At 66.5% G+C, this 57,671-nt stretch carries 46 protein-coding genes (1 of these 46 running past the window's edge); 23 read left to right on the forward strand and 23 right to left on the reverse strand.

Annotated features, from left to right (window positions below):
• From KF833_15630 to KF833_15645, 4 genes are all read right to left on the reverse strand, one after another.
• Window positions 1-216, reverse strand: a 216-nt coding sequence (locus KF833_15630; protein MBX3746739.1) for a transposase, incomplete at its 3' end; no start/stop codon positions are given.
• Window positions 217-380: 164 nt separating this feature from the next.
• The gene (locus KF833_15635; protein MBX3746740.1) at window positions 381-1,295 is read right to left on the reverse strand and encodes a rhomboid family intramembrane serine protease; all 915 of its coding nucleotides are present in this window, start codon (window positions 1,293-1,295) and stop codon (window positions 381-383) included.
• Window positions 1,296-1,502: 207 nt separating this feature from the next.
• Window positions 1,503-5,240, reverse strand: a complete 3,738-nt coding sequence (locus tag KF833_15640) for a VCBS repeat-containing protein (GenBank protein MBX3746741.1) — start codon at window positions 5,238-5,240, stop codon at window positions 1,503-1,505.
• Between the two features lie 164 nt (window positions 5,241-5,404).
• Window positions 5,405-8,320: a hypothetical protein gene (locus KF833_15645; protein ID MBX3746742.1), complete on the reverse strand. Its 2,916-nt coding sequence runs from the start codon at window positions 8,318-8,320 to the stop codon at window positions 5,405-5,407.
• A gap of 719 nt (window positions 8,321-9,039) precedes the next feature.
• Here KF833_15645 and KF833_15650 point away from each other — a divergent pair.
• A complete protein-coding gene (locus KF833_15650) occupies window positions 9,040-11,097 on the forward strand; it encodes a S9 family peptidase (GenBank protein MBX3746743.1) in 2,058 nt (685 codons plus the stop codon).
• A gap of 271 nt (window positions 11,098-11,368) precedes the next feature.
• Here the strand turns inward: KF833_15650 and KF833_15655 are convergent, their stop codons facing one another.
• The 9 genes from KF833_15655 to KF833_15695 form a co-directional block, all read right to left on the reverse strand.
• Window positions 11,369-12,091, reverse strand: a complete 723-nt coding sequence (locus KF833_15655) for a metallophosphoesterase family protein (protein ID MBX3746744.1) — start codon at window positions 12,089-12,091, stop codon at window positions 11,369-11,371.
• 10 nt (window positions 12,092-12,101) lie between these two features.
• Window positions 12,102-12,413 (reverse strand): acylphosphatase, encoded by a 312-nt coding sequence (locus KF833_15660; GenBank protein MBX3746745.1) that lies wholly within the window; start codon window positions 12,411-12,413, stop codon window positions 12,102-12,104.
• Between the two features lie 135 nt (window positions 12,414-12,548).
• Window positions 12,549-13,850 carry an ISKra4 family transposase gene (locus KF833_15665; GenBank protein MBX3746746.1) on the reverse strand — a complete coding sequence of 434 codons (1,302 nt, stop codon included), beginning with the start codon at window positions 13,848-13,850 and terminating at the stop codon, window positions 12,549-12,551.
• Window positions 13,847-14,203 (reverse strand): hypothetical protein, encoded by a 357-nt coding sequence (locus KF833_15670; GenBank protein ID MBX3746747.1) that lies wholly within the window; start codon window positions 14,201-14,203, stop codon window positions 13,847-13,849. The genes KF833_15665 and KF833_15670 overlap by 4 nt, the downstream gene beginning before the upstream one ends.
• 108 nt (window positions 14,204-14,311) lie before the next feature.
• Window positions 14,312-15,094, reverse strand: a complete 783-nt coding sequence (locus KF833_15675) for a succinate dehydrogenase/fumarate reductase iron-sulfur subunit (GenBank protein MBX3746748.1) — start codon at window positions 15,092-15,094, stop codon at window positions 14,312-14,314.
• Between the two features lie 37 nt (window positions 15,095-15,131).
• The gene (locus KF833_15680) at window positions 15,132-17,045 is read right to left on the reverse strand and encodes a fumarate reductase/succinate dehydrogenase flavoprotein subunit (protein MBX3746749.1); all 1,914 of its coding nucleotides are present in this window, start codon (window positions 17,043-17,045) and stop codon (window positions 15,132-15,134) included.
• A gap of 19 nt (window positions 17,046-17,064) precedes the next feature.
• Entirely contained in the window at window positions 17,065-17,787 is a 723-nt protein-coding gene (locus KF833_15685; GenBank protein ID MBX3746750.1) for a succinate dehydrogenase cytochrome b subunit, read from the reverse strand.
• A gap of 185 nt (window positions 17,788-17,972) precedes the next feature.
• Window positions 17,973-18,677: an HAD-IA family hydrolase gene (locus KF833_15690; GenBank protein MBX3746751.1), complete on the reverse strand. Its 705-nt coding sequence runs from the start codon at window positions 18,675-18,677 to the stop codon at window positions 17,973-17,975.
• A gap of 16 nt (window positions 18,678-18,693) precedes the next feature.
• On the reverse strand, window positions 18,694-19,392 hold the full coding sequence (locus KF833_15695) for a prolyl oligopeptidase family serine peptidase (protein MBX3746752.1): 699 nt from the start codon (window positions 19,390-19,392) through the stop codon (window positions 18,694-18,696).
• Between the two features lie 70 nt (window positions 19,393-19,462).
• Between KF833_15695 and KF833_15700 the strand changes: the two genes are divergently transcribed.
• Together KF833_15700 and queG are read left to right on the forward strand one after the other, a co-directional pair.
• Window positions 19,463-20,107 carry a hypothetical protein gene (locus tag KF833_15700; protein MBX3746753.1) on the forward strand — a complete coding sequence of 215 codons (645 nt, stop codon included), beginning with the start codon at window positions 19,463-19,465 and terminating at the stop codon, window positions 20,105-20,107.
• On the forward strand, window positions 20,104-21,147 hold the full coding sequence (gene queG, locus KF833_15705; protein ID MBX3746754.1) for a tRNA epoxyqueuosine(34) reductase QueG: 1,044 nt from the start codon (window positions 20,104-20,106) through the stop codon (window positions 21,145-21,147). The genes KF833_15700 and queG overlap by 4 nt, the downstream gene beginning before the upstream one ends.
• A 53-nt stretch (window positions 21,148-21,200) precedes the next feature.
• Here queG and KF833_15710 read toward each other — a convergent pair whose 3' ends face one another.
• The 4 genes from KF833_15710 to KF833_15725 all read right to left on the reverse strand — a co-directional run bounded on the left by KF833_15710 (window position 21,201) and on the right by KF833_15725 (window position 24,647).
• Window positions 21,201-21,848 carry a hypothetical protein gene (locus KF833_15710; protein ID MBX3746755.1) on the reverse strand — a complete coding sequence of 216 codons (648 nt, stop codon included), beginning with the start codon at window positions 21,846-21,848 and terminating at the stop codon, window positions 21,201-21,203.
• Window positions 21,849-21,886: 38 nt separating this feature from the next.
• Window positions 21,887-22,948, reverse strand: coding sequence for a flotillin-like protein FloA (gene floA, locus KF833_15715; GenBank protein ID MBX3746756.1), 1,062 nt, complete (start codon window positions 22,946-22,948; stop codon window positions 21,887-21,889).
• A gap of 38 nt (window positions 22,949-22,986) precedes the next feature.
• Complete coding sequence (locus KF833_15720) at window positions 22,987-23,448, reverse strand: hypothetical protein (GenBank protein MBX3746757.1); 462 nt, start codon at window positions 23,446-23,448, stop codon at window positions 22,987-22,989.
• Window positions 23,449-23,666: 218 nt separating this feature from the next.
• Window positions 23,667-24,647 carry a transposase gene (locus KF833_15725; protein MBX3746758.1) on the reverse strand — a complete coding sequence of 327 codons (981 nt, stop codon included), beginning with the start codon at window positions 24,645-24,647 and terminating at the stop codon, window positions 23,667-23,669.
• Between the two features lie 230 nt (window positions 24,648-24,877).
• Here KF833_15725 and KF833_15730 point away from each other — a divergent pair, with 230 nt between their 5' ends.
• The gene (locus tag KF833_15730; protein MBX3746759.1) at window positions 24,878-25,507 is read left to right on the forward strand and encodes an HAD family phosphatase; all 630 of its coding nucleotides are present in this window, start codon (window positions 24,878-24,880) and stop codon (window positions 25,505-25,507) included.
• Between the two features lie 166 nt (window positions 25,508-25,673).
• On the opposite strand, the gene KF833_15735 is transcribed toward KF833_15730, so the two are convergent.
• Complete coding sequence (locus tag KF833_15735) at window positions 25,674-28,505, reverse strand: DNA topoisomerase III (protein ID MBX3746760.1); 2,832 nt, start codon at window positions 28,503-28,505, stop codon at window positions 25,674-25,676.
• A gap of 299 nt (window positions 28,506-28,804) precedes the next feature.
• Here KF833_15735 and KF833_15740 point away from each other — a divergent pair, with 299 nt between their 5' ends.
• The 4 genes from KF833_15740 to KF833_15755 all read left to right on the forward strand — a co-directional run bounded on the left by KF833_15740 (window position 28,805) and on the right by KF833_15755 (window position 36,810).
• On the forward strand, window positions 28,805-30,196 hold the full coding sequence (locus tag KF833_15740; protein ID MBX3746761.1) for a DUF1501 domain-containing protein: 1,392 nt from the start codon (window positions 28,805-28,807) through the stop codon (window positions 30,194-30,196).
• Window positions 30,193-32,436 carry a DUF1553 domain-containing protein gene (locus tag KF833_15745; GenBank protein ID MBX3746762.1) on the forward strand — a complete coding sequence of 748 codons (2,244 nt, stop codon included), beginning with the start codon at window positions 30,193-30,195 and terminating at the stop codon, window positions 32,434-32,436. Before KF833_15740 ends, KF833_15745 begins: the two co-directional genes overlap by 4 nt.
• An 11-nt stretch (window positions 32,437-32,447) precedes the next feature.
• A complete protein-coding gene (locus tag KF833_15750; GenBank protein MBX3746763.1) occupies window positions 32,448-35,300 on the forward strand; it encodes a hypothetical protein in 2,853 nt (950 codons plus the stop codon).
• Between the two features lie 670 nt (window positions 35,301-35,970).
• A complete protein-coding gene (locus tag KF833_15755) occupies window positions 35,971-36,810 on the forward strand; it encodes a hypothetical protein (protein ID MBX3746764.1) in 840 nt (279 codons plus the stop codon).
• Here the strand turns inward: KF833_15755 and KF833_15760 are convergent.
• The 4 genes from KF833_15760 to eno all read right to left on the reverse strand — a co-directional run bounded on the left by KF833_15760 (window position 36,759) and on the right by eno (window position 41,440).
• Window positions 36,759-37,559: a type II secretion system protein gene (locus KF833_15760; protein ID MBX3746765.1), complete on the reverse strand. Its 801-nt coding sequence runs from the start codon at window positions 37,557-37,559 to the stop codon at window positions 36,759-36,761. The two genes, KF833_15755 and KF833_15760, sit on opposite strands and share 52 nt — an antisense overlap.
• Window positions 37,556-39,160, reverse strand: a complete 1,605-nt coding sequence (locus KF833_15765) for a PQQ-binding-like beta-propeller repeat protein (GenBank protein ID MBX3746766.1) — start codon at window positions 39,158-39,160, stop codon at window positions 37,556-37,558. The genes KF833_15760 and KF833_15765 overlap by 4 nt, the downstream gene beginning before the upstream one ends.
• A 26-nt stretch (window positions 39,161-39,186) precedes the next feature.
• Entirely contained in the window at window positions 39,187-40,041 is an 855-nt protein-coding gene (locus tag KF833_15770; GenBank protein MBX3746767.1) for an ion transporter, read from the reverse strand.
• Window positions 40,042-40,147: 106 nt separating this feature from the next.
• On the reverse strand, window positions 40,148-41,440 hold the full coding sequence (gene eno, locus KF833_15775) for a phosphopyruvate hydratase (protein MBX3746768.1): 1,293 nt from the start codon (window positions 41,438-41,440) through the stop codon (window positions 40,148-40,150).
• Between the two features lie 290 nt (window positions 41,441-41,730).
• Between eno and KF833_15780 the strand changes: the two genes are divergently transcribed.
• The 13 genes from KF833_15780 to KF833_15840 all read left to right on the forward strand — a co-directional run bounded on the left by KF833_15780 (window position 41,731) and on the right by KF833_15840 (window position 53,817).
• Window positions 41,731-43,095 (forward strand): glutamate--tRNA ligase, encoded by a 1,365-nt coding sequence (locus KF833_15780; GenBank protein ID MBX3746769.1) that lies wholly within the window; start codon window positions 41,731-41,733, stop codon window positions 43,093-43,095.
• A 245-nt stretch (window positions 43,096-43,340) separates the two neighbouring features.
• A complete protein-coding gene (locus KF833_15785) occupies window positions 43,341-43,835 on the forward strand; it encodes an HIT domain-containing protein (protein MBX3746770.1) in 495 nt (164 codons plus the stop codon).
• A complete protein-coding gene (locus tag KF833_15790) occupies window positions 43,804-44,823 on the forward strand; it encodes a PhoH family protein (protein ID MBX3746771.1) in 1,020 nt (339 codons plus the stop codon). Before KF833_15785 ends, KF833_15790 begins: the two co-directional genes overlap by 32 nt.
• A gap of 127 nt (window positions 44,824-44,950) precedes the next feature.
• The gene (gene ybeY, locus KF833_15795) at window positions 44,951-45,418 is read left to right on the forward strand and encodes an rRNA maturation RNase YbeY (GenBank protein ID MBX3746772.1); all 468 of its coding nucleotides are present in this window, start codon (window positions 44,951-44,953) and stop codon (window positions 45,416-45,418) included.
• Window positions 45,419-45,422: 4 nt separating this feature from the next.
• A complete protein-coding gene (locus tag KF833_15800) occupies window positions 45,423-46,196 on the forward strand; it encodes a DUF502 domain-containing protein (protein ID MBX3746773.1) in 774 nt (257 codons plus the stop codon).
• A gap of 11 nt (window positions 46,197-46,207) precedes the next feature.
• Window positions 46,208-46,870 (forward strand): DNA repair protein RecO, encoded by a 663-nt coding sequence (gene recO / locus KF833_15805; GenBank protein ID MBX3746774.1) that lies wholly within the window; start codon window positions 46,208-46,210, stop codon window positions 46,868-46,870.
• Between the two features lie 94 nt (window positions 46,871-46,964).
• A complete protein-coding gene (locus KF833_15810) occupies window positions 46,965-47,666 on the forward strand; it encodes a type II secretion system protein (protein ID MBX3746775.1) in 702 nt (233 codons plus the stop codon).
• 125 nt (window positions 47,667-47,791) lie between these two features.
• Window positions 47,792-48,691, forward strand: a complete 900-nt coding sequence (locus KF833_15815) for an HAD family hydrolase (protein ID MBX3746776.1) — start codon at window positions 47,792-47,794, stop codon at window positions 48,689-48,691.
• A 174-nt stretch (window positions 48,692-48,865) separates the two neighbouring features.
• Window positions 48,866-49,063: a 30S ribosomal protein S21 gene (rpsU, locus tag KF833_15820; protein ID MBX3746777.1), complete on the forward strand. Its 198-nt coding sequence runs from the start codon at window positions 48,866-48,868 to the stop codon at window positions 49,061-49,063.
• Between the two features lie 193 nt (window positions 49,064-49,256).
• On the forward strand, window positions 49,257-50,117 hold the full coding sequence (locus KF833_15825) for a sugar phosphate isomerase/epimerase (GenBank protein MBX3746778.1): 861 nt from the start codon (window positions 49,257-49,259) through the stop codon (window positions 50,115-50,117).
• 44 nt (window positions 50,118-50,161) lie between these two features.
• Window positions 50,162-51,232 carry a flippase-like domain-containing protein gene (locus KF833_15830; protein MBX3746779.1) on the forward strand — a complete coding sequence of 357 codons (1,071 nt, stop codon included), beginning with the start codon at window positions 50,162-50,164 and terminating at the stop codon, window positions 51,230-51,232.
• 302 nt (window positions 51,233-51,534) lie between these two features.
• Window positions 51,535-52,617, forward strand: coding sequence for an SPFH domain-containing protein (locus tag KF833_15835; GenBank protein MBX3746780.1), 1,083 nt, complete (start codon window positions 51,535-51,537; stop codon window positions 52,615-52,617).
• A gap of 102 nt (window positions 52,618-52,719) precedes the next feature.
• Window positions 52,720-53,817 (forward strand): zinc ribbon domain-containing protein, encoded by a 1,098-nt coding sequence (locus tag KF833_15840; protein MBX3746781.1) that lies wholly within the window; start codon window positions 52,720-52,722, stop codon window positions 53,815-53,817.
• Window positions 53,818-53,830: 13 nt separating this feature from the next.
• On the opposite strand, the gene KF833_15845 is transcribed toward KF833_15840, so the two are convergent.
• Complete coding sequence (locus tag KF833_15845) at window positions 53,831-54,856, reverse strand: squalene/phytoene synthase family protein (protein ID MBX3746782.1); 1,026 nt, start codon at window positions 54,854-54,856, stop codon at window positions 53,831-53,833.
• Between the two features lie 297 nt (window positions 54,857-55,153).
• Between KF833_15845 and KF833_15850 the strand changes: the two genes are divergently transcribed.
• Both KF833_15850 and murJ read left to right on the forward strand, forming a co-directional pair.
• Window positions 55,154-56,188, forward strand: coding sequence for a threonylcarbamoyl-AMP synthase (locus KF833_15850; GenBank protein MBX3746783.1), 1,035 nt, complete (start codon window positions 55,154-55,156; stop codon window positions 56,186-56,188).
• Window positions 56,189-56,254: 66 nt separating this feature from the next.
• On the forward strand, window positions 56,255-57,671 hold the 5' portion of the coding sequence (murJ, locus tag KF833_15855; protein ID MBX3746784.1) for a murein biosynthesis integral membrane protein MurJ. It continues 185 nt past the right edge of the window; the window shows 1,417 of its 1,602 coding nt (coding positions 1-1,417); its start codon is at window positions 56,255-56,257; its stop codon lies beyond the right edge, outside the window.

Below are 57,671 nucleotides of genomic sequence, written 5' to 3' on the forward strand. Positions count from 1 at the left end.
GGGTTTGGGCGGGACACGGATGAGGAGATGGAAGTGGTTGGACATCATGCAGAAGGTGATGACGTCGATGTCACAGAACCGGGCGAGGTGGTGGAGGATGTTGAGAAGTTTGTGCTTGGCGGAGTCGTCGAGGAGGGGAAGGCGACCGGCGACGCGGGACATGCAATGGTACGTCGCCGGGAGGGTGGGGTCGGCTTTGATGCGACGGGTTCTCATGGAGTGAGGGCGGGTAAGGGTAGAGGGGCGGCAAGCCTGCGCTGATTTCGTGATTTCGGAAAGGGTGAGCCGGAACGTTGGGGATGTCAATCTAAATGGGCTGTCATATTGTAAATAGAGAGTCAATTCAAAAAGTCTGGCTAATAATTTGTTCGCTCGCCTCCTCACCCGCGCAGTGCTGCGAACCAGGTGGCGGCGATCAGGATGAGGTAGAGCGCCGCGGCAGCGAGATCCGATCGACGTTCCGTGGTCAAGGGGGGGGCGAAGGTGAAGGCGGCGGCGATGCCTCCCCCGCAGAGGAATCCACCCGCATGGGCGAGGACATCCGAGCTGGGCGAGGTGCCAAGGAGGATGAACAGGAGGCTGCCGCCGAGAAGGCCGCGGGTGACCGTGCCGCGGGGGATGTGCCGGGCGTGGAGGTCGGTGAGGAGGGAGACGGTGAGCATTCCGAGGGCGCCCATGACGACACCGGAGGCGCCGAGTCCGATGTAGTCGTGCCCGCGCCACCACCAGGCAAGCAGGTTGCCAAGCGTTCCGGCGAGGAGAGTGCCCAGAAGGGCCGGGCCGGCCCGGTAGCGACCCATGGCGAGTCCGAGCAGGAGAAGGCCCGAGGTGAGGTTGGCAGCGAGGTGGTCGAGGCCGGAGTGGAGGAAGGTGGCGGTGAGGGGGCGCCACCAGTCGCCATGGGCCACCGCGGCCGTGACGAACCGGCCCATGTCGTGGAGGCGGCTTCCCGGGGCTTCGGCTGCCAGATGGAAGGCGATGAGGAGGAGGCACCAGGCGAGGACGCCGCCATGAAAGAGGAAGGGGCCGACACCGGGGGTGAGAAGACTTGGGGAACGGCGGTTTTCGAGGTGGTAGGCGCGCAGCGTCCGGAGAGCGGGAAGGGCGTCGGGCGGATCCACTTCGAGGGACCAGCCGCGTTCGCCCGCCGGGGGGCGGATGACGCAGGCGATCTGCTGGCTGGCCAAGGCAAGGCTCCAATCCATGGCCTGGCGTTCCGAACGGGCGGGAATCAGCACGCCGGCGCCGGGGGCGGGCGGGAGGGGAACGCCGGGATCGATGGGGGCCGGAATCACGTTGGTGACGGTTCCGGTGCCCGGGCAGGTGGAGGAGGGAGGTGGACGGGCTTCATCCTTGAATGAGACGCCGGGTTATCCGCAGTTGGCGCCGACCACGCCGAGGAAGACACCATTGGTTGGCATGGGAACATCGGGTCGATTTTCACCCGGACGCAGATCGAGCACCGTTCGCCGGGCTGAGCACAAGGACGATCTTGTTCCTGGCTAGTCCGGTTGGAGGCGGTTGGGGAAGGCGCGAACCGAGCGGGCGCCGGAGGGCCAGGGGAGATCGGAGCGGGTGCCATCGGGCCAGCGGATGAGAAGGCCTGCGGGATCGATGGGGGCGGCGAGGACCAGGGTGGTGTGGTCCTGGGACCCGTAGCCGGAGCCGGCATGGAGGCCGCGGGCGGGGCCGAGTTGTTTTCCGAAGCGGAGTTGAAGGATGACACCGATGGCGTCGGGATTGGCGGGCGGGCCGGCGAGGGAGATGCGCACCCCGGGTTGACCGCGGGTGTTGCGAAGGACGGTGAGAGGGCTGCGGTATTGGGCGACGGCGAGGTCGGGGCGGCCGTCGCCGTCGAAATCGGCCCCCGCCGTGCCGCGTTGTTCGCCATGCAGGGCGATGCCGGATTCGGCCGGTGGGAGGGCCCGGAAGCCGCCCTGTCCATCCCCGAGAAGGAGCAGTCCGGTGCCGGCATCCTGGCGGGCGGTTTCGACGTCGGTGCCGAAGAAGTTCTGGGCGAGGAAGAGGTCTTCGTGGCCGTCGCCATCGAAATCGGCGACGGCGACGCCGAAGGCCGGTGCGAACTGGGCTTCGATGGGGAGGGGACGGGGTTCGAAGCGGTTGCCGCGATGGAGGAAGAGCATTGAGTCGAGGGTGGTGGCTTCGAGGCGGGTGGCACGGGAGGCGGCGGGGCCGAGCAAATCATGGATGGAGGCGGCTCCGTAGTCGCGGTGGGACGGGAACCGGGCGGCGACGGAGGGGAGGGAGGCGATGACGGCTTTGCGTTCGCGCCACGGGGTGACTTTGGCGAGGAACGGATCGTGGGAGGCCAGCAGGGGGATTTGGGAGCCGTCGCCCGCGAAGTCGCCGTGGTAGAGGAGGATGGGGGAGGGATGCCAGCCGGGGAGGTCGGGGCGCCCGTTGCGACCCCAGTTGGTGGCGACGAGGTCAAGCTGGCCATCGCCATCGAAGTCCCCGGCGGCGATGCCGTTCCAGAGGCCGCGGTACGGGGCGAGGCCGAATTCGGTGGTGGCTTCGACAAGCCGGCCGTCGCGGTTGAGGAAGAGGCGGATGGAATCCCATTCCGAGGCGAGGGCAAGATCGGGGCGTCCGTCTCCATCCAGGTCGGCGAAGACGGCGCCGCTGATGCGTCCCAGGGCGGGGAAGGATTGGGCGACGGTCCATGATCCCGCGTGGGCACGGAGGAGGAAGGAGTGCGCGGCTTCGGGGTAGCGTCCGGGAACGGCGCGACCTCCGACAAAAAGGTCGAGGACACCGTCACCATCGACGTCGGCGAAGGCGAGGGGGCCGGTGGCGGAGGGGGGCAGAGGCCAGTTGGGCAGGCGGGGTGGCGGCGCGGGTGTTGGCGTGGGGAGGGGGACGGCGCGAAACGGTGCGGCGTCGGGGTCGGCATTCTCCCAGTTGGATTCTCCGATCCAGAGGAACGGGGCGCCGGTTGGGCCGGGAGCGACGACGAGGGCGTTCTGGTCGCGGGGGTTGGTGCGGGGGAGACCGGTGAGGGGCAGTTCGTTGAAACCACCGTGGGGAGGGTTCCGATAGGCGAGGGTACGTCCGCCGGTGCCCCCGGAGACGAGGAGGTCCGGTCGTCGATCGCCATCGAGGTCGGTCCAGGCGACGGCGGGGCCGAGGTTGCTCAGGCGACGGGGGAGGAGCGGTTGACGGGCGAAGTCGTCGAAGGGGGCGTCGGTGTGGAGGTGCGGGAGGGGAGGGGTGACAGGGGTGAAGAGGGGGAGGGGCCGGGAAGGAGGCGGGGCGGGTTGGGGAAGGGAGGCGGTTTCGAAGATCTCGTAGAGGCGATTGGGTTGGGCGTGGGGGACGCGGGAGAGGTGGCCGCTGCGCCAGCGGACTTCGATTTCGAGGGAGGTGGCGGAGCCGGTGGCGAAGACGCGCATGGGATCGTCACTCGATGCGTAGCGACCGCCGGCGATCATTTCCTGGGACTGGGTGACGGGTCCGCCCCGGACAGTGATGCGGGCGCCGATGCCGCGGGTGTTCTGGTGGGCGCCGCGCAGTCGGACGGCGAGGCGCGGGGCTGAGGCACGATTGCGATAGACGCGGGCGGGGGCGTTCATGGCGTTGACCACGAGATCGAGGTCGCCGTCGTTGTCGAGGTCGGCGAGGGCGAATCCGTGGGCGACGCCGACGGTGTTGAAGCCCCACTGCTCGCCCACCTCCTCGAAGGTGAGGTCGCGGCGGTTGCGGAAGGCGAGGCTGGGGGTGGCTCGATGCGGGAGGAGGGCGAGGTTTTTCCGGCGCATGGCAGGGGTGGTGTCGCCGCCGGAGCGCCGGATGACGTCGAGGGCATCGGCGTCCTGGAGGTCGTGCAGGTTGCCGGTGGTGACGAGGAGATCTTCCCAGCCATCGAGGTCCACATCGAGGAAGAGGGCGGCCGGGGTCCAGTCGGTGGCGGCGAGTCCGGCGAGGGTGGCGATTTCGGCGAAGGTGCCGTCGCCGCGGGCGAGGTGGAGGGTGTTGCGGGGAATTTCCGGGCGGAATTCCGGGTCTTCGACGGGCCAGGTGACGGAACCTTTGAGGGTGTCGGGTCGCTGCCAGGCGCGGAACTGGCGGCGGGGACTGAGCATGTCGGCGACGAAGAGGTCGTCGTGGCCATCCCGGTTGATGTCGGCGGCATCGACGGCCATCGAGGCGAGGCTGAAGGAGCGGAAGGCATGGCGCGGGGCGGCGCGGAAGCGGCGGCCGCCTTCGTTGAACCAGACGCGGTCGGGCCAGGCGACGAAGTCGTTGCAGACGTAGAGGTCGGGGAGGCCGTCGCCGTTGAGATCACGGAAGAGGACGGAGAGGCCCCAGTCGGTGGGGACGCTGGTGAGGGGTTGTCCGTCTTCGTCGAGGAAGAGGCCGGTGATCCAGGGGATGGGGGCAAAGCGGCCGTTGCCGCGATTGAGGTAGAGGATGTCGGGTTCGCCGCGTTCGATGACCATGGGGGCGCCGTCCGCCTGGGCGAGGGTGATGAAGCGATCGCGGGGTTCGAGGATGCGGGTGCCGTCGGGTTGGGTGCGCATTTCCATGCGGAGGCCGCGTGGATGATCGAAGAAGGTGTCGGTGCGGTAGTTGGTGACGTAGAGGTCGAGGTCACCGTCGCCGTCCACGTCGGCGAGGGCCATGGACGTGGCGCCGTAGGTGGGGGCGAGGCCGACGTCGCGTTCGGTGAAGCGTCCGGTGCCGTCGTTGAAGAAGGCGCGGGTTCCGGTGCCGAAGCCATTGACGAGCAGGTCGAGGTCGCCATCGCCGTCGAGGTCCACGAGGACGGCGCCCGTTGAGAACTGGCCGTGGCAGGCCACGCCGGCGGAGGCGGTGATGTCCTGGAAGCGCCAGTTGCCGAGATTGCGGTAGAGGCGGTTTCCGTTTTCGAGGCCGGTCAGGTAGAGGTCCACGAGGCCGTCGCCGTCGATGTCGCCGAGGGCGACTCCGGAGCCGATTTCGTAGAGGCGATTGGTGGAGAGGGTGGGGTTGGACAGGAGGTTGCTGAAGTTGATGCCGGTGACCGAAGGGGGAAGGAGGTCGAAGCCAGGGGGGCCTGGAGCGGGGGCGGGGAGTTCGGCGTATCGGTAGCCGGGGGTGTTGTGCCAGATGAGGGGGCTGGATGAGGCGGGCCGGGAGGGGGAGAGCAGCAGGAGCAGGGCGATGGCGGGCGGGAGCCATCGGAGGCGGGGTTGGAACCGATGGCGGAATCGGGAGGAGACAGGAGGGACAGCGCTCATGGCCTCAGGGGGTCCGTGGGATTGCTGGCCTGGTGGAACCCGGCCGTCCGGAGGGGTGAGAGGGAGGAGAGAGGGGACTGGAAAAGAAGAGGGGGACCGGATGGCTCCGGTCCCCCGTGTCATGGGTGGGTACGTTCATGGCCGGTTGAGCCGGCCCGAGGGATTCAGTTCCGGGTCCGGAGGTAGCGTTGGGCGCCGGTGGCGGGGATGGTGGCCGGGCTGGTGGCGCCGGCGACGGGGCTGAAGGGACCGGTCACGGCATCGGCGCCTTCGAGGGTACCGGTGAAGGTCACGCGGATATTGGCGCCATCGCGGACGACGCTGAGGGTGGGGGTGGGACCGGTGGGCGCCGGGGGATCGTTGAAGTCCCAGTGGGCGACCAGGCCGGGATTGCCGGTGACGGCGCCGGGGGCGGTGCCGGAGGCGAGAGCCGCGATCTGGGCCGCGGTGAGGGCGGTACGGAAGACGGCGAAGTCATCGAGGATACCCGCCATGCGGTTGTCGTTGACGCCGGGTCCGCCACCGATCATGAGGCTGGTAAAGTCCTGGGGCAGGGGATCGCCGAAGCCGGAGTGGAACAATTCGCCATTGATCCAGATTTCCTTTTCCTCGGCGCGCTTGACGAAGACGAAGTGGTGCCACTGTTCCCACCAGGCGGCGGTGCCGGAGTATCCGGGATAGCTGGAGATGTTGAGGTTGATGCGGGTTGAGTCACCGGCGCAGCAGCCCGAGTTGTCGAAGTAGATGGTGCTGTCACCCCAGGGGATGTGGGCCTGGAAGCCGCGGCTGGAACTCGGGCTGGAGGGCGAGAGGGCCCAGAAGGCCGAGGAATTGCGGACGGTGTGAAGCTTCTGCCAGACCGCGAAGGTGAGGTTGTCGTCGGCCGAGGCGGCGTTGAGGAAGGTGGCGTCATTGACGCTGACGATGCCGGCCGGGGCGACGGGGAAGTCCATGCCGTAGTCGCCCGGCTGTCCGGTGCGACCGCCTCCATCGGCGGTCCACTGGGCGCCGGCGATGACGAAGCCGACCTTGCCATCGACCTTGTCGCGGGTGAGGGGCGGGATGGTGAAGGACCAGGACTCGGTGCGGGTGTTGCCGCCATGGGTGAAGGAGATCGAGGCCGACTGGGTCGAGGGCGACGGGAAGTCGGTGGGGGGATCGTAGGTCACGGTGATGACATTGCCGGCGCGATTGACGGTCGCGGTGACGGGCGAGCCATTGAGGGAGAGTTGGATGGAGGCGTCGGCCACGGCGGTGGGGCCTTCCTCGATGACGACCACGATGTTGGCGGTCGGGGAGGTTTGGGGTTCGCCGGGGGCGGGGACGACGCGGGTGATGGCCGTGGGGCTGCCGGTGGTGGTGGCGCGGTAGGCGCGGAAGCCCCCGCTGGCGCTGTCGTTGATGAGGGCGCGTTCGCCGTCGGCCTTGACGCTCTTCCATTCGATGTTGGCGCCGCCGCCGCCTTCGTACCACATGGTGCGGAAGGGATAGACGCCGGCCTGATCGACGACGACGCGGTAGAGGGTGTCGGCTGCGCCGCGCCCGCCGACGAACTGTCCGGCGAGCTGGGCCCGGAAGACATCGCGCACGTTGCCGGCAAGGGTCTGGAAGCCGTCATCGCTGTTGACGATGAGGGTGTGCACGCCGGCGGGGAGTTCGATGAAGGTCCAGATGTAAGCGGCGATGCCGTCGGTTTGACCCGATTCACCGAGGCCAGGGATGCCGGGCATCTGTTCGTCCGGGGTGAACTCGCCGTTGGCCTCGAATTCGCTTTGGTTGAGGTTGATCACGCCGGGGATTTCGAAGCGGATGGGCATGCGATCGTTGGCGCCGGCGACGCCGCGGGCGAGGGCGGGTCCGATGGAATCGGGATCGGCGAGATTGACGCCGAGGAGACCCGCGAGCTGCTGGGTGGGGCGGGTGTTGTCGTTGGCCTGGAAGGCGGCGTTCTGGTGGACCTCCCAGATGAAGCCCGGCTTCGAGGTGTCGGGGGTGACGGCGAGGTCTGGGGTCAGGAGGGCGTAATCGACGACGGTGAAGGTCCAGTTGAGGGTGCGGTCCTGTCCGTCATTGAAGGCCAGGGCGACCGCGTGCTGGGAGCGGGGCGCGAGCCGGCCAGGGGGTTGGTAACGGACGGTGGTGATATCGCCGGCTTTGGTCACGGTCGCGGCAACCTCGCTGCCGTTGAGGCTGAGCCGGACGCTGGCCTGATTGACGGCGGCACCGGAGAGCTCGATCACAACGGGGGTGTCGAAGGCGGCGGTATTGGCATTGGGAGTGGGGGTCGCGGTCCGGACGAAGGTCGGTGCGGTTCCGGTAACCGAGCGATAGGCCTTGATGGTGGACGCATCGCTGTTGACCAGGGCGCGGGTGCCGTTGGGCAGGACCTGGACGAACTCGATGTTGGCGCCGCCGCCGCCTTCCTGCCAGATGAGGCGGGTGGCATAGAGGCCGGCCCTGGTGACACGGATGGACATGACGGTGTCCGCCGCGCCGCGACCGCCGTCGAACTGACCGACGAAGGTGGCGAGAACATCCTTGGGGGCGGCACCACCCATGGAGAGGCGGAAGCCATCGTCGCTGTTGACGATGAGCGTGTGGGTGCCCTCGGGGATGTCGAGCCAGGTCAGGGCCTCGGCGGCGATGCCGTCGGTGCTGCCGGTCAGGCCGGGGATGCCGGGAAGGAAGTCGTCATCGGGCATGCTGCCGATGGAGACGCCGTCCTGGTTGAAATTGATGACCCTGCTGACGATGAACTGGAGGAGGGCATTGTCGGCGGTGCCCAGTTTCACGCCGGGTCCGTCGGCGCCGCCCTGTTCGTAGTCGGCCGCGTAGTTGGGGAGGGGATTGCCATCCCCGTCGCGGAGAAGACCGGCGAGGGCCTCCTCGGTTTTCTGGATGGTTGTCCGTTGGTCCGCCTCATTCTGGAACACGTTCCAAAGGAACCCGCGCTGGGCGGTGTTGGCGGAGCTGGAGGGGAGGGCGAACGTCTCGGGAATGACCACCTGGGCGCTGGCAGGGACCGAAAGCAGTCCGGCCAACGCGGCGGCGATTCCAAGACGCAGGGATCGAGGAGTCATGGGGTTGGAATGGTATGATTTTGGGTTGATGACGATCGACAGGTGTCGATGGCACCCGATTCCGGCCCAACCCACGGCCCTCCCTGTGGAGGTTCATGATTCCGCGGACCCGCAATGATGTTGGGCCGTTGGATGGCTGGCTGGGACAGCGTCGGGAACGGGGAGAGGGAATCCGGCCGGGAGATGAGTGGCAAGCAGAATTATTATCCCGTGAGCATGGATCTCTTATGTAAGAGTCCATTAGGGCCTGTTCGTGCGTGTCGCGATAAGATTGCTGCTTGGAAGGCGAGGAGGAGGGCGGAGACCTGAGACCTGAGGCCTGAAGCCTGAAAGCTGAGGCCTGAGGCCTGAAAGCTGAGGCCTGAGGCCTGAAAGCTGAGGCCTGAGGCCTGAGGCCTGAGGCCCGGTTCCCAGGCGGAATGGGAGGTCCGGGCAAGATCGAGCCCATCGGGCCGGCACAAAGGCGGCGATTGAACGGTGTGCCTGCGGGTTCGAGGACGAGGACGAGGACCGCCCTTCGGGATGAGTACGAGATGCGCCGAGGGATGGCTTGGGCGAGTTCCAAGGGCCTGAGATGCGGTTGGCACGAGGGATTGAGGCGAATGGTTTTGACCGGGGTTGGGGCGGGCGGTGAGGTTTCGGGGATGAAGGCATGGATGGTCTGGCCCTTGCTCGCGGTGGTGGTCTCGTGCGCTCATCGGCCGGTGCAACGGGTGACCATGGACTATCCGCAAACGCGCCGGGAGGCGGTGTCGGACACGTATCACGGGGTGACGGTGGAGGATCCGTACCGGTGGCTGGAGGATGACCGGTCGGAGGAGACGGCGGCGTGGGTGGAGGCGCAGAACCGGGTGACGTTTGGGTATCTGGAGGCGATTCCGGAGCGGGCGGCGATCTCGAACCGGCTGACGCGGCTGTGGAACTTCGAGCGTTGGGGCAATCCGGGGCGGCGGGGGGAGCGGTATTTTGTGTCGAGGAACGACGGTCTTCAGAACCAGTCGGTGCTGTACACACTGGAGGGATTGGAGGGTGAGATGCGGGTGCTGCTGGATCCCAACCGGCTTTCGGAGGACGGGACGGTGGCGTTGAGCGGGGCGACGGCGACGGAGGACGGGGCGCGACTGGCGTACGGGGTGGCGCGGTCGGGATCGGACTGGCAGGAATGGCGGGTGCGGGATGTGCGGACGGGGGAGGATCTTCCCGACGAGATCCGTTGGGTGAAGTTTTCGCGGGCCTCGTGGACGCGGGACGGGCTGGGGTTCTACTACAGCCGGTACGACGCACCGCCGGAGGGGGCACGACTGACGCAGGCGAACTACTTCCACAAGCTGTATTACCACCGGCTGGGAACACCGCAGGACGAGGACGAGCTGGTGTATCACCGGCCGGACCGGAAGGAATGGAACTTCAGCGGCACGGTGACGGATGACGGGCGGTATCTGGTGATTGTGGCGTACGAGGGGACGGATCCGCGGAACCGGGTGCTCTACCGGGACCTGACGGTGGAGGGATCGCCGGTGGTGGAATTGCTGATGGACTTCGACGCGGACTACACGTTCATCGACAACGACGGGCCGGTATTCTGGTTTCGGACGGATCTGACAGCACCGCGGGCGCGGGTGATTGCGATCGACGTGACGCGACCGGAGCGGGAGGCGTGGCGGGAGGTGATCCCGGAAGCCGAGGACACGCTGACGCGGGTTTCGGTGGTGGGGGACCGGTTCCTTGCGCATTACCTGAAGGATGCGCGGAGTGTGGTGAAGGTGTTCGGGCTGGACGGGGGATTGGAGCGGGAGGTGGATCTGCCGGGACTGGGATCGGCGTCGGGATTTGACGGGAAGCGGACGGACCGGGAGACCTTCTACACGTTCACCGGGTTCACCATGCCGGCGACGGTGTACCGGTACGACGTGGAGACGGGGACCAGCACGGTATGGCGGCGGCCGAGGGTGGATTTCGATTCGGACGCCTACGAGACGCGGCAGGTGTTTTACGCGAGCAAGGACGGGACGCGGATTCCGATGTTTGTGACGCACCGGAAAGGCTTGGCGCTGAACGGGCGGAATCCGACGTACCTTTACGGGTACGGGGGGTTCAACATCAGTCTGACGCCGTCGTTCTCGGTGGCGATCGCCGCTTGGCTGGAGATGGGGGGGGTGTATGCGATGCCGAATCTACGGGGCGGCGGGGAGTATGGGGAGGCGTGGCACAAGGCGGGGATCAAGCTGAACAAGCAGAATGTATTCGATGATTTCATCGCGGCGGCGGAATGGTTGATCGCCAACGGGTACACGGCCCCGGAGCGGTTGGCGATCGGGGGCGGGAGCAACGGCGGGTTGCTGGTGGGAGCGTGCATGACGCAGCGGCCGGAATTGTTTGGGGCGGCGCTGCCGGCGGTGGGGGTGCTGGACATGCTGCGGTTCCATCGGTTCACCATCGGGTGGGCCTGGACCAGCGACTACGGGAGCAGTGACGATCCTGAGGAATTCCGGGCGTTGCACGCGTACTCGCCGTATCACCGGCTGCGTCCGGGAGTGCGGTACCCGAGCACGATGGTGACCACGGCGGATCACGACGACCGGGTGGTGCCGGCGCACAGTTTCAAGTTTGCGGCGCGGCTACAGGAGATGCATGCGGGGCCGAATCCGGTCCTGATCCGGATCGAGACCAAGGCGGGTCACGGGGCGGGGAAGCCGACGAGCAAACTCATTGCCGAGGCGGCAGACCGGTGGGCGTTCCTGGTGCGGGAACTGGGGATGCGGGTGCCGTGGAGGTAGGGGGGAAGTCTGGAAACCCTCCGGGTTTCCGGGCCTGCGGGTTCGAGGACCAGGACGAGTACCGCCCTTCGGGCTGAGTACGAGGACTGAGGAGGGAGAAGGGGTGTGGTGCAATGGGTTGTGGACTCGCGGAGCTCGTCCCTCCGAAAGGTGGAATGCGGTGGTGAAATCGGAGGGCTGAGGACTGCGAGGCGCAGGGAAGGGGTGCGATGGGAAGGGGACTTGCGGAGCTCGTCCCTCCGAATCACCGGTCGCGCCTGCGCGTTCCCCGTCAGCGGCCGATGGCGAGGCGTTCGGCGAGGCGCGGGGGCAGGCCGGCGTCGAGGATCTTCTTCTGAGCCTTGGCGATGTCGTAGGGGAGGCGCCGGAGTTCGATGGTGTTCTCCGTGGTATCGTAGATGACGTAGGCGGCGCGGGGATTGTTGTCGCGGGGTTGTCCGACGCTGCCGACGTTGACGAAGTACTTCTTGCCGGGCTCGATGCGGAAGCGGGAGTAGGTGCCGCCCTTGACGACGCTGTCGCGGACGAAGGCGACAGGGACGTGGGTATGGCCGAAGAAGCAGACGGAGGTGTTCTGGTAGGTGAAGCTGGAGGCGGCCTCGAGTTTGTCGAAGACGTACTGCCAGCGCTGGGGGGCGTCGAGGGTGGCGTGGACGATGGTGAAGCTGCCGACGAGGCGGAGGTATTTCAGGTCATGGAGCCACTTGCGATCCTCGGCGCTGAGCTGCTGTCGGGTCCAGGCGACGGCTTCGAGGGCGAGGGGGTTGAAGCCCTCGGCAAAGGCGTCGTTGGAGCAGTACTCGTCGTGGTTGCCCTTGACGCAGGGCATGTTCATGTCGCGAACGATGTCGAGGCACTGTTTGGGGTTGGCGCCGTAGCCGACGACATCGCCGAGGCAGACGTAGTGGGTGCAGCGCTGCTCCTTGGTGTCGGCGAGGACGACCTCGAAGGCGTCGAGGTTGGCGTGGATGTCGGCGATGATCGCGTATCTCATCTTGCGTGTACTACCGCAGGATCTGGAATCCACGCAGATCGCCGCGCGGCTCGGTCCATTGAACGGTTTCGTTTCGGATACAGGGGCCCAGGCCGGAATCCCGGAGGGCAAGGCGGAAGGCTTCGAGTTCCCCGCGGGCGCCCTCGGCGATCAGTTCCACCGATCCGTCGGTACAGTTCCGCACCGTGCCGCAGACGTCAAAGCCGCGCGCGAGTTCGCGCGCGGTGTAGCGGAAGCCGACACCCTGAACCTTTCCCGAGTACTGCACGATGACGCGTTGACGCTCTGCCTTCACACCGCCGTTTCCAACCTTCCGGCATATCGCATCGTTGCCGAAGGATCGGGGACCGACCCTTCCGGGAACGAACGCGGGGGACGATTGAAGCGGAAGGGGGGCACTGGCCTCAATGTTTTTGATGGGTGGCGGGGAGCAGCGGGTGTCGGACCAAAATCTTCATTAAGCAGCCAGCGCGAGGGAGTCGTTGCGGGCGGAGTGGAGGTTAAGCCTGAGTTTCCAGAATTCCGAGGTGCGTCGGCTGCTATGAATGCACCGCAAGGCGAGGATGTTCTCCGCTCCCGGTTCTGACCACCGCATGCCGGACTGTTTGCATCGCGCCCCGATGACGGTCTTGCAACCGGCTTCGACGACACCCGAACCGATGAAGTACCCCTTCGCGCGGAAGGTGCCGTACTGCATGCGCTCGACGTTGTTCACGAAGTAGCCCAAGGCCGAGTCGACCGCAGCCTCGGCTGACCGGCCGCGTGACTCCCGTCGGCTCTGGTCGATCAGACCGCGGACTCCGTCGCGCAGCAGGCGCTTGGCCCAGCGACGAAGTCGGGCCTTGTAGTCGGGATGATCCTTGCCGATGAGCGCGTCCAGGACCGTGCCCGCATGTTCCATGGCGTGGAAGAAGTCGACGATCTGGATGGCATCCTTGAAGCAGTCGCGCCCCATGCGCTCCAAACCGGCGGCGCCGTCGATCAGAAGCACCACCTGCTTGGCCGTGCCCATCCCCCGGCGGAGCGCTTCCCGGCGCAGGATGGGGCCGAACTGATCGATGGACTCGAGGCTGGAGACATAGGTCGTCGACTCGTGGTCACGGATAGGGTGCCCCTCGGGATCGCGGCCGTGCTGGGTGAACACGCAGCCAAGGTACACTTGGGCTGTCTTGGCCGAGCCGTCGGGTTGCTTTCCGCGCCGGCCGGCCAGGACTTCCTTGCGCATGGGAATGCCGGTACCATCGCCACTGACGTACAGGACAGAAGCGTCGGTCGAACCCAACGGCCCCTCCCGTTCCTGCCACGCCTGGGCGGCCGAACCAACCCGTTGGACCACGCGCTGGATTTGGCGGGCGCAAACGCGGATGCCACCGGTTTCGGCGAGGTGGCGCTCGGCTTTGTCGAAGCCGGTTTCGTCGGCGCCTTCCAGGCACATCAAGCGTGCCAAGGCTGGGGTGTACGCGACCTCCAGGCCCAGGGCGGCATCAGCGGGGAAATGACCCTGCTTGCGACGGGGGTTGTAGTAATAGTCGCGCTCGATGGCGAAGGAGCCAAAGAGGCATTGAACATCGAGCACCTGCCGGCCCTTGAAATGTTCTCCCGGCTTGGGCTGGTAGGAGCGATCGATGCGCTCGGCCGCCTGCTGCAGCAGGAAACCGACGAGGGCGGTGGCGGGTTTGAAGATCGCGGTACGGACCAAGGTCTCGAGCTGCTGCACCGCCTCGCCCGAGGGCGCCTGGGCGGAGAACCTCGCCATCAAGTCCGAGATCTCGGCTTCCTGGGCGAGGAGGCAGGGGAGATCTTTTTTTTTAGGGAATCCGGGAAGCGGTTCTGCCGGGTGTGATCGACGGTGAGATCGATGAAGGCTTGGGCGAGGGCCTCGAACTGGAGGCGGTTGTCGATGGCGGCCTGGAGGGCGGGGGCGTCGTCTGCGGAGACGCGTTGGGTTTGGTTGGTGCCGTCGTTCCAGACCTGGTGTTTGAAGTAGGGGCCGGTCTTGGAGCCTGAGGGAGAAGCACGAAACTCGGCCTTGAGGCTGCCGAGTTCCATGGAGTCGAGGGCGGCCATTTGCTGGAGGAGTGCGGTGCGTTTGGCGAGAAAGGAGTCGCTCATAGGGCCAATCTGTCTAGCCGCTAGACAGTTCGCATCAAAAAAGGGTCATAAACCGATCCTCTCCCGGAGTTTGTCATGCACCCGGGAGCAGCGGGGTGGCGGTGGGGATCAGGCGGCGCCATCGCTGCCGGCGATGCGGTGACCGACGCCTTCGTGGAGGAGGGCCTTGAGGTAGGAGCGGTTGAGGCGGGTGATGAAATCGAGGCTGATTTCCTTGGGACAGACGGCGGCGCAGGAGCCGGTGACGGTGCAGGTGCCGAAGCCTTCGCCGTCCATGGCGGCGACCATGGCGAGGACGCGTCGGTGACGTTCGGGCTGGCCCTGGGGGAGGAGGCCGAGGTGGGAGACCTTGGCGGCGACGAAGAGCATGGCGCTGGCGTTCTTGCAGGCGGCGACACAGGCGCCGCAGCCGATGCACTGGGCGGCATCCATGGCGCGGTCGGCGACCTCCTTGGCGATGGGGATGGCATTGCCATCGGGGGCGGAGCCGGTCCGGACGCTGATGTAGCCGCCGGCCTGGATGATGCGGTCGAAGGCCGACCGATCGACGACGAGGTCGCGGAGGATGGGGAAGGGCTGGGCGCGGAAGGGTTCGATGGTGATGGTGTCGCCGTCGCGGAAGCTGCGGAGGTAGGTCTGGCAGGTGGCGATGGCGCGGCCGGGCCCGTGGGGTTTGCCGTTGATGGTGAGGCAGCAGGTGCCACAGATGCCTTCTCGGCAATCGTGGGCGAAGGCGATGGGTTCCTCTCCGCGGCTGGCGAGGCGGTCATTGACCACGTCCAGCATTTCGAGGAAGGACATGTTGGGGTTGAGGTCGGGAGCTTCGTAGGTACGGAACTCGCCGGGGGCGGAGGGACCTTTCTGGCGCCAGACGCGGAGGTGAACTTTCATGGAGGCAGGAGGAGGGAGAGGGGTTGGTTGAGGCGCCTCACTTGTAGGAGCGGGTGGTCATCCTGGTGAACTCGTAGGTCAGCGGTTCGATGTGGCGGGTGGGGGGGCGATCCTCGCCCTCGAAGCCCCAGACGGCGGCGTGGGCGAAATCGGCGTCGTTGCGGAGGCATTCGCCCGCCTCCTGGTGTTCCTCGCGGTAATGGCAGCCGCAGCTTTCCTCGCGGGCGAGGGCATCGCGGCACATGAGTTCGCCGAGTTCGAGGAAATCGGCGACGCGATGGGCGACTTCGAGGGACTGGTTGAGGGACATTTCCTCGCCGGGGACATTGACCTCCTTCCAGAAGGCCTCGCGGAGCGGGGGGATTTCGCTGAGGGCGCGTTCGAGGCTCTGCCGGGTGCGGGCCATGCCGCAGCCATCCCAGAGGATGCGACCGAGGGCCTTGTGGAATTCGGAGATGTTGCGCTTGCCCCGGCGGCCGAGGAGGCGATGGACACGGTCCTGGGTGTCCTTGACGGCGGCGGTGAACTCAGGGGCATCGGGCTTGGGGGTGGAGCCCGGTTTCAGCGTGGCGAGGTAATCCCCGATGGTATAGGGGATGACGAAGTAGCCATCGGCGAGGCCCTGCATGAGGGCGGAGGCGCCGAGGCGGTTGGCGCCGTGATCGGAGAAGTTGGCCTCACCGAGGACGAAGAGGCCGGGGATGTTGGACATCAGGTTGTAGTCCACCCAGAGGCCGCCCATGGTGTAATGGACGGCGGGGAAGATGCGCATCGGAGTGCGGTAGCCGTCCTCGCCGGTGATCTCGTGGTAGATGTCGAAGAGATTGCCGTAGCGTTCCTTGATGGTCTTGAGGCCGAGGCGCTGGATGGCGTCGGAGAAATCGAGGTACACGCCGAGGCCGCTGGAGCCCACGCCGCGGCCCTCGTCGCAGACCCGCTTGGCGGCGCGGCTGGCGATGTCGCGGGGGGCGAGGTTGCCGAAGGCGGGATACATCCGTTCGAGGTAATAGTCGCGGTCCTCGTCGGGGATCTGGTGTGGGGCGCGTTGGTCGCCGGGCTTTTTGGGGACCCAGCATCGTCCGTCGTTGCGGAGCGATTCGGACATCAGGGTGAGTTTGGACTGATAATCACCGCTGACGGGGATGCAGGTGGGATGGATCTGGGTGAAGCAGGGGTTGGCGAAGCCGGCGCCGCGGCGGTAGGCGCGCCAGATGGCGGTGGCATTGGAGCCGCGGGCGTAGGTGGAGAGATTGAAGACGTTGCCGTAGCCGCCGGTGGCGAGGAGGACGGCATCGGCGGCGTGCCGTTCGATTTCACCGGTGACGAGGTTGCGGGTGACGATGCCCCTGGCCTGGCCGTCGAGGACGACGAGGTCGAGCATTTCGGTGTTGGGGAACAACTGGACGGCGCCGGCGCCGACCTGTTTGGAGAGGGCGGAGTAGGCGCCGAGGAGCAGTTGCTGTCCGGTCTGGCCGCGGGCGTAGAAGGTGCGGGACACCTGGGCGCCGCCGAAGGAGCGGTTGGCGAGGAGGCCGCCGTATTCGCGGGCAAAGGGGACGCCCTGGGCGACGCACTGATCGATGATGCCGACACTGACCTCGGCGAGGCGATGGACGTTGGATTCGCGGGCGCGGAAGTCACCCCCCTTGATCGTGTCGTAGAAGAGCCGGTGCACGCTGTCGCCATCGTTCTGGTAGTTCTTGGCGGCATTGATGCCGCCCTGGGCGGCGATGGAGTGGGCGCGGCGGGGGCTGTCGTGAAAGGTGAACGCCTTGACCCGGTAGCCGAGTTCGGAGAGGGATGCGGCGGCGGAGGCGCCGGCGAGGCCGGTGCCGACCACGAGGACCTCGTAGCGCCGTTTGTTGGCGGGGGAAACCAGGCGGATGCTGCTGCGGTGTCGGGTCCACTTTTCGGCCAGGGGGCCAGGAGGGGATTTGGCGTCGAGGTTCATGGCGGGGGAGGGGGGGCGGTCAGGAGATGAGGCGGAGGTACACGGCGGCGGGGATGGCGGCGTAGCCGGCGAAGATGGCGATGGCGAGGCCCTGGGCGATCCGTTCTAGGCGTTGCCGCCAGGCGCCCTCCATCCAGCCGAGGGATTGGAACATGGCGCTGGCGCCATGGCTGAGGTGGAGGGAGAGGAGGCCGACGGCGACCAGGTAGAAGACGGTCACGATGGGTTGGCGGAAGCCGGCGACGAGCATGGCGTGGACGTCGCGATACCCTTTTTGAGGGCCGTGTTCGACGACCAGTTGGGTGAAGTCCTTGGCCGGGCTGGTGGCGGGCAGGAGATTGACGGCAGGGGCCTGGACGGTGAAGTGGAGGAGGTGATAGACGACGAAGGCGGCGACCACGAGGCCGGTCATGAGCATGTGCCGGGACGCCCAACTGGCGGCGTAGGGAGTGGTGCCGGCGCCGTAGGAGGCGGGTCGGGCTGCCTTGTTGCGGAGGCTGAGGCTGATGGCGGCCCACAGGTGGAGTCCGACCACGGCGAGGAGGCCGAGGCGAACGGTCCAAAGGACCGCGGCGTTGCTGTGGAGGAGGTGGCCGTAGGCGTTGATGCGCTCCTTGGGGAGGAACATCTGGAGATTGCCGACGAGGTGCCCGATCACGAAGAGGAAGAGGGCGGCGCCGGTGGCTCCCATGATGACCTTCAGGCCGAGGGAAGACCGAACAAAGAGCAGCAGCGGTTTCATGACTCGCGATCCGATCGACTACAATCCGCCAGGGCATGGAGGACGGTTCGCTGCAAAGGCCGGAGACGACCCTTGGTGATACGACCCTTGGTGATCATTAGTTGCTCACCTTCTTCCGGCCGGATTGCCTGGCTGAATCTTATGGAGAGTCTAGGGGGCGGGGTATCGTCCGGCGAGAGAAAACTTTACGCGGGCCGACCTTCGGAAGGCGCGGGAGGGCGGGTCCAGGCGAGCAGATCGCGGAGCGATTGGATCTGCAGGTCCTGGGAAGGGGCATCGCGGCGGAGGTGGAGGGCACGCAGGCCTGCGGCGGTGGCCCCGGCGAAATCGTTGCCGAGTTCGTCGCCGACATGGAGGACGGAGGCGGCGGGGCGGCCCAGTTGGCGGAGGGCTTCTTCGAAGATGACGGGGGAGGGTTTGGCGAAGCCGGTTTCGCAGGAGATGACGAGGCAGTCGAAGTAGCGGTCGAGGCGGAGGGCGGCGAGGAGGGGGCGGAGGCGTTCGTCCCAGTTGGAAACGATGCCGAGGTCGATGCCCTGGGCGGCGAGGGCGTCGAGGGTGGGGAGAACATCGTCGAAGACGCGCCAGGCGGACGGTTGGGCGAATTCGTCGTAGAGGGCGGGAAAGAGGGAGTCGGGGAGCGGCGCGGAAGTCAGGGGCGAGAAGACCTCGTGGACGAGGCGCTGCCAGTCGGAGCGGGAATGGTGGAAGGGTTGGATGCGGCGCCAGGCGTCCTGGAATCGGGATTGGAGGGCCTCCGGGGGAAGGGCGGGATAGCCATGACGGGCGGCGACGCGGGCATAGACAGCGCCGACGGTAGGGTGGGGTTGCAGGAGGGTGCCGCCGACGTCGAAGGTGATCGCCTGGAGGGCAGGGTCGCTGAGGCTCATGCGGGCGTCCCGTGGATCACGGGCGCTGGTGGCTGAGAAGCCATTCGTAGAGGGCGGGGTTGTCGTAGGTTTCGGTCCACGAATCGTGTCCCGCCTCGGGATAGACGGTGAGTTTGGGCTGGTTGCCGATGCGGCGGTAGGCCTCGATCATCCGTTCCGATTCGGCGAGGGTGACGACGGTGTCCTTGGCGCCGTGGAAGGCCCAGATGGGGAGGCGGGCGAGGGCATCCCGTGCGGGACCGGCGGAGAGCCAGACGGGGATCGGGTCGCCACCGCCGCAGATGGGGACGATGGCGGCGAAGCGGTCGGGGGAGGCGGAGGCCCAGGCCCAGGTACCGAAGCCGCCCATGCTGAGGCCGGTGAGATACACGCGTTTGGGGTCCACGGCGTGGCTCTGGAGGAGGTCAGAGAGCATGGCATCGAGGGCGACGGTGTCCCAACGTTCGCCGGGCGGGCATTGGGGGGAGGCCACGATGAAGGGGAAGTCGGGGCGTTGCCCGACGATCTTCGGGGGGCCGTGGCGGGTGACGAGTTGGAGGTCGTGTCCTCGCTCGCCGGCGCCATGGAGGAAGATCATCAGGGGCCAGCGGCGGGCGCCATCGGCCTGGTAATCGCTGGGGAGGAAGAGGAGGTAGGGGACGGAGACCTGGCGGCGGATGGTGATTTCGATCCGCTGGGGATGCTGGCGTCCGGGGTTGAGTTCCGCGGCAGGCATAGGAGAAACGTGGGTCAGCAGAAGGGCGAGAGGAAGGGCCCGGCGTGCAAGGAACCGAAGGAAGGCGGTCATGGGAGGCGGGCACCTTACGAAGAGTTCGGTGACCGGTCAACGGGGAGACTTGGCAAAGCGATTGCCAAGGGTTGGTCGGGGATGGCAATGCAGGCGGATGACGGAGCCGCGCGACATTCGGAATCTGGCCCTGGTGGGGTTCATGGGGTCGGGGAAGAGCACGGTGGGGCGGATGGTGGCGCGCCAGTTGGGACTGACGTTTGTGGATACCGACGAGGCGGTGGAGGCCCGGACAGGGAAGCGGATTTCGGCGATTTTCGAGACCGAGGGGGAGGCGGCCTTCCGGGCGTTGGAACGGGAGGCATTGGCGGAGTTGGTGGGTTGCGACGACCAGGTGATCGCGACGGGAGGCGGTCTGGTCTGTCAGCCGGGCAACCTGGACCTGCTGAAATCGCGATCGCTGGTGGTGTGTTTGTGGGCGTCGCCGGAGACCATCTGGGAGCGGGTGCGAAACCAGACGCATCGTCCGCTGCTGCGGGTGGAGGATCCTCAGGCGGAGATCCGGCGGCTGATCCACCTGCGATCGGGGGCTTACCGGCAGGCGGATGTACTGGTGAATTCCGGGCTGCGGAGCCTGAGGGAAGTGGCGACGCACGTGGCGCACCACTATCGGATGGCGCGGAGCAAAGGGGGTGGCGGGTGAGGAACCGGCTTGTGAGGCGGGCGCTGGAACTGGGATTCGACGCCTGCGGGGTGAGCCGGGCGACGCCACCCGAATCGGCGGAACGCTATCGATCCTGGCTGGCCGACGGTTGTCACGGGACGATGGGGTATCTCGAGAGGACGGCGGAGAAGCGGGAGGATCCGGGGCGGGTGCTGGAGGGAGTACGATCAGTGGTGGTGCTGGCGGCCTCGTACCATGCCAGCGGGTGGCTGGGGGAGGAACCCGGGAAGGTGGGGCGCGGCGTGGTGGCCCGGTATGCGCGGCACGACGACTACCACGAGGTGCTGGCATCTCGATTGAAGGTATTGGCGGAGGAGGTGAACCGGTGGGGCGGGGAGGGGACGCGGTCGCTCTGGTACGTCGATACGGGGCCGATCCTGGAGCGGGACGTGGCCCAGCGGGCGGGGGTGGGGTTCATCGGGAAGCATACCAATCTGATTGGGCGCCGGATGGGCAATTGGATCTTCCTGGCGGAGATCCTGACCACGGCGGTCATCGAGGAGGATGCGCCGGAGCGCAACCAGTGCGGGAATTGCGAGCGCTGCCTGACGGCGTGCCCGACGGGGGCGATCACGGAGCCGTTCCGGCTGGATGCCCGGCGATGCATTTCCTACCTGACGATCGAGCTCAAGGGTTCCATCCCGGAAGGCTTGAGGCCGGCCGTGGGGAACCGGATTTTCGGGTGTGACGACTGCCTGGCGGCCTGTCCGTGGAATCGGTTTGCGGTGGAGGGGCGATTGATGGCGGGGCATCGGCGGGCGGACTTCCATCAACCGGAACTGGTGGAGTGGCTGGCTCTGGATGACGCGGCCTTTCGAGCGAGGTTTGCGGGGACGCCGATGCTTCGGGTCAAGCGGCGTGGCCTGCTCCGGAACGTGTGCGTGGCCCTGGGGAACACCGGGAGCCCGGCGGAGATTCCGGCCTTGGAGCGGGCGGCATCGGACCCGGAGCCGCTGGTGGCAGAGCACGCGCGCTGGGCAATCGACCAGATCCGTCGGCGGATGGAGGCGCGGGTGTAGGCGGGATTGGCCGGGCGCCCTTCCGAGAAGGGCATGGAGACTGGATGGAGCGACTATTCGAGGCCCTTGGGCGGGTTCAGCACGGTGGCGGCGAGGATGGCTTGACGGACGGTTTTGGGGGATTGGAAGAGGGCGTTCACCAGGGCTGCAGGCGCTTCTCCAACAGCCGGGCGGCGGGGCGAAAGGGGCGGGGCGACCCGGGGAGCGGGACGGTGAGGGTGAGTGGAGGACGACCGGTTCCGGGGAGTGCGCGCGGATGAACCGCGTGTCGTGGTGACGGTCCGTGCATGGACGGGCGGCGTAGAGGCCGGCCCGGTCACCGGATAATCCCGACCCGGGGTTGCAGGGTGTGGAACCAAGGCGGGAGCCGGGACGGGTGGGGGAACAGGTGCAGCCGGCTCCAGTACAGGGGGAGGGGGCTCCTGGCGGAGGCCCTCTCCTTCGAGCAGGCGGCGCAGTTGTTCCTGCCAGGATTCCACCGGCGGCGGTGGCGGCACTTCGGGACTGCTGGAGAGGGTCCCGGCGTGCGGGTCGCGCCGGAGTTCCGTTGGCGGTTCGTCAAGGAACTCCGGCTCGGGTTCGACGTCCAGGCCCCGTTTCTCGCGGGAACGTTTCTGGAGGTACTGGGCAATGCCGGTGATGAGGAAGAACAGCAGTGCGGCCAGGATCTCGTACCATTCCGGTGCGGCGAACAGGGGCATGGGCGGTGTGGGCGAAGCGGCGCCTCAATGGGGCCGGATCAGATCTTGGCGTCCTGGGCGGCGGAGGAGGTCGGCCCGGCGATGGACTCACGCATGGTGGTGTCGGCCTGGACGTTCTTCATCCGGTAATAGTCCATGATGCCGAGATTGCCGGCCCGGAACGCCTCGGCCATGGCCAGGGGCACCTGGGCCTCGGCCTCGACGACACGGGCGCGCATTTCGGCGACGCGGGCGAGCATCTCCTGCTCCTGGGCGACGGCGTTGGCGCGGCGGACTTCGGCCTCGGCCTGGGCCTTGAGCTTGTTGGCTTCCGCCTGTTCGGACTGGAGTTTGGCCCCGATGTTCTCGCCGATGTCGATGTCGGCGATGTCGATGGAAAGGATCTCGAAGGCCGTGTTGGAATCGAGGGCCTTGCTCAGGACCGTGTTGGAGATGCGGTCCGGGTTTTCGAGGACGTCCTTGTAGGTGGTGCTGGAGCCGATGGTGGTGACGATGCCCTCGCCGACGCGGGCAACGATGGTGTCCTCGGTGGCACCTCCAACGAAACGTTCGAGGTTGGTACGGACGGTGACGCGGGCCTTGACCTTGACGGCGATGCCGTCTTTGGCGACGGCGTCGATGGTGTTCTTGCCGGAATTCGGGTTGGGGCAGTCGATGACACGGGGGTTGATCGAGGTTTTGACGGCCTCGATGACGTTCTTGCCGGTGCCCTTGGTGGCGAGGTCGATGGCGCAACCGCGGTCGAAGTCGAGGTGAATGCCCGCCTTCTGGGCATTGATCAGGGCCTGGATGACCATCATGACGTTGCCGCCGGCGAGGTAATGGGTGGAGAGGTCGTCAATGGCGACCTTGCGATCGCCGCTGGATTCGTCACGGACGCGGAGGCCGGACTTGATGGCATTGATGCGGGCATCGACGACCATGCCGACGGGGACTTTCCGGAGCTTCAGGGAGATCAGTTCCATGAAACCGACCGGGGCGCCGGACGACCAGGCGCGGATCCAGATGGCGCCGAAGTTGAGGAGGACGAGGATGACGACTAAGCCGACAATGGCCAGCAGGCCAAGCAGACCGACTGTGATGAGTTCTCCGAGGGGCATGGTGATGTTCCGAGGGTTTCCCGAGATGTTGGACCGAATCAGTCTTCCGTCGCGCGCACGACCACGCGCATCCCTTCCACGGCGACGACACGGAGGGGAGAACCGCGCTGCACCATGGCGCCTTCCGTCACCACGTCAACCCGCTGGCCGTCGATCAAGGCGGTGCCGGACGGCCGGAGCGGGGTGAGGGCAGTGCCGGTCTTGTGCAGCAGTTGGGGGCGCTCGGTCCGAATCTCTCCGACCTCCCCGGCCGACACAAAGCGGCGGCCAAGGCGGCTGTTGGGGAAGTAGCGGAACCAGGCGAAGACTCCGACGCTGAAGAGTCCGGTGACGGCGACAAGGGTGAAGTTCCCGGCGGGGACGCCGAGGTCGCGGTAAGCGACGACCACGGCACCGATCAGGCAAATCACCCCCAGGCTGCCGGCGATCAATCCGGGCAGGACAGTCTCCAAGGCCAGCAGGACGAGACCAGCGACCAGGAGGGTGATGACCAGCGCCATGGGGGAAGGCTAGCAGGAGGGCGGGTCCGACCGCCAGCGGTCTCTTGCGGGGAATTCGGCGTCTGCACGGCAATCGCGGAGACGGGAGGAGTTGGCTGTGGTGTTGATTTCGCAATCGATCGGCAGAGGTGAACTCCCTGGGCTACATGAAGCGGGACTAAACACTCGAAGACTGAGGCAATGCCCCGACCAGCACACCACGGCCTCTGAGGCGCCATCTACCCCACCGCATCCACACGGAGATCGCGCAACACGGCAACTCCTGGAATCGGGGCGCCTCGAATGATCCGTGCGCCGCTCTTGCGTCGCTTGCCGAACTTGTCCCGGTGCCGCTCCCACATCTGGTCCACGAACTCCTTCGAGCCCAGGAACACCCCGTCGGTCATGTGCCGGATCCGTAGGCGCAGGATCTGGCCCAGCGGCAGTTGACCGCCCCGCGCCAGTTCCGCCCGGATCGCCTCCGGATCCAGCACCCGCTTGTCGCTCCGCCCTGACGTCCCGCCAATCACGTAAAGCGCCAGGCGATATTCTGCTGACGCTGTGCTCCAGTCGGCTGCGCCCAGAAAGCCCATGATTCCGCGGCGGATGACCTTGTCGCCGGTGAGGGCGGCGGCGTAGCCGCAGAAGCGGTAGTCCTTGGGATCGTTGACCAGTCCGGCGCGGACGGGGTTGAGGTCGATGTAGGCGGCGATGGCGCGGAGGGTGCTGGGGCAGTCCTCCACCAGGACACTGCGGAAGCGTTCGCCCCAGAGGTAGCCGGTACGGTCATGACGGCGGTTGTACCAGCGGGAGAAGCGTTGCTTGAACTCCTGGAGGAAGACGGAGAGGTCGGCGATTCGGGAGAGGACCGCCTGGCGGATGTCGTCGGGGATGGGCTGGCCCCTGTTGAGGGCGGCGCGGGCGAGGGTGGGGAGGGTGGCCTTTGGGCCGTAGAAGTCCTCGAGTTTGGCGAGGATGACGTCGTCCGGGAGGGAGTCTGGTAGGGGTTTGGGCGGGACGCGGATGAGGAGGTGGAAGTGGTTGGACATCATGCAGAAGGTGATGATGTCGATGTCGCAGAAGCGAGCGAGGTGGTGGAGGATATTGAGGAGTTGGTGTTTGGCGGAATCGTCGAGGAGAGGAAGGCGACCGGCGACGCGGGACATGCAGTGATAGACCGCCGGGAGGGAGGGATCGGCCTTGATGCGGGGGATTCTCATTGGGGTGGGGGTATGAGGGGTATCAGGGGTGGCAGTGATGTGGGAGAGGCGGGTGCAGGTGAACGGAATGGTGAGGCAGAGGATGAGCCATGGAGTTGGAGGAGGCAATAATAAAGCGCCTGACCCACTATAAAAGTCGCGCTCGGCGACTTTGGCGGTCGCCGTTGGGGGGGGGGGGGAACTGCAGGCATTCGCGGGTCCGGGCTTGGCAAGGGGAAGGAGGATGCCGCATGTCTGGGCGGATGATGGCGCGACGACCTGCGGCGGTGGTGTTCGATCTGGGGCGGGTGCTGCTGGATTTCGATTACGGGCTGGTGGTGGGGCGGGTGGCAGCGAAGGCCGCGACCGGGACGGCGGAATTGCAGCGGATCTTTCTCGAATCGCCGCTGCTTCCCGCCTACGAGCGGGGCGAACTGAGTTCGGAGGGATTCTATGAGGCAGTGCGGGAGGCGACAGGGTTCCGGGGCGACTATCCGGAGTTCGCCGGGTACTTCGCCGACATTTTTTCGGAGATTCCGCCGATGGTGGCGCTGCACGAGGTCCTGCGGGCCAGCGGTGTGCCAACCTTCATTTTCTCGAACACGAATGCCCTGGCCATCGAGCATATCCGCCGAAACTTCCCGTTCTTCGGGCGCTTCGACGGTTATGTGCTGTCGTATGAGCACGGGTCGATGAAGCCCAGCGCGCCGCTGTACGAGGTGGTGGAACGACTGACCGGGCGATCGGGAGCGGATCTGCTCTACCTCGACGATATGGCGGAGAATGTGGCGGCGGGACGTGACCGCGGCTGGCAGGCGATCCACCACGTGAACCCAGCGGATTCGCGATCCCGGGTGGCGGCGACAGGACTGCTGGGGTGAGGGTTGAGGACTGAAGACTGAGACCTGAGGCCTGAAGCCTGAAGCCTGAAACCTGAAACCTGAAACCTGAAACCTGAAACGACTTAAGACTTTTCGTTGCGCTGCCGCAGCGCGACGAAAAGTCGGGTTGAACTGAACCTGAAGGCTGAAGGCTGAAGGGGCGGGGTCAGCGTTCGGGGAACTCGAAGGTGATCTTGCTCTTGTCGCCAAGAACGAGATGGGCGGAGAAGTGTTTCCCGGTCTTGCGGGAGACGAACTTGTCCAGGAGATCGGTGCGGCCTTCGCGGAGGAGCCTGGCCATCTGGTCGCGTTCGAGGGGTTGTTCGAGGATGGTGCGCCCGGACTTGAACTTGCAGGGGCGGGTGGGGCGCTGGGTGTTTTCGCAGAGGTATTCGTCGGCCATTTCGAAGACCTGACCCTGGCAGCGGGGGCAGGTGCCGACGGGTGTGAGGCCGGTGAAGTTGACGGGGGGCGGGGGCGGTCCCTTCTCTTTGGGTGCAGCGGCCTTGGCGCGGGGCTGGCGGGGGGCGAATTCGAAGCTGACCTTGCCCTCCTTGAGGACGAGGAAGGCCTCGAATTTCCTTCCGGTGCGGTTGGAGACGAATTCCTTGAGGAGGTCGGTCTTGCCTTCGGCCAGGAGTTTTCGGACCTGGGCGGGGTCAAGGGGCTGCTGCAGGATGGTCTTGGAGGAGCTGAAGTCGCAGGACTTCGACGGGCCAACGGCGCGTTCGCAGACGTACTTCATGCCGGCGTCGAAGACGTTGGAGGAGCACTTCGGGCAGGGGCCGAGCGGGGTCTGGCCGGTGAAATCCGGGGCGGTGGCGCCGGCCGCATCGTTGCCCTCGGCATCCTTGCCGTTGCCGAAGTCGAACTCCGCTTTGAAGTCGGGCCCCGGGCCGAGCTTCATCATGGCGTCGAAGGGGCGCCCCTGCTTGCTGCGGAAACCGCGGAGGGGTCCGACACGACTCTGGCGGATGAGTTCCTCGACCTCCTCGGGTTCGAACTGGCGGCCGAGAATGATTTTGTACACGGACCACGAGCAGCCCTGGCACTGGAAGGTCTTGTAGGTTTCGTGGATCACGCCGCCGCATCGGGGGCAGGGGATCTGAAGGCGACCGAAATCGCCGGGGATGGTGTCGTTGTCGTAGCTCTTGGCGCGGTTGACGATTTCCTCGGTGAGGGAGCGGATTTCGGTCATGAAGACGTCGCGACCGAGGTCGCCACGTTCCATGCGCTTGAGTTTGTGCTCCCATTCGCCGGTGAGGGCGGGACGGGTCAGGGTTTCGACGCCGAGTCCGTTGAGGAGGACCATGAGGGAGAAGGCCTTGGCGGTCGGCTGAAGTTCCTTGCCCTGGCGGACGATGTAGTGGTCCTCGATGAGACCCTCGATGATCTGGGCACGGGTGGCGGGCGTGCCGAGGCCCTTTTCGGCCATGGCCTCGCGGAGGTCGTCGTCCTCGACGAGTTTTCCCGCGCCTTCCATGGCGCTGAGGAGGGTGGCTTCGGTGTAGCGCGGGGGCGGCTTGGTGCGGCTGGCCTTCACCTCGATGTCCGAGGTCTGGACGGTTTCGCCGGGCGTCACCGGGGTGAGCACCGGGGCGTCGCCGGTGGCCTGAACCTCCTTGCCGTACACCTCGAGCCAGCCGGGCTTCACCAGGACCTTGCCGACGCTCTTGAAGGGTTCCCCCTCGACGCGGGTGATGCGGACGGTTTCGAGGAACTCGGCTGCCGGGAAGAACACAGCCAGGAACCGGCGGGTGACGAGGTCGTAGATCTTCTGTTCGGGCTCGGTGAGCGACCTGGGCGGTTCCGGGGTCGGGATGATGGCGAAATGGTCGCTGACCTTGGCGTTGTTGAACACGCGGCGGTTGCCCGGGCGGACCCAGTCCTGGGCCAGGATCTTGTTGGCGAGGGGGGTGTAGCCACCGGCGGCAGCTTCGAGGGCGGAGAGCGTTTTGCGGACGGTGGCGGGGTAATCCTCGGGGAGGTGCCGGGAATCGGTTCGCGGGTAGGTGAGGACCTTGTGGCGCTCGTAGAGGGCCTGGGCGATGGCGAGGGTGTTCTTGGCGCTGAAGCCGAACCGCCCGTTGGCCTCGCGTTGCAGCGAGGTGAGGTCGAAGAGCAGCGGCGAAAGCTGGGTGGTGGGTTTGCTCTCCTCGGTCACGATGCCGGGCCGCCCCAGGCAACGCTCGCGGATCGACACGGCCCGTGCTTCCTCCCAGATCCGTTCCGCACGCAGGTCCGGATCACCATCCTTGCCGTCCGGCCGTTGAAAACGCTCATCGAACCAGCGTCCGGGGTAGGGACCGGCGGCGGCGTCGAAGGTGGCCATCACCTCCCAGTAATCGCGGGTGACGAAGTCGCGGATCTTCTGTTCGCGTTCGACGACGATGGCGAGGGTGGGGGTCTGGACGCGGCCGACGGGGGTTTTGTTGAAGCCACCTGACTTGTTATTGAACGCGGTCATGGCCCGCGTGCCGTTGATCCCCACGAGCCAGTCGGCTTCGGCGCGGCAGCGGGAGGCGTCGGAGAGCGGGCGCATTTCGGGGTCGGACCGGAGGCGGGCGAAGCCCTCGCGGATGGCGGCGGGGGTCATCGACTGGAGCCAGAGGCGTTCGACGGGCTGCCTGGCGCCGGTGAAGGCCGCGATGTTGCGGAAGATGAGTTCGCCCTCCCGCCCGGCATCGCAGGCGTTGATCAGGCGGTCCACGTCCTTGCGCTTGATCAGGCGGGTGAGGGTCTTGAGCCGGTTCTCGTTCTTTTCGATGGGCACCAGGGTGAAGTGGGGCGGCAGATGCGGGAGGGCATTGAAGGTCCACTTGCCGCGCTTCACCTCGTGCTCCTCGGGGACGGCCAGTTCGAGGAGATGGCCGACGGCGGACGAGAGCAGGTACTGATCGCTCTCGAAGTAGTCGTCGTGCTTCTTAAAGCCCCCGAGCGCCCGAGCGATGTCGGTGGCGACGGAGGGTTTCTCGGCGATGATGAGTGCCTTGGCCATGACCAGAGGTGGGCGGCTTCTACACCACGGCCCTTGCGAGGCGCAACCGTTTGGTCTCCGGAATGTGCGATTCGGGCGCATCTCCGAGTTGTCGGTACCGAGCCAGCGAATCGGAGGGACGAGCTCCGCGAGTCCTCAACCGAACGCTCCACACCGTTGCGGCCTCGTGGAACTCGGCCCTCCGAGGTGCCATTTGGCGGAGTTCGCACCTCTCCCCACAACTTCGGGATGCACGGACGAGGGAGGGGCGATGGCGAATCCTGTGGCGCGGGGTGGGGGGTTCGGGTATGACGCTCCGCATGTTCGACCTCCTCGCAGAATCTCCGGACGATCGTGCCCGTTTATGCGGGCGGGGGCATTCCCGGCGCGAATTTCTCCAAGTCGGTGCGTTGGCGGCGCTTGGGCTTTCCCTGCCCCAATACCTCCGGGCCAGTCAGACAGGCCTGGTCAAGCCGGGACACGACCATCGTTCGTGCATCCTGATCTTCAATCTCGGGGGGCCGAGCCATCTGGATTTATGGGACATGAAGCCGGAGGCGCCCAGTGAAGTGCGGGGGCCGTTCCAGGCGATCCGGACGAAGTCCGATGCCTTCGAGATCTCCGAGCTGCTCCCCCGGCACGCGGCACTGGCCGACAAATTTTCGCTGGTGCGGTCGTGTCATCATGACGGCGCGGCGGTGCACGACGCCGGCTGGCAGATGTTGCAGACGGGGCGCCGGTTCACGGGGGGGATCCACACGCCGCACGCGGGGGCGGTGGTTTCGCATTTGATGGGCCGCAAGACGGACCTTCCGCCGTTCGTGGTGCTGCCGGAACTGATGGGGAGGGGCGGGGGCAATCTGCCGAACGGCCAGGCCGGGGGTTTCCTGGGGAAGGCGCACGATCCGTTCGCGCTGATGGCCGATCCGTCACAGGAGGACTTCCGGGTGCCGGATCTGCTGCCGCCCGACCAGATGGCGGCCACGCGGCTCGATCGTCGGCGGCGGATGCGGGACATTGTGGACGGGGTGGTGAAGGCGTTCGAGGCGAGCGAGGATGCGCGGCTGCTGGACGAGAATTTTCACGCGGCGTTCCGGCTGATGACCAGCGAGCAGGCACGGGCGGCGTTCGATTTGACGCGGGAGCCGGTGGCGGTGCGGGAGCGGTACGGGATGAACCGGTTTGGGCAGTGTTGTCTGCTGGCGCGCCGGCTGGTGGAGAGCGGGGTGCGGTTTGTCACCATCAACACGTTTCTGACCGTGTTCGACGAGATCACCTGGGACATCCACGGCTCGAAGCCGTTCACCTCGATCGAGGGGATGAAGGACATCGTGTGTCCGATGTACGACCAGGCGTACAGCGCGCTGATCGAGGATCTCGATCAGCGGGGAATGCTGGGGGACACGATGGTGGCGAATCTGGCGGAATTCGGGCGGACGCCGAAGGTGAATCCGGCGGGTGGGCGGGACCACTGGCCGCAGTGTTTCACGGTGTACTTCGCGGGGGGCGGCGTGCGCGGGGGGCGGGTGGTGGGGGCGAGCGATCCGGTGGGTGGATTTCCGGCGGAGCGTCCGGTGGTGCCGGGGGATCTGGTGGCCACGATTTTCCACAGTCTGGGGCTGGATCACACGGCGCATCTGCCGGGGCCTGGCGGACGGCCGTTTCCGCTCACCGATCTTGGCACTGAACCCATCCGGGAGCTGTTCGCATGAGGCCGATCGTCCGGGCGAAGGTGTGGGCGGTGGCGGCCTGGGTGGCGGCCTGGGGGGGACTGGGGGCGGCGGCGTGGGGCGCGGAAGCGGTGCCGAGCTTCCGTCACGACATCCTTCCGATCCTGTCGCAGGCGGGGTGCAGCACCGGGGGATGCCATGGGGCCCTGGCCGGGAAGGGCGGGTTCCGGTTGTCGCTGTTTGGCTACAATCCCGAGGCGGATTACCGGTCGATCACGCGGGAGATGCGCGGGCGGCGGGTCGAGTTGGGCGATCCGGGACGGAGCCTGCTGCTGACCAAGCCGACGACGGCGTTGCCGCACAAGGGGGGGATGCGGTTCGGGGTGGATTCGGAGGAGTACCGGCTGATGGCGGCATGGATTGCCGCGGGGTGTCCGCCGCCGCTTCCGGACGATCCGGTGCTGGAAGACCTGGAAGTGTTCCCTGCGGAGGCGCGGGGCGAGCCGGGCGGCACCATTTCACTGCGGGTACGGGCGCGGTTCAGCGACGGGACGGAACGGGACGTGACGCGGTGGGCGAAGTTCACGTCGACGGACGAGACGGTGGCCAGCGTGGACCGGGCGGGAACGGTGACCGTGCTGGGCCACGGCGAGGGAGCGGTCACGGTGTGGTATTCCGCGCGCATTGTGGCGGCCCGGGTGGTGGCGCCGTACGCGCATGCGATTCCGGGGTCGGTGTATGCCGGGGCGCCGCGTTCGGGTTTCATCGACGACCTGGTGCTGGAGCGGCTGGCGGAGCTGGCCTTGCGGCCGTCGCCGCCGGCGGACGACGCGACGTTTGTGCGGCGGGCCTTTCTGGACACCATCGGGCGGCTGCCCACGCCGGAGGAGGCGCGGGCCTTCGTGGAGGATCCATCGCCCGGGAAGCACGAGCGCCTCGCCGAACTGCTGCTGGCCCGTCCGGAGTACATCGATTTCTGGACGTACAAGTGGTCTGACATCCTGCTGGTGAGCGGGGCCAAGCTGCGTCCGCAGGCGTTGACCGCGTACTACGGGTGGATCCGGGACCAGGTGGCGCTGAACACGCCGTGGGACGAACTGGTGCGGCGGGTGGTCACGGCGCGGGGTTCCTCGGTGGAGGACGGGGCGAGCAATTTCTACGCGGTGCACCAGGACCCGGAGACCATGGCGGAGAACGTCAGCCAGGCGTTCCTGTCGCTCTCGATCAACTGTGCCAAGTGCCACGATCATCCGTTGGAGAAGTGGACCAACGACCAGTACTACGCCTTCGCCAACCTCTTTTCCCGGGTGCGGGCCAAGGGATGGGGCGGCGACGCACGGAACGGCGACGGGCGGCGGACGCTGTATGTGGAGCCCGAGGGCGAGCTGATCCAGCCGCGCACCGGCAAGCCGCAGCCGCCGGCGCCGCTGGACGGGGAGCCGCTGGATCCGGACGACGCGGAGGATCGCCGGGTGCGGTTGGCGGAGTGGCTCACGGATCCGGAGAATCCGTACTTCACGCGGGCGATCGTCAACCGGGTTTGGGCGCACTACCTCGGGGTGGGCCTGGTGGATCCGGTGGACGATCTGCGGGTGTCGAATCCGGCGAGCAACGAGCGGCTCCTCGACGCGCTCTCGGCGTTCCTGGTGGAGCGGCGGTACGATCTGAAGGCGCTGAAGCGACTGATCCTGGTGTCGCAGACTTACCGGCGTTCGAGCGAGGTGCTCGAGGAGAACCGGGAGGATCGGCGGCACTACTCGCGGTTTTATCCGCGGCGCCTGACGGCGGAAGTGCTGAAGGACGCCATCGCCGATGTGACCGGGGTGGGCGACACGTACACGGAGATTCTGCTGAGCGACGGATCGACGGAGAAGACCGCGCTGTATCCTGGCGAGACGCGGGCGCTGCAACTGAAGGACTCCGCGGTGCGATCGTATTTTCTGAAGACCTTTGGGCGGAACCAGCGGGAGATCACCTGCGAATGCGAACGGTCAAACCAGCCGAACCTGATCCAGGTGCTGCATCTGGCGAACGGCAGCACGATCAACGAGAAGCTGGCATCCCGGGAGGGCCGGGTGACGCAGTTGCTGGCCACCGACCCGGCGCCGGAACGCATCCTGGAGGAGGCGTGGATGCGGAGTTTCAGCCGGGCGCCGTCGGAGGCGGAACGGCGCGAGTTCGGGTTGCTCCTGGCCGACGCGGGTCCCGAGGGGCGGCGCGAGGCGGTCGAGGACCTGTTCTGGGCGCTGCTGACGTCGCGCGAGTTTCTTTTCCAGCACTGATCCGTACTCCCATGCGCACGCTGCTTTTGCTCGTCGTTGTCGCCGGATGCGGCGGAATGCTGGCCCGGGCCGACGCGGGGTTGACCTACGAGCGCGACATTGCGCCGATCTTCCGGGCCTATTGTGCGGGGTGCCACAACGACCGGGACGCGGAGGGGGAATTCTCGGTCGAGACCTTTGCGCGGCTGCGGGGGGGCGGGTCGGACCATGGCGATCCGATCGTTCCGGGCGATCCCGAGGGATCGTTTCTCATCCGATCGCTGGAGCGGAAGGCGCGACCGTTCATGCCGCCGCGCGACGAGGCGCCGGTCCCGCCTTCGGAGATCGAGCGCTTGAAGCGGTGGATTGCGGGGGGCGCTGCGGGTCCGGAGGACGACCGGTCGATCCTGGAAACGCTGGTGACCCCGACATTGCCGGGTGCGCCCGGGCCGTCGCCGGTGCTGGCCGTGGCGGCTTCCCCTCACGGTACGCTGCTGGCGGTGGGACGGGCGGACGGCATCGAGGTGCGGGATGCCGAGACGGGGGAGGTGTGGGTGGTGCTTCGGGACCTGCCTGGCAAGGTCAACGCGCTTCAATTCTCGACGGACGGGACCCGGTTGTTGGCGGCGACGGGCATTCCCGGGTTGCGGGGGGTGGCGATTCTGTTCGACCTGGCCTCGGGCGCACGGGTGCGCGAGTTCGGGGGGCATTCGGACATTCTGTACGACGCCGAGTTTTCGCCGGACCAGACTTTGGTGGCGACCGGGGGGTACGACCGGGAGATCCGATTGTGGCAGGTGTCCGACGGGGCGCTGATCCGGACGTTGGCGGTGCATCAGGGGGCCATCTTTGATCTGGCGTGGCATCCCGGGGGCCGGGTGCTGGCGTCGGCCAGCGCGGATGAGACGGTGAAGCTTTGGCGCGTGCCGGACGGGCTGCGGTTGGACACGCTGAACCAGCCGCAGGGGGAGCTGATGTCGGTGGCCTTCACACCGGACGGGCGGCACATCCTGGCGGCGGGAGCGGACAAGCGGATCCACCTGTGGCGGTTTGTGTCCCGTGACGCTCCGGCCTTGAATCCGCGGCTGCAATCGCGGTTTGCGCACGAGACGGCCATCCACGCCCTGGCCCTGAGCGCCGATGGACGATTCGTGCTGTCGAGCGCGGACGATCACACGCTCAAGTTATGGAGCCTGCCGGACCTCGAGTGGATCCAGGAGTATCCCGTCCAGCCCGATGTGGTGGCTGCGGCGGTTGCCATGCGGCATCCCGCCCGGTTTTACCTCGGACGGATGGATGGCTCGACCGCCACGCTGCCGGGGTTGTCGGGCGACCGGATGGGCGAACCCGGGCCGCAGCCCCTGAGGCTTGCCGCCGTGGCGGCGTCAGCCCCGGAGTTGGAGGGTGTCGAGGCGGTTGCCGCCGGGGGGCAGTCGGCGTCGGCGCCGGCGCGGGTGCAGGAGCGCGAGCCGAACGATGTTCCGGGCGATGCGCAGGGCGTGACGTGGCCGGTGGAGATCGAGGGGAGCATCGACCGGCCGGGGGATGCGGACCTGTTCCGGTTTCAGGCGCGGGCTGGCGAGCCGATGTGGTTGGAAGTCATCGCGGCCCGGGCGCAATCGCGATTGGATTCGCGGATCGAGGTGTTGCATGCCGACGGCCGGCCGGTCGAGCAGGTGGTGCTTCAGGCCACCAAGGATTCGTGGTTCACGTTTCGCGGGAAGGACTCCGACACTTCGGACGACTTCCGGGTGCACAACTGGGCGGAGATGGAGCTGGACGAGTACCTGTATGCCAATGGCGAGGTGGTGCGGTTGTGGCTGTACCCGCGGGGACCGGATTCCGGGTTCAAGGTTTATCCGGGTGAAGGACGCCGCCACACGTTCTTTTCGACCACACCGCTGGTTCACGCCCTGGGCGCACCGTGCTACATCGTCACGCCTTACCCGCCGGGATCGGATCCGGCGCCCAACGGGCTGCCGGTGTTCCGGCTCAACTACGTCAACGACGATGATCCTTCCCGGCGGCATGGGACCGACTCGATGCTGCCCTTCACCGCCCCGGCCGACGGGGAGTATCTGGCCCGGGTCACGGATGTCCGCGGGTTTGGGGAAGGGAGCGGATTTCACTACGTCCTCGCCCTTCGCGCGCCGCGGCCGGACTTCGAGGTGAGCCTCCAGGGGCTGAATCCCAAGGTCAGTCCTGGCAGTGGTCGCGAGCTGATCTTCCGGGCCCAGCGCCACGAGGGCTTCGACGGTCCGATTCGGATTGAGGTGAACGGTCTGCCGTCGGGATGGGACACCAGCGCACCGGTCGAGATCGAGGCGGGGCAGGTGGGGGCGGTCGCCGTGTTGTATGCGGGGGCCGACGCGGGGGATCCGGATGACGAGGCGGATCGTGCGGTGACGGTGACCGCGACCGCGGTGATTGCGGGGCGGGAGGTGAAGAAACCCATCGGCGGACTCGGCAACCTCCAATTGGGCGCGCCGCCCAAGGTTACCGTGGAGATTCTGCCCTCCGAGGATCGGTCGGTGGTGCAGACGCGCCCGGACGGGCTGCTGGAGTTTTCGCTGCGACCTGGCGAGACCCTCACCGCGAGGGTGCGTGCGACGCGGCACGATTTCGAGGGGCGGATCGAGTTTGGAAACGAGGATTCGGGCCGCAACCTGCCGCATGGACTTTATGTGGACAACATTGGGCTCAACGGGCTCCTCATTGTGGAAGGGCAGTCGGAGCGGGAATTCTTCATCACCGCCGCTCCCAAGGCGCAACCGGGCAGCCGGTTGTTTCACCTGCGGGCGCGGGCCGATGATGGGCAGGCTTCTCGACCGGCACTGATCCGGGTGCTGCCGGTCGAGGCGTTGGCGACGCTTCCCGGACGATAGTCGGTCGATGCATCCGTGGACGCGCGGCGTGCCGCCTGACGGTACATCCCGAATTCTGGGTTCAGCGTGCAGGGGCTTGGGATTGGAGCAGGGTAGTGGGGAATGATTCTGGCCGGCTGAAGCCGGGACACCGAGCTAGGGCGGACAAGGGAGCCCATCGGGTCCGCGAACTCCTTCTTCTCCGGGCACACCCCAGCCCGTTGGTGATGTGCCGGATCCGCACTCGCAGGATCTGTCCCAGCGACGTTCGCCCATTCCCGGATGCCCCGCGCTGTCCGGTTCTGCCCGGCTTGCCTCCAACCCCGCCAGCCTCTCCGTGCTGCCTTCCAGTCCTAATAAAGTAAAGAGTCAGGCTAAGCAATCTTGACCGCGATTGAGCTTCGGTCCTCGAGGGATCTCCTTCCCTTCCGGCGCTCCCATTCAGGACCTGGTTGGGGATCGTCTACAATCAATTATAAAATGCCGGGCAATTTAATTGGATAGTCAACAATAAAGAGTCGGGCAGTCTATTTGTTTATCAACAAGAAAGAGTCTGGCGGATAATTTTTTTGGTTCAGACGCTTGCCGGGAACCTGAGTGCGAGGCGCCGGTTTAGGGTCGGGGTCCATTCGCGGCAAATCCGTTGCGTTTCCGGGGAGGGTGGGGAAGGTCGCCTTGGCCCCGTACCATCATGAACTTGATCCATGTACAATCGCTTCCCGAGGGAGGCGCAGTGAAGTCCGGGGGACCGGGCGATGGCCCCGGGATTCAAGGGAAGTCCATCTGGGGTGGCTGGCCCCGTGCGGTCTGGCGGCGGGTTGGGGCGGGTGCCGTGTTGGGGGGCCTGCTGGTTGCTTCGGGATGGGCGGGAGCGGCTTCCTTGGGGATTCGTACGGTATTCCAGCAGTATGATCTTTCGATCTCCTGGGTGGAGGACGGCGAATGGGGTGGCGTGACCCGGACCAGCAGCAGCAGCGGCATCATCGGTGCGGCTCGGACGCCCGGCGATTCGGCGGCGGCGGGAGCCTGGGTGGGAACCGGGGGGATGGGCATCAGCGGGTATTGCGCGGAGGTGGACGGAGCGGGGATTTCGGCGTGGGCGGAGGGCACGTGGGTGTTTCAGCCCGAATGTCCGGTGCTCGTACTGACCCTTGAGGGCCACTACCGCTACAACTACTACGCGTGGGAGCAGACGCTGGAGGTATCGCTCTGGGATATCACCGCGGGGCGAAGCCTGGTGACCTACTTCGGGGACAACTTTGAGTATGGCGAAGTGCCTCCTGAGGTCAGGTTCGAGGTGGATCCGACGCATCTGTACCGGTTCGTGCTCAAGGGGTCGATGTATGCCTACGCCTCGAAGGACGTGGATATCGAGGTGCGAACGACGCTGCGGTCCGTGCGGCCGGTCCCCGAGACGGCATCGAGTCTCGGGCTTCTGATTCTGGCGATGACGGTGGGGTGCGCGGTGGTGCGGCGGGGTCACCAGACTCCAAAGGCGCCGTCGGCGCCCCAGAGATGCGAGGCGCGGTAGGCACGCATGCGTGACATGGGGCGCCAGGCGGCCGAGCCGTCGAGAAGGGCGACGTTGCCGCCGCGCCCGCCGATGTCGGCGGGAGTCTGGTCGAAGAGGCGGTCGTCCTGATCGAAGTGATCTTCTTCGCGGACGATGGGGCCGCGGGCGCCGTGGGGGGCGAGGATGCGCTGGAAGCTGGGGCAATAGACGTTGAGGTCGGCGACGAGGACGAGGGTCGGGTCGTCGCCGGACTTCTGGGGAGAGGTCCAGCGATTGGTGGAGCCGGGCACGGCGTCCCAAGGGGTGCCGGGATGTCCGCCGAGGTAGTGATAGGCGATGGCGATGCCGTAGTCGTCGTGGAGGCGCCAACCTTCGCGACGTTCCATCCAACGGGTGAGGTTGGGACAATCGAGGGAGCGGAGATCGCCTGCGTACCGGAGGAGGTTGGTTTTGGAGGCGTGGGAGAGGATGGGGGTGTGGGTATCGTTGGGATTGCTGTTGTCGGTGCCACCGGGGGGGAGCCGGTCTTCGTGATCACCGGCGTAGAGGTGGGCGGCGAGGACGAATTGGCGCTGGAGGTTGAGGCAGGCGGTTCGGCGGGCGCGTTCGCGGGCGTTGGCGAGAGCGGGCAGGAGCATGGACGCGAGAATCCCGATGATGGCGATGGTGACGAGCAATTCGACCAGCGTGAAGGCGGGGTTGGTGGCTGGGAGGGTGGACGGGCGTTGGCCGGCTTCGCCCGGACGGGATGACCGGCGCGGGTTCATGGTCGGCCCTCCCGATCTTGAACGCGGAAGAACCGGATTGGCCCGAGATCGGCAGGAAGCTCGGTGACCAGGGCATCTCCCTCGGGCTGGAGCGGGGCGAAGACGGTGGGCCAGGGCTGAGGTGGTCCGGGCAGTTCGGGAGTGCTCAGGACTTCGAGTCGCCCGGCCCAGGCGGGGTTGATTGGGGCGCCGTCGAGGCTGGCGACTTTAAGGCGGACGCCGCCGCCATTCCGGGGAAGTTCGGTGGCGAGTCGGAGCGGGGGAAGCGGGGGTGGGGCGGTGCTGAGATCGACGGCGACGATTTCGGATTGCAATGAGGAATTGCGGGCGAAGAGGACGCCGTTGGCGAGGGCGGGACGATTCCAGCAGTGGGCATGAAGGATCTTGAAGCGGCCGAGTTCGGAGTAGCCCTGGGGGTTGGGCGGAACCAGGACAAGTTCGCCGGACTCGGTGAGGACGATGAGGGAATTGGCGGCGCGGATGAGGCTGCCGAAGCCGATATTGCCGGAGCCGACTTGAGTTTGGGTCCAGCGGTTGGTGCCGGCGGACGGGTCGAGGCAGGCGAGGCGAGCCTGGGCGGAAGTGGGACTGGGGATGGCGTAGATGAATCCTTCGTGTGCCACCGGGGTGGACCAGTGGAGTTGGTAGGCATTACCGCGTTGACGGGCGGTTTCGACCGCGGTGAAGCCGGAGTCGGTGCGGCTGATCTGCCCGATCCAGGTTCCCGCGGCGTAGGCAGCGGAGGCGTGAACGTGGTTGCCAGCCACGACGGGAGAGGCGGCCGTGGACGTGTGGGAGGGGGAGAACTCGAGGCGCCAGAGGACGGCGCCGGTTTCGGGGACGACGCTGACGAGCCCGGGGAGGGTGAGGAAGATGGCCTGGGCGACGCCGTCGAGGTGGGCGAGGACGGGGGTGGCGTGGGTCAGGCCGACTTCCTGACCGCTCCAGGCGGTCGAGCCGTCGTGCTTGCGAACGGCCATCAGGCGGCGGCCGGGAGCGTTGGCATTGAGGAGGATCAGGTCACCCACCAGGAGCGGCGAGGCGGCGTTCTCCCAGGGAAGGACGGAACTGCCGAGTTCCTGGGGAAAATCGCGGATCCACGCGATGTCACCGGTCCCGGCGTGCAGGGCGAGGAGTTTCAGGTGGGACGTGATGAGATAGACGCGATCGCCATCGAGTGTGGGGGTGGAGCGGGGCCCGTCGATGCGGTCGTCGTATCCGGCGAGGTCGGTGTAACGGGCGCGTTCGACGTCCACGGCCCAGAGGGGGTCGCCGGTGGCGGCGTCGAGGGCCAGGCAGAACTCGCGTTCCCCGGAAGGGGTGGCACGCCGTTCCTGGGTGACGATCCGGCCGTGCTGCGCGGCGATCGAACTCCAGCCGGGACCGATGGGCCGGCGCCAGAGGATGCGCGGGGGCTGTTCCTCCCAGTCGGTGCGAACGGACTCCAGGGAACTGCCGTCACCGAGCGGCCCGTGGTACTGGGGCCAGTCGGCGGCGGGGAGGACGGTCGCGGTGCAGGCCAGGAGGGCGAGGGTGAGGAACGCAGTGCGCCGGGAGGCGCCGGAGCGGGGGTGGGATCGGAGACTGGCGGCGTGGCGCATGGGCGAAGGCCCCGGCCGCCGCGGGGTCAGGGCTGGGCCGAAGGGCTGTCTGGAGGTGTCGCGCCGTTGGGGGGCGGTGTCAACCTGCGTTCGACCGTGGTGCGGAGGTTTTGCAGATCCTGTTCCATCCGGCGCAGGGTCACGATGAGATCGTCCTGGCTGAGGAAGGCAGGGGGTTCGGTGGCGAGTTCCTGCATGGTCGAGACGATGATCCCGATGAAGAGATTGAGGATGGTGAAGGTGGCGACGACGATGAAGGGGACGAAGAAGGCCCAGGCCCAGGGGTGCGACTCCATGACGGGCCGGACGATGCCCATCGACCAGCTCTCGAGGGTCATGATCTGGAAGAGCGTGTAGAGGCTGCGTCCGAGAGTGCCGAACCAGTCGGGATGGGTGGGTCCGAACAGGGCGGTGACCAGCACGCCGGCGGTGTAGTAGAAGATGCTGGCGACCGCGATGACACTGGCGAGACCGGGGATGGCGTGGAGGAAGGCGGCGACGACCTTGCGGAGCTGGGGGATGATGGTGAGCAACCGGAGGACGCGGAGGACGCGGAGCGAACGGAGGACCGACCATGCACCGGAACCCGGGACGAGGGCGATGCCGACGACGGCGGCGTCGAACCAGTTCCAGCCGTTGCGCCAGAAGAGGCCGCGATAGGCGGTGAGTTTGATGCCGAGTTCGACAACGAACAGGGAGAGGCAGATCCGGTCGATGGCCACGAGCCATCCGCCGATCTGGGCGCGCAGGCTCGGGCTGGTTTCCATTCCGAGGATCACGGCGTTGATCAGGATGACAACGGTGATGGCGATTTCGACGCTGCGGGCTTCGACGCGACGGGCCAGGGACAGGCGCCAGGGGGCGGCGCGGGTAGCCAGCAGACGCTGGAGATCGAGCTCACTCACGGTGGGCGGCGGGCGGGCGCGAGCGGGGAGGGGGAACCGGACTTCCCGTCAGGGTGGTGGGAAGTCCGGGATGGGTGGCGGATCAGCGGCCCTTGGGGAGGGCGGAGCGGCCGGCGTAGACGGCGTTCCGGCCGAGGATCTGTTCGATGCGGAGGAGCTGGTTGTACTTGGCCAGGCGATCGCTGCGGCTGAGGGAGCCGGTCTTGATCTGGCCGCAGTTGGTGGCCACCGCGATGTCGGCGATGGTGGCATCCTCCGTCTCGCCGGAACGGTGGCTGAGCACTGCGGTGTAGCCGTGGAACTGGGCGAGCTGCACGGCATCGAGGGTTTCGGTGAGGGAACCGATCTGGTTCACCTTGACCAGGATCGAGTTGGCGGTGTTGGAGTCGATGCCACGGCGGAGAAACTTGACGTTGGTGACGAAGAGGTCGTCGCCGACCAGTTGGACCCGGTCGCCCAGGGCATCGGTCAGGCGCTTCCAGTTGTCCCAATCGCCTTCGGCGCAGCCGTCCTCGATACTGACGATCGGGTAGGTTTTGCAGAGCTTGACGTAGAACTCGACGAGTTGCTCGCCGGAGAGGGTTTCCCCGGTGCTTTTCTTGAAGGTGTAGGTGCCGGCGTCCTTGTTGTAGAATTCGGAGCTGGCGACATCGAGGGCGAGGTAGATCTGCTTGCCGAGCTTGTAACCGGCGTCCTTGGTGGCCTGGGCAATGGCGTCCAGAGCCGCTTCGACGCTTTCCAGTTTGGGGGCAAACCCGCCCTCGTCGCCGACGGCGGTGCTGAGGCCCTTCTTCTTCAGGACCGCCTTGAGGGCGTGAAAGATCTCGGTAATGGCCTGGAGCCCCTCGCTGAAGGTGGGGAGCCCGTGGGGCATGATCATGAATTCCTGGAAATCGATGGGGGCGTCGGAATGGGCGCCTCCATTGATGACGTTGGCCATGGGCACCGGGAGGACCTTGGCGTTGGTGCCGCCAAGGTAGCGGAACAGGGGGGAGCCGACGCAGTTCGCCGCGGCCTTCGCGTTGGCGAGCGACACTGCCAGGATCGCGTTGGCTCCGAGCCTCGATTTGGTCTCGGTGCCGTCCAGGTCGAGCATGGTGCGGTCCACGGCCAACTGGTCGAAGGCGTCCGTGCCGAGCAGTTTCGGGGCGATTCGTTCGAGGACGTTCTTGACCGCCTTCTGAACGCCCTTGCCGAGGTATCGCTTCTTGTCGCCGTCACGGAGTTCGATGGCCTCGTGCTCTCCGGTCGAGGCACCGGAGGGGACGGCTGCGCGGCCCACGGTGCCGTCGGCGAGGACGACATCGACTTCGACCGTGGGGTTGCCGCGGGAGTCGAGGATTTCGCGGGCTAGAATCTCGGTGATGGTGCTCATGGTTGGCAGTAGCTGACAGAATCGCTTCGGAACCTTCGGGAACCTCGTCGGGAATCCGACGAGCCGACGAGGATACGGGCCGCCCCCGGTCCGTCAAGAAACGGGGGTCCGAGTTCAGGGCTGCCGGGACTCCGGAAAGGGGATATTCCAACGTGGAAGCCTCCGACCGGAATCGCGATGGCCGCCTGGATTTGGTGGTGGGCCGGGGTTGGCAGGATGGGGTGGGGTCGAGGTGACGCGGATGCTCGGACCGATGGACTTCGGCGAGGCCGCTTTTTATCGTCCGGGGCATGGCGTCCACGGTTCGCGTCCGGTTTGCTCCCTCGCCGACGGGTTTTCTGCATATCGGCGGGGCGCGCACGGCCCTGTTCAACTGGCTTTTTGCCCGCAGCCAGAGGGGTGCGTTTGTATTGCGGATCGAGGACACCGATGCGGCCCGCAACACGCAGGAGGCAACCGATGTGATTCTTCATGGGTTGAGGTGGCTGGGGCTGGACTGGGACGAGGGGCCGGAGACTGGCGATCCCGATGGGCCGAGCCGCGGCGAGCGGGGTCCGTATTTTCAGTCCCGAAGGTCCGGACATTACCAGCGGTGGATCGAGGTGTTGCGGCAGCGGGGTCATGCCTACGAGCGCGACGGGGCGGTGCGCTTCCGGATGCCCCGGGAGCCGATCGTCCTTCGCGACCGGATCGTTGGCGAGATCACCCGCGCGCTGACCGACCGGGAGGAGGCGGACCCGGACTTCGTCATCGTTCGAAGCGATGGGCAGCCGGTGTTCCACCTGGTCAACGTGATCGACGACCTGGAAATGGGCATCACGCATGTCATCCGCGGCGAGGACCACGTCAGCAACACGGCCAAGCACATCGCACTCTTCCGGGCGCTTGGGGCCGAGGCGCCGGAGTATGCGCACATCCCGCTGATTCTGAATCCGGACGGATCGAAGATGAGCAAGCGCGACCGGGGGGCGAGCCTGCAGTCGTATGTGGAGGAAGGGTATCTGCCGGCGGCGGTGAACAATTACCTGTGTCTGCTTGGTTGGAGCCCGAAGGGCGGGGAGGAACCGATGACCCTCGAGGAGGCGGCGCGCCGGTTCAGGCTGGAAGATGTGAACCGCAGCAATGCGCGGTTTGACCTGAAGAAGCTCGAGCACTTCCACTTCGAGCATACCCGGCGGCTGGATCCGGCCCGGTTCGTGGAGATCGGTGCGGCGGCCCTGCGGCGGGCCGGCATCGACACGTCCGCCTTCGCGCCCGAGTACGTCGCGGCGGCACTTGGGACGGTCCAGGAGAAGGGGCGGCTGTTCGGGGAACTGGCGGGGTGGGTGGACTTCTATTTCCTCCCGGACCATGCCCTGCGCTTCGATGCCGAAGCGGTGGCGAAGGCATTGACCCCGGCGAGCGCACCGCTGCTCGGGCAGTTGCGGGAGAGGTTCGCGGCCTTGCCGGGGTTCGAAGCCGCCGCCCTCGAGGCGGCGCTGAAGCAATTGGCGGTGGATCTCGGGGTGAAGGCCGGTCCGCTGGTGCAACCGTGCCGGGTGGCCTGCACCGGGCGCGGGGTCGGCCCGAGCCTTTATCACCTGATGGCTGTGCTGGGCCGGGACCGCGTGTTGAACCGTCTCGACCTGGCGCAGGCGAAGGCCGTTCAGGGTTAGGCCCATGTTCCGTTCGACATTCCGCAGACGCACCCCGGGTGTACCGTGCGGCAAGAGGGGGATGGGATGGAAGGATGGTACAGGGTCTTGCCGCCCTTCGTTTGGTGTGCACGCTTTAGCGTGTCGGGGTGGTTCGGAGGCTCACGCTGAAGCGTGGACACCCAACCCCTCTGGCGGGGCGGGAAGCGGGGGGGCGAAGGTTTCCGGCGTGACCGGGGGGTGGGGAGGGGCTAGCGTTTCGGGCGATGGAACGTCTGCACGCCCCGTGGCGGATCGAGTATATCCTGGCGCCGAAGGAGCCGGGCGGAAACGGATCGGTGTTTCGTCGGATCGGGGAAGGGACGGACGACGAGGAAAACCTGGTGGTGGCACGGGGCCGGACCTGCTACGCGCTGCTGAACAACTACCCGTACAATGGCGGCCACCTGATGGTGGTGCCGTACCGTCAGGTGAGGGATCTGGACGGATTGACGGACGAGGAGATGCTGGAGTTGATGCGGATGGCGCGGCGTTGCATGAGGGTGTTGCGGGAGTCGATGAAGGCGGACGGGTTCAATGTGGGGCTGAATCTTGGGCGGGTGGCGGGGGCGGGGATCGAGGAGCATTTGCATCTGCATGTGGTGCCGAGGTGGGCGGGGGACACGAACTTCATGCCGGTGCTGGCGGGGACGACGGTGTTGCCGCAGGCGTTGCGGGAGGTGGCGGAAAATGTGCGCCAGGCGTTGGCGCGGGAGGAATGAGACGCTTGTGAGGGAGACCACCGAGGAGACGCTGCACTTCGAGAGTGCGCGCCACGCGCAGCAGTTGTTCCACAACGACCCCAAGAACCTGCAGGCTTTGGAGAAGGCGCTGGGGGTGAAGGCCACGTCGAGGGAGGGATGGATCAAACTGGAAGGCGGCACCGACGCGGTGGGGAAGGCTCGACGGCTGTTCGAATTGCTCGAGGCCTCGGCCAAGGCGGGGCAGCCGATCCGGACGAAGGAGTTTGCCTACGCCCTGAACGTGGTCCAGCACGAGGGGGCGGAGGCGTTGGCCGACCTGTTCGGGACGCGGATCCAGACTTCGACCCGGAAGGCCCAGGTGACGCCGAAGACGACCGGGCAGCGCCGGTATGTGGAGGCCATCCGGCAGCATGACCTGACCTTGGGGATCGGGCCGGCGGGGACGGGGAAGACCTACCTGGCCATGGCCATGGCGGTGGCTTCGTTGCGGGAGGAGAAGGTGGCCCGGATCATCCTGACGCGTCCGGCCGTGGAGGCGGGCGAGGCGCTGGGTTTCCTGCCCGGCGATCTGTACGAGAAGATCGCGCCCTATCTGCGACCCCTGCAGGACGCGCTGCACGACATGATGCCGGCGGAGGACATTCAGAAGAACAAGGAACGCGGGGTGATCGAGATCGCGCCGCTGGCGTACATGCGGGGACGGACGTTGAACAACGCCTTTGTGATTCTGGACGAGGCGCAGAACGCCACGGGGGAGCAGATGTTCATGTTCCTGACCCGGCTGGGATTCGGGTCGCGGGCGGTGGTGACGGGGGATCCGACACAAATCGACCTTCCCAAGAACCGTCCGTCGGGGCTGGTCGAGGCGGTGCGGGCCTTGCGCGGGGTGGAGGGGATTGCCGTGTGCGAGTTCACCCGGCGCGACGTGGTGCGTCATCCGCTGGTGCAGCGGATCATCTCGGCCTACGAGGAACACCGGGGCCGGCGGGATAGGGAGGGGCCGTGAGATCTGAAACCTGAAACCTGAAACCTGAAACCTGAAACCTGAAACCTGAAACCTGAAACCTGAAACCTGAGACCTGAGACCTGAGACCTGAAGACTGGAGATCTGAGGGCGGAGACGGGAACGGAGTATGAAGCGGGAGGTGGTGGTGCGGGTGCGGCAGCGCCGGTGGCTCGTGGACCGGGAGGGATTGACGCGTCTGACCGAGGCGTTCCTGGGGGAGGAACTGGGGCTGGGGGAGTGGTGTCTGGGGATTCAGCTGGTGGGGGAGCGGGCGATGTCGGAGCAGAATGAGCGGTGGCTCGGTCACGAGGGGTCCACGGATGTCATCACCTTCGACCATCGGGAGGGGCCGGGGGAGGCGCTTCATGGGGAGTTGTTTGTGAGCGTGGACGACGCGGTGCGACAGGCGGAGGAGTTCGGGAGCACGCCGTCGATGGAGTTGGTGCGGTACGTGGTGCATGGCGTGCTGCACTTGCAGGGGTACGACGATCGGGACGGGGTCTCGCGACGGGCGATGAAGCGGGCGGAGGATCGTTGGGTGAGGCGGCTGGCGAGACGGTTCGCGTTGCGGGAGTTGGTGGCTCGCCTAGGGTGAACGCATGAGCGAGAAGGCACACACGTGGAGGGGCGATTTCTACGCCGGGGTTGCCATTGTGTTGCCGGTGGCGGTCTCGCTGGTGATTTTCGAGTGGCTGCTGGGGGCGGTGTCGAATGCCGCGAGCACGCTGCTGTTCTTCCTGCCCTGGGTTCTGGACCGGGAGTTCATTTATGTGAACGGGCGGAGCGGCCAGATGTTCTGGCACTGGAAGGTGGCGGCCACGGTGCTGCTGGTGGCGCTGGTGTGGCTGACCGGGCACCTCGGCCGCGATTTTCTGGGCCGGAAGGCGATTGCGGCGGTGGACGCGATCCTGTTGCGGGTGCCGGTGTTGAACACCATCCACGGGGTGGTCAAGCAGGTGAACGATGCGTTCCGGTCCACCCACGGCCGGTCGTTCAAGCAGGTGGTGCTGGTCGAGTTCCCGCGGAAAGGAGTGTATTCGCTGGGGTTCGTGACCGGGGCGGACCAGCAGGAGGTACAGCACCGGACACAGGAAAAGGTCCTGAGTGTCTTCGTTCCCACCACGCCGAATCCGACCAGCGGCTACCTGGTCATGGTACCGGAAAACCAGGTGCGGGTGCTCGACATGACGGTGACGGACGGAATCAAGTACATCATCAGCCTCGGCTCCGTGACGCCCCCATGGCAGCCGGCATTGCCTGGGGGGGCGGGGACGCTGGTGGCCCCGGCCAACGGGGAGGCCCCGGGGGTGCTGGAGGGTGGGAGTGGGAGGGAGGAGGAAGGTTCCACGGTGACCGTGGTCGAGGCGCGGTGAGCGGGGGTTCCATGGAAGAGCGGGCAACGGGAATCGTGGTGCGGGTGCGTCCGTTGACGGAGAGTTCGCTGATTGTGCACTGGCTGACCGAGGAGGCGGGGCGGGTGGCGACGGTGGCCAAGGGGGCGCGGCGGGCCAGGTCGCCGTACCGGGGCCGGCTGGACTTGTTCCATGAGGCGGCGTTCACCTTCCGGAGGTCGCGCCGGTCGGAGCTGCACGGGCTGGGGGAGGTGACGCTGCGGACGGTGTTTCCGCAGTTGCGGACGGACTGGAGCCGGCTGGCGCAGGCGGCCTACGGGGTATTGCTGATCGAGAAGACGACCGAGACGGACACGCCGCTGCCGGGCACGTGGGGGCTGTTCCGGGCGTACCTCGTCCATCTGGAACGGGCCGCGGTGTCGCCATTGGCGGTGTGGAGTCTGGAACTGCGGCATTTGGCGGAGTCGGGATTGCTGCCGGGGTGGGAAGGGGGAGGGCTTCCGGAGTCAAGCGGGCAGCTCGCGGAATCCCTTCTCGAAGCGGAGTGGGGTGATTGGCCCGAGGGCATGCCGGAGGAGGGGGTGTGGCGTCCCCTGGACCGGTGGCTGCGCCGGGTCCTGGGCGAGGGAGTTGGAGCGGTGCCGAAGGGAAGGGCTGAGGCGTTGGGGCTCTCTGGGGCGATCCGAGCGAGTTGAGCGATTTGAGGTGCGCGAGGGGGGGTGGACCGGGTAGGAGAGGGGTTGCGCCTGGGAGGGCGGCCATGCATCCCGAATCCATACGGGAGGGGCTATGCTTTGTTTCAAGGCGAAGGAAGGTGCCGGTTCCGGCCAGGGACGACGGCGTGGGGGGTTCACGCTGCTGGAGTTGATGGTGACCGTGGCGGTGGTGGCGCTGCTGGCGAGCCTGCTGGGGGCGGGGGCGGGTCGGGTTCGGGCGCGGGCGCACGGGGCGATGTGTCTGAATCATCTGCGGCAGTGGGGGCTGGCCACGATGTTGTATGCGCTGGACCATGGCGATTGGCTGCCCCCCGAGGGCTTCCCAAATCCCGGGGACGCGCAGACAAACCGCGGGTGGTACATCCAGTTGCCGAGGCAGATGGGCATTCCGAGGTACCATGATCAGGCGTGGCGGACGGACCCTTCCGCCGGGGTGGGTTCGACCGTCTGGCTGTGCCCGGCGAACCGGCGTCGGAGCAACGGCCGGAACCTGTTTCACTATTGCTTGAATCAGCACGTGGACGGGACCAGCGAAGGGGACATGCCGACGCGTTTGGGGAGCGTGCCGGAGCCATCGAGGATGGTGTGGCTGTTCGATTCGAAGAACCTGCCGGCGGTGGGCTATTGGGGGTATGTCCACACGAACCTGCATGTGGGGGGCGCGCAGTTTCTCTTTCTGGACGGGCACGCCCGGCGGTTTCGCGCCATGGACTACTGGGATTCCGCGGCAGACCGTGGCAGGACGAACCATCCGCGGATCCGATGGGTTCCGTGAGGCGTCAAGGTCGCGGGTTCCAGCTGCGGCCGACCGAAGTCGGGACACCGGGCGGGGGGGCACCAGTTTTGCCTTTCCCGGTCCGTGGCCCGCTCCGCACATTGCGCGGGACGACTGCTGCCACCATGAACGACGCCGCCCAAGTCCTGCGCGAATTCGCGCCGCGCCATCCGTACTTCGTGGGAATCGACTCCGACGGGTGCGTATTCGACTCGATGGAGATCAAGCACAAGGAGTGCTTTACGCCGATGTTCATCAAGCACTTCGGCCTCCAGGCGGTGGCGCGGTATGCGCGGGAGGTTTGGGAGTTCGTCAACCTCTACTCGAAGACGCGGGGCATCAATCGTTACCCGGCCCTCTCCAACGCCCTCACCCTGCTGGCCGAGCGGCCGGAGGTGGCGGCGCGGGGAGTCCGGGTGCCTGGGACCGACGATCTGGATGCCTGGATGGCGCGGGAACCCCAGCATTCGCTGTCCACCCTGCGGGCCGAGGTGGAAACGCGCGGCAACGAGGCGCTGGGGCCCGTCCTGGAATGGTCCCTGGCGGTGGATCGGCAGATTCAGGACATTGTGCACGGGGTGCCACCGTTTCCGGGTGTTCGCGAATGCCTGGCCCGGCTGGAAGGGCAGGCCGATGCCATGGTGATCTCGCAAACCCCCGGAGCGGCCCTCTCCCGCGAGTGGGCGGAGCATGCCCTGGCGAACCAGGTTGCGCTGATTGCCGGGCAGGAACTGGGATCGAAGAAGGAACATTTGCGTGCGGCGGCAGGCGGGAAGTACCCGCCGGGTCAAGTCCTCATGATCGGGGATGCGCCGGGCGATTTCACGGCGGCCAAGACCAATCTGGCGCTGTTTTATCCCATCATTCCCGGCCGCGAAGAGGTTTCCTGGCAGCGGTTGTTGTCGGAGGGGCTCGATGCGTTCTTTGCCAACCAGTATGCGGGGGACTACGAAAGCGCGCTGGTGCGCGAGTTCAACGCATCGCTCCCCGAGCGTCCGCCGTGGCAGTCGATGGGGCGAGGCTGAGTCCATGCCGGGCGAGGCGGTTGGGGATCCGGAGGGGGCGCGAAAACGCCTGTTCGCGCCGATTGACACCTCCCCCCGGCGCGCATAGCCTGCCGCTCCATTTTGACCGGAGCGGCTGTGGTCCGGGGGGTTGCCCTGCTGGAAAGCCGAGGTCGGGAAAGGAAGTGACGTAGCGTGACCGAGATCAAACTGAAAAAAGGCGAACCGGTGGAAAAGGCCCTTCGGCGCCTGAAGAAGAAGGTGGATCGCGAGGGCATCCTCAAGGAGGTCCGGAATCATCGGCATTACGAGAAGCCGAGCGAACGCCGCCGCCGCAAGCTGAAGGTTGCGCGCTTCAACGCGATGCTGAGCGCCCGCTACGCGGAGCTGTAAGGCTCTGGCGTCTGGTGGGCAGCTCGACAGCCGCGGCTTGGCGATTTCCGTTGGCGGGATGGCGTGTGGAGCTTGCCGGGATCTGACCTGGCGTTCCTTCGGGGTCCACTGCGCCATCCCGGCCACGGGCTAGGCGATCATGTATTCGCTTTCCAGTTGCTGGAATTCAGGCCGGCATACCTGTGGCCGACAGATGCTGCAGGAGATCCGGTCCTTGGGGTTCGAGTATGCCGAGTTGAGCCACGGGATTCGGCTTGGGCTGCTCCCGGGCATCATTGAGGCGGTCGAGGCCGGCGAGATCAAGATCTCCTCCCTGCACAACTTCTGCCCGCTTCCGATCGGCATCCATTATCCGGCGCCCAACCTGTTCAAGTTCACCGCGTTGGATCGTCGGGAACGGGACAACGCATGGAAGCACACCCTGAAGACGCTGGACACGGCGGCGCGCCTGAAGGCTTCCCTGGTGGTGTTGCACATGGGGGCGGTGGAGATGCGGGACTACACGGACCGGTTGCTCGAGATGATCGAGGCTGGGAAGCGTGAGACGCCTAAGTACGAGAAGCTGTTGGAAGAAGCGGTTCACAAGCGGGAATCGCGCAAGGAACCGCATGTGGAGGTGGCCTACGCTTTCCTGCGGGCCCTGGCGGAGGAGGCATCGAGCCGGGGCGTGCGGTTGGCGATCGAGAACCGGGAGGCCATCGAAGAGATCCCGTTCGAGAGCGATTTCCACCTGTTTTTCCGGGAGTTTCCGCAGTCCTGCATTGGGTATTGGCACGACACCGGCCATGGGCAGATCAAGGAGAATCTCGGGTTGATCCATCATGCGATGCATGTGGGCGGGCTGGCGGATCGGTTGCTCGGATTCCACATCCACGATGTCGGCTTTCCGGGGCGTGACCACATGGTTCCCGGGACGGGCACGATCGATTTTGCCGCACTCGCGCCCTATGTCCGGCCGGAACACTTGAAAGTTCTGGAACTTAGCCCGTCGGCTCCCGCCGAAATGATCCCGCAGGGCCTGGCGCACATCCAGGGCCTGTGGGGTCCCGAGTGAAAGGGGCGGTCCGCAGGATCTGGTCAGTTGCCTGGCGGTTGGGGATGGCCGGAGTGCTTCTGGCCTGGGCGTTTCATGCGATTTTTCACGACCAGAGCCGGTCGGTCTTGGCGGCTGAGGGAGTGGTGCTGGACGCCATGCCGCGTTGGGAACGCTGGGTGACGGTGTGGCGGTTGGGTCCGGTGGAATTGGGGCGGACGCTTCTTGCCGTGCAGGCTGGCTGGCTGATCGCTTCGATCGGGTTGTGGGGGTTGACGATCCTGCTGGGTGCCTGGCGGTGGTGGCTGGTGCTGCGATCGCAGGGGTTGAACCCCGGTTTCCGGCGGACCCTGGAAATCTCCTTCATCGCCCATTTCTTCAACTCGTTCCTGCTGGGGGCCACCGGCGGCGACCTGTTGAAGGCGTATTACGCGGCCCGGGTGACGCATCACCTCAAGACCGAAGCGGTCACCAGCGTGCTGCTTGACCGCGTCCTGGGGCTCTTCGCGATGCTGGCTTTCGCCACCTGCCTGTTGATTCCCAATCTCGGGATGGTGCTGAACCACCCGCGGATGGTGCTGTTGGGAGCGGTGGTGCTGGGCATGACGGTGGCGGCCGGTGGATTTCTGCTGGTATCCCTGCGGGGAGGCGTTTCCCAGGTGTTGCCGAATGCCCGGCATTGGCTGCGTCGCCTGCCTCGCGCCGCGATGATCGAGCGGGCGCTCGAATCGTGCCGGGTTTTGGGCAGGTCCCGGGCCGTGCTGGGAAAGGCGCTGGTGTTATCCGTCGTGTTGACGGCGGTTTGCGTGATTCAGTTGATGACCTTGGTATGGGGGTACGGGTTGCAGGTGGCATGGACACCGATGTTCCTGGTGGTGCCGGCGGTGATCTGCATTTCGGCGCTGCCGTTGACGCCGAATGGTCTTGGGGTCCGGGACAACCTTTACCTGTATCTGCTGAGCCTGCCCGAGATTGGAATCGGCGCCGGCACGGCCGTGGCGATTTCGTTGGTGGCCTACGCGGGGAGTCTGGTCTGGAGTGCGGTGGGCGGGGTGCTGTACGTCTTCCGGCGGCGGGAACGGCACTTGGCCGAGGCGGTGGCTGAGGAATCGGCCGAGGCTGGGCGGGACGGTTGAGAGGCGGCGCCCGACTCCTTCTCATCTGCGCTGCGATCCGGACGTTGGATTTTGAGCGCCGGCAAGCCTTTGGACTTCGCCCATCGAGTCAATAAAATGAACCTGACTTATTAATCAGGGGAGCGAGTACGGAGATCAAAAGTCAATGCAATGAACCTGGCTTATTATTTGAGAAACGGCGTCAACAAACTAAACCTGGAGTCAACAAATCAAACCGGGCTTAATAACTATGGGGCGTCCTTTTTTCTGGAGAGTTTTCCGCAACTCCCCTATCCGCTGGGACATCATCCATCCGGGCAGCCATGAGCATCCTCAAATTTCTGCGGTCACAGGCGTGGGAGATCATTCAGTGGGAGGAGAACGACGTCCGGGACACCCTAAGCTTCCGATGGCCGGACGAGGATCGGGAGATCAAGCGAGGGGCGCAGTTGATCGTGCGGGAGAGCCAGATGGTGCAGTTCGTGTACCTCGGGCAGTACGGCGACCTGCTGGGGCCCGGGAAGCATTCGCTGACCACCGACAACATTCCGATCCTCTCGCGGCTCAAGGGCTGGAAGTACGGCTTCGAGAGCCCGTTCAAGGCGGATGTGTACTACATCGTCACCCGCCTGTTTTCGGGAAACAAGTGGGGGACCTCGAACCCGATCATGATGCGGGACAAGGACTTTGGGGTCGTGCGGGTGCGGGCGTACGGCACCTTCGATTTCCGGATCGTGAATCCGCCGGTTTTTCTGCGGGAAGTGGCGGGAACAGACCATCAGTTCCGGCTGGACGAGTTTCACGACACGATGCGGTCCCGGATTGTGAGTGTTTTCAGCGACGCAGTGGCCAGTGCGCAGATTCCGGTGCTGGACCTTGCGACCCGGTACCAGGAGGTGGGCGAAGCGATCCTGCCGCTGATCAATCCGCAGACGTCCGCGAAGTACGGCATCGAGATCACGAGTTTCATCCTGGAGAACGCCTCCGTGCCACCGGAGGTGGAGGCGGCCATCGACAAGCGATCGAGCATGTCGGTGGTGGGCGACCTGAACGACTACGTGAAGTTCCAGATGGCCCAGGGCATGGAGAAGGGGGAGGGCAGCACCGGGAGTGCGGCGGCGCAATTGGGCATTGGACTGGCCATGGCCCAACAGATGGCCCAGCAGTTTGCCCAACCGGCCGGCACGCCGGCCGCGGCCGCGGCCCCGGCCGCGGCGGTTGGGGTTGGGGCGGCGGCCGCACCGCAGTCGCCACGGCTCTATTCGCCGGAGGAGGTGGCCCAGGCGCTGGGCGTTACGGAGGCCGATGTGCTATCGACATTGGAATCGGGGGAATTGAAGGGGCGCCGGATCGGGAGTGCGTGGCGCGTATCGCAGGCGGCGCTGGACGAATTCCTGGCCCACTGAGGAGTTCCGGAACGGTGAGGAAGGGTCGGAATTGGGTGGACGGTGCGGGGCCGGGGTTTCGGCATGGCGCCCGCCCCCGGCAATGAGGCCTTGGATCGCGTCATGTCCGACTTCCAATCGATTCAGAAATACGCCTGCCCCGCATGCGGGGCCGATGCCCGGTGGGACGCGGGGCGCCAATTGCTGGTTTGTCCGTACTGCAGCACCGTTTCCCCGGCGCGCCTCGGGGCGGACGGGCAATGGGTTGGGGAGAACGACCTGGTCGAGGCCCTGCGTCAATTGACTCCGGACCAGCGCGGTTGGCAGGCCTCCACCAAGTCGGTCCAATGCCGGAACTGCCACGCCATTTCCGTCTTCGAAGCGCGGCGCGTTGCGCAGCGCTGCGATTTCTGCGGGTCCCCGTCGATCGTGGCGGTGGAGGCGCAGCGAGCGCCGATCCGGCCCAGCGGGGTGCTGCCGTTCCAGGTGCCGGTGGATGCGGTGCGGGAACAGATGCGCGTCTGGTATGCCTCGCGCTGGTTTGCGCCCAACCGGCTTCGATCCCGGGCCCTGACCGACACCGTCCATGGCGTGTACCTGCCCTACTGGACCTTCGACGCCCAGGTGATGGCCCGGTGGTCGGCGGAGGCGGGGCATTACTATTACGAGACGCAGACCTACCGGGACGCCAACGGGAACCGGCAGACGCGGCAGGTGCGGCGGATTCGGTGGGTGCCCAGTTCCGGGCGGCTGAGCCACTTTTTCGATGACGAGCCAGTGCCTGCGACCAAGGGGGTGCGGACGGATCTGCTGCGGGGCATCGAGCCGTTTCCGACGAAGACGGAGTTGAAGCCGTATGACGCGGGATATCTGGCGGGCTGGGTGGTGGAGCAGTACCAGATCGACCTGGTGGCGGCGGCCAGGAAGGCGCGGGAGGCGATGGACGCGAAGGCCCGCGGGTTATGTGCGGCCCAGGTTCCCGGGGACACCCATCGGAACCTGCGGGTGCAGGCGGACTATTCCTCGCAGACCTTCAAGCACCTTCTCGTGCCGGTCTGGCTGTTGAATTACCAGTTCGGGCGCACCACGTATCAGGTCCTGGTCAACGGCTCGACGGGCAGGATTGCCGGGGACCGTCCCTACAGTTGGGTGAAGATCGTCCTGACGATCCTGGCGGTGGGAGTGCTTGCGGTGTTGGCAGCGGCCCTCGTTCAGCGGTAGGGTGGGGTTCCGGTCATACGAAGGTGGCGTCGGGCAGTTCGGGGGAGAAGAGCCGTTCCCAACGATGGGGGAACGGGTGCCAGACGATCGCCTGGAACAGGAGGGATCGAACGCGCCAGCGGGAGACCTTCCAGCGCCTGGCCGGGTTCAGGACCCGGTTCACCGCCAGCAGGCGCAGGGTTTCGGCGCCGATCAGGAGGGGGAGGGCACACCCGAGCCGGACGCGGAATTGGTTCCGGGGCGTGGTGCAGGTGTAGCGCCAGCCGGCCGTGAGGTGGTCGGCGGCTTGGAGGAGAAGGGCGGAGTAGAGGGGGCGAAAGCGGGGTTCGGTGCCGGGATCCAGGAGGTCTTCCGGTTGGAGCCCTTGTTGGTCGAGGGATGCGCGAGGGATATAGCACCGGCCCTGGCGGAGATCGACGGGCAGATCCCGGAGGATGTTGACCAGTTGAAGTCCTTTGCCGAAGCGGCCGGCATCATCGAGGTAGCGGGCCATGCAGAGGGGTTCGCGGGGATAAAGGTGCGAGCGGCAGAGCCGGGTCCAGAAGCCTCCGACACAACCGGCGACCCGGAAGGTGTAGTCGTCCAGATCACCCTCGGTGGCGAGGGCGACCACCTGTCCCGGGTCAGCCTCACCGAAGCGCCTGAGGTCGAGTTCCTGTCCGCTGGCGATTGTCTCCAGGACCTCACGGACGCAGCAGCGGTCGAAGCAGGCGAAGCGGTTGAGTTCGGCGATCACTTCCTCGATGCGTTGCAGGAGGAGGCGCTCGGCGGGCCGGGCCTGGTTCTCCGCCAGGGACCCGAAATCGACCGGCCCGGCACGGACGCCCAGGATGCGGTCCTTGAGGAGGTGCAGGGCCTCGATCCGCAGGTCCATCGGGAGGATGGCGGTGTCCGCGATGGTGTCGGTGGCGCGAGCGAGCAGGTAGGCGACGCCGATCTGCGTCCGGACGGGTGTGGGCAGGAGCCTCAGGGTGAGGTGGAACGAGCGCGAAACCTCGCGCAGGAGGCAGGTGAGCGGAGCCGACTCGGGCGCGGTCATGCGGTTGGGGCTCATCCTATGCGAGAAGATTCCGTCCGCCAACGGCGTCGATGCGGCCGGGCGCAGAGATCACGCGGCTGAGTCGTCTGTTACAGGGCCGTTGGCAGATTCCGTTGGCGAGGTTGCGCAGGCGAGCCGGCACCTTGCCGTCGATAGCCAGAACCCATCTCCCCTGCCCCCGTTGCCCATCCGCCCGATCCGGGCGAATCCATCGTGGGCCACCCGGCCACCCAACCTTCCGGGCGGAAACCCGGAACTTTGCAAGGGCCGATCCATCTGGCGTAGTGGCGCTTTGTGGTGGCCGAGAATCTCGAATCGACGCGCGGGGTGGAGGTGCTGCCCACCGACACCCCGGAGCGGTTTGCCGCGGCGGTGATTCGGGCTGCCGATCTTCTGCGGGCCGGAGAGGTGGTGGCGTTGCCGACCGAGACGGTGTACGGGCTGGCGGCGAACGCATTGGACCCGCTGGCGGTGCGTCGCCTGTACACGGTCAAGGGCCGGCCGGCCGGCAATCCGGTCATTGTCCATGTCGCCACCGGGGCCATGGCGCGCGCCTGTGCCCGTGAATGGCCGGTCGATGCGGACCGGCTGGCGGCGTCGTTCTGGCCCGGCCCGCTGACCCTGGTGGTGCCCCGGTCCGGGCGGATTCCCGACGAGGTCACGGCGGGCGGGGACACGGTGGGGATACGCTGGCCGTCGCATCCGTTGATCCAGGCGGTGATCCGGGCGTGCGGATTTCCGTTGGCGGCACCCAGCGCGAACCGGTCGAACTGCGTTTCCCCGACGCAGGCGGCGCACGTGGTGGCATCGCTGGGGGACCGGATCCCGCTGGTGGTTGATGGGGGCGCCTGCCAGGTGGGGATCGAATCGACGGTGCTGGATCTGGGAACGGTTCCGCCACGGATTCTGCGTCCGGGGACGATCCATGAGGAGTCGCTGGCGGCAGTCCTGGGTTCGGTGGCCATGGGAGGCGACGGAGCGAAGGTGCTGCGGAGTCCGGGTCAGTTGCCCCGGCATTACGCGCCGCAGGGGCGGGTGGGGGTGCTGCGCTGGCGGGATGACGCGGACCTGGCGCGGCAGATGCGCGAACGGGGTTGGGAGCCGGCGGGGACGCATGTGTTGGCGCATGAGCGGGTGCCGTCGGCGGGGGTGGCGGCGCGGGTCTGTGTGATTCCGCACGATGCGGAGGCATTTGCGCGGGCGTTGTATGCCGAGTGGCATGGTTGCGATGCGTTGGGGGCCCGGTGGATTGTGGTCGAGGCGGTGCCGGAAGGGGCGGTGTGGGGCGGTGTGGCGGACCGTTTGCGACGGGCGGAAGCGGCGGGGGTGTGAGGGTGAGGGGGGCGGAGCGGGCGGATGCTCGCCTCGGGTGGCGAATGCGGGCTAACTCCGCGCGGCATGTCGAAGATGTTCAGGTCCACGGGGGCGATGGCGGGAGCCACCTTGATCAGCCGGTTGCTGGGGTTGGTGCGGGAGATGGCCTATGCGCGGTTCATGGGGAACGGCTGGGTGGCGGGGGCCTTCCTGCTGGCCTTCCAGATTCCGAACCTTTTCCGGCGGCTGCTGGGTGAGGGGGCGCTGACCGCGGCGTTCATTCCGGTGTTCAAGGAGACGGAGAAGCGCGAGGGGGAGAGGGCGATGTGGCACTGCGCGAACGGGGTGGTTTCGGGGTTGATCGTGGTGGCATCGGCGGTGGTCTTGGTGGCGGTGGCGGGCATTTCGGTGGCCTTGGGCTGGGGGGAACTGGAGAACCAGACGCGGCTGATGCTGGAGCTGCTGCGGGTGATGTTTCCGTACACGCTGCTGGTGTGCCTGGCTGCCGTCTGCATGGGGATGCTGAACGCGCGGGGCCTCTTCTTCATTCCGGCGCTGGGGGCGGCCCTGTTGAACGTGGTGATGATCGCCACGGTGCTGGTGTGGGCGCCGCGAATCGAGGGTGGGCTGGAGTCGAGGATCCATGCGCTTGCCTGGGGGGTGCTGGCGGCTGGGGTGGCCCAGGCGCTGTTCCAACTTCCGGCGCTATGGCGGGAGGGATGGCGTCCGCGGTGGGTGACGCCCTGGCGGGAGACGGGAACGATGGAGGTGGTGCGCCGGATGATCCCGACCACGGTGGGGGTGGCGGCATTCCAATTGAACCTGTTGATCACCCAGGGATTCGCCTTTGTGCTGGGCGCCTCGATTGTGGCGTCGTTCCAGTACGCGGTGCGGCTGATGGAACTGCCGCAGGGCCTGTTCGGGGTATCGATGGCCACCTTCCTGTTGCCGACCCTGTCAGGGCTGGCGACGGATCGGAAGTATGAGGAGTTTCGATCGATGCTGCTGCACGGGCTCAGCCATCTGCTGCTGATCAATCTGCTGGCGAGCGCCCTGTTGATGGGATTGGCGCGTCCGATTGTTCGATTGCTCTACGAGGGGGGTGCGTTTCAGGCATCGGCCACGGAGAGCGTGGCCTTCGCGCTCGTGTTTCTGGCGCCGGGTCTGGTGGCGTTTTCCGCCACCGGGATCCTGGCGCGGGCGTTTTATGCGCTTGGGGAGACGCGGGTTCCGATGCAGATCAGCGTGTTTTGTCTGGCTCTGAACACGGTGTTGTCGGTGCTGTTTGTGCTCGCCTTGCGGGAAGGGGGGCTGGCGCTGGCCAACACCCTGACCGCGCTCGCCAACGCCGCCCTGCTGGGGTACGCGCTCAAGCGGAAATTCCCGAAGCTGGACTGGGGCTGGTTGTGGCGGGAGACGCGGGTGGTGCTGGCGGTGGCGGTGGCGGTGGGCATTGGGGTGGCGCTGCTGGGGCGGGGGCTGGAGGATTTTCTGGGGACGG

This window comes from Verrucomicrobiia bacterium (genome assembly GCA_019634625.1).
GTDB lineage: Bacteria > Verrucomicrobiota > Verrucomicrobiia > Limisphaerales > CAIMTB01 > CAIMTB01.

What these genes read in the sequence shown, in the direction of transcription:
- KF833_15640 (MBX3746741.1), bottom strand. Translation starts at nt 5,240, where the DNA reads ATGAGCGCTGTCCCTCCTGTCTCCTCCCGATTCCGCCATCGGTTCCAA.
- KF833_15645 (MBX3746742.1), bottom strand. Translation starts at nt 8,320, where the DNA reads ATGACTCCTCGATCCCTGCGTCTTGGAATCGCCGCCGCGTTGGCCGGA.
- KF833_15650 (MBX3746743.1), top strand. Translation starts at nt 9,040, where the DNA reads ATGGACTATCCGCAAACGCGCCGGGAGGCGGTGTCGGACACGTATCAC.
- KF833_15655 (MBX3746744.1), bottom strand. Translation starts at nt 12,091, where the DNA reads ATGAGATACGCGATCATCGCCGACATCCACGCCAACCTCGACGCCTTC.
- KF833_15670 (MBX3746747.1), bottom strand. Translation starts at nt 14,203, where the DNA reads ATGAGCGACTCCTTTCTCGCCAAACGCACCGCACTCCTCCAGCAAATG.
- KF833_15675 (MBX3746748.1), bottom strand. Translation starts at nt 15,094, where the DNA reads ATGAAAGTTCACCTCCGCGTCTGGCGCCAGAAAGGTCCCTCCGCCCCC.
- KF833_15680 (MBX3746749.1), bottom strand. Translation starts at nt 17,045, where the DNA reads ATGAACCTCGACGCCAAATCCCCTCCTGGCCCCCTGGCCGAAAAGTGG.
- KF833_15685 (MBX3746750.1), bottom strand. Translation starts at nt 17,787, where the DNA reads ATGAAACCGCTGCTGCTCTTTGTTCGGTCTTCCCTCGGCCTGAAGGTC.
- KF833_15690 (MBX3746751.1), bottom strand. Translation starts at nt 18,677, where the DNA reads ATGAGCCTCAGCGACCCTGCCCTCCAGGCGATCACCTTCGACGTCGGC.
- KF833_15695 (MBX3746752.1), bottom strand. Translation starts at nt 19,392, where the DNA reads ATGCCTGCCGCGGAACTCAACCCCGGACGCCAGCATCCCCAGCGGATC.
- KF833_15700 (MBX3746753.1), top strand. Translation starts at nt 19,463, where the DNA reads ATGGGAGGCGGGCACCTTACGAAGAGTTCGGTGACCGGTCAACGGGGA.
- KF833_15710 (MBX3746755.1), bottom strand. Translation starts at nt 21,848, where the DNA reads ATGCCCCTGTTCGCCGCACCGGAATGGTACGAGATCCTGGCCGCACTG.
- floA (MBX3746756.1), bottom strand. Translation starts at nt 22,948, where the DNA reads ATGCCCCTCGGAGAACTCATCACAGTCGGTCTGCTTGGCCTGCTGGCC.
- KF833_15720 (MBX3746757.1), bottom strand. Translation starts at nt 23,448, where the DNA reads ATGGCGCTGGTCATCACCCTCCTGGTCGCTGGTCTCGTCCTGCTGGCC.
- KF833_15725 (MBX3746758.1), bottom strand. Translation starts at nt 24,647, where the DNA reads ATGAGAATCCCCCGCATCAAGGCCGATCCCTCCCTCCCGGCGGTCTAT.
- KF833_15730 (MBX3746759.1), top strand. Translation starts at nt 24,878, where the DNA reads ATGTCTGGGCGGATGATGGCGCGACGACCTGCGGCGGTGGTGTTCGAT.
- KF833_15735 (MBX3746760.1), bottom strand. Translation starts at nt 28,505, where the DNA reads ATGGCCAAGGCACTCATCATCGCCGAGAAACCCTCCGTCGCCACCGAC.
- KF833_15740 (MBX3746761.1), top strand. Translation starts at nt 28,805, where the DNA reads ATGTTCGACCTCCTCGCAGAATCTCCGGACGATCGTGCCCGTTTATGC.
- KF833_15745 (MBX3746762.1), top strand. Translation starts at nt 30,193, where the DNA reads ATGAGGCCGATCGTCCGGGCGAAGGTGTGGGCGGTGGCGGCCTGGGTG.
- KF833_15750 (MBX3746763.1), top strand. Translation starts at nt 32,448, where the DNA reads ATGCGCACGCTGCTTTTGCTCGTCGTTGTCGCCGGATGCGGCGGAATG.
- KF833_15755 (MBX3746764.1), top strand. Translation starts at nt 35,971, where the DNA reads ATGAACTTGATCCATGTACAATCGCTTCCCGAGGGAGGCGCAGTGAAG.
- KF833_15760 (MBX3746765.1), bottom strand. Translation starts at nt 37,559, where the DNA reads ATGAACCCGCGCCGGTCATCCCGTCCGGGCGAAGCCGGCCAACGCCCG.
- KF833_15765 (MBX3746766.1), bottom strand. Translation starts at nt 39,160, where the DNA reads ATGCGCCACGCCGCCAGTCTCCGATCCCACCCCCGCTCCGGCGCCTCC.
- eno (MBX3746768.1), bottom strand. Translation starts at nt 41,440, where the DNA reads ATGAGCACCATCACCGAGATTCTAGCCCGCGAAATCCTCGACTCCCGC.
- KF833_15780 (MBX3746769.1), top strand. Translation starts at nt 41,731, where the DNA reads ATGGCGTCCACGGTTCGCGTCCGGTTTGCTCCCTCGCCGACGGGTTTT.
- KF833_15785 (MBX3746770.1), top strand. Translation starts at nt 43,341, where the DNA reads ATGGAACGTCTGCACGCCCCGTGGCGGATCGAGTATATCCTGGCGCCG.
- KF833_15790 (MBX3746771.1), top strand. Translation starts at nt 43,804, where the DNA reads ATGTGCGCCAGGCGTTGGCGCGGGAGGAATGAGACGCTTGTGAGGGAG.
- ybeY (MBX3746772.1), top strand. Translation starts at nt 44,951, where the DNA reads ATGAAGCGGGAGGTGGTGGTGCGGGTGCGGCAGCGCCGGTGGCTCGTG.
- KF833_15800 (MBX3746773.1), top strand. Translation starts at nt 45,423, where the DNA reads ATGAGCGAGAAGGCACACACGTGGAGGGGCGATTTCTACGCCGGGGTT.
- recO (MBX3746774.1), top strand. Translation starts at nt 46,208, where the DNA reads ATGGAAGAGCGGGCAACGGGAATCGTGGTGCGGGTGCGTCCGTTGACG.
- KF833_15810 (MBX3746775.1), top strand. Translation starts at nt 46,965, where the DNA reads ATGCTTTGTTTCAAGGCGAAGGAAGGTGCCGGTTCCGGCCAGGGACGA.
- KF833_15815 (MBX3746776.1), top strand. Translation starts at nt 47,792, where the DNA reads ATGAACGACGCCGCCCAAGTCCTGCGCGAATTCGCGCCGCGCCATCCG.
- KF833_15825 (MBX3746778.1), top strand. Translation starts at nt 49,257, where the DNA reads ATGCTGCAGGAGATCCGGTCCTTGGGGTTCGAGTATGCCGAGTTGAGC.
- KF833_15830 (MBX3746779.1), top strand. Translation starts at nt 50,162, where the DNA reads ATGGCCGGAGTGCTTCTGGCCTGGGCGTTTCATGCGATTTTTCACGAC.
- KF833_15835 (MBX3746780.1), top strand. Translation starts at nt 51,535, where the DNA reads ATGAGCATCCTCAAATTTCTGCGGTCACAGGCGTGGGAGATCATTCAG.
- KF833_15840 (MBX3746781.1), top strand. Translation starts at nt 52,720, where the DNA reads ATGTCCGACTTCCAATCGATTCAGAAATACGCCTGCCCCGCATGCGGG.
- KF833_15845 (MBX3746782.1), bottom strand. Translation starts at nt 54,856, where the DNA reads ATGACCGCGCCCGAGTCGGCTCCGCTCACCTGCCTCCTGCGCGAGGTT.